This is a genomic window from Cupriavidus sp. CuC1 (genome assembly GCF_044627735.1).
GTDB classification, from domain to species: Bacteria; Pseudomonadota; Gammaproteobacteria; order Burkholderiales; family Burkholderiaceae; genus Cupriavidus; species Cupriavidus ulmosensis.
Map to the genome: position 1 here is coordinate 1 of NZ_JBIUHC010000074.1, position 51,350 is coordinate 51,350.

Annotated in this window: 41 protein-coding genes and 1 pseudogene; 11 read left to right on the forward strand and 31 right to left on the reverse strand. The window is 65.6% G+C overall.

Features of this window, described 5'->3' with window-relative positions; genetic code table 11:
- Window positions 1–195: 195 nt before the first annotated feature.
- The 4 genes from ACGLHR_RS28090 to ACGLHR_RS28105 all read right to left on the reverse strand — a co-directional run bounded on the left by ACGLHR_RS28090 (window position 196) and on the right by ACGLHR_RS28105 (window position 5,079).
- Window positions 196–981 carry an ABC transporter permease gene (locus tag ACGLHR_RS28090; RefSeq protein ID WP_400097562.1) on the reverse strand — a complete coding sequence of 262 codons (786 nt, stop codon included), beginning with the start codon at window positions 979–981 and terminating at the stop codon, window positions 196–198.
- Between the two features lie 2 nt (window positions 982–983).
- A complete protein-coding gene (locus tag ACGLHR_RS28095; RefSeq protein WP_400097564.1) occupies window positions 984–1,850 on the reverse strand; it encodes an ABC transporter ATP-binding protein in 867 nt (288 codons plus the stop codon).
- Window positions 1,851–1,852: 2 nt separating this feature from the next.
- On the reverse strand, window positions 1,853–2,998 hold the full coding sequence (locus ACGLHR_RS28100; RefSeq protein WP_400097565.1) for an ABC transporter substrate-binding protein: 1,146 nt from the start codon (window positions 2,996–2,998) through the stop codon (window positions 1,853–1,855).
- A gap of 185 nt (window positions 2,999–3,183) precedes the next feature.
- Window positions 3,184–5,079, reverse strand: a complete 1,896-nt coding sequence (locus ACGLHR_RS28105; RefSeq protein WP_400097567.1) for an ABCB family ABC transporter ATP-binding protein/permease — start codon at window positions 5,077–5,079, stop codon at window positions 3,184–3,186.
- 178 nt (window positions 5,080–5,257) lie between these two features.
- Between ACGLHR_RS28105 and ACGLHR_RS28110 the strand changes: the two genes are divergently transcribed.
- Complete coding sequence (locus ACGLHR_RS28110) at window positions 5,258–5,680, forward strand: acyl-CoA thioesterase (protein WP_318236635.1); 423 nt, start codon at window positions 5,258–5,260, stop codon at window positions 5,678–5,680.
- 26 nt (window positions 5,681–5,706) lie between these two features.
- Here the strand turns inward: ACGLHR_RS28110 and ACGLHR_RS28115 are convergent, their stop codons facing one another.
- The 7 genes from ACGLHR_RS28115 to clsB all read right to left on the reverse strand — a co-directional run bounded on the left by ACGLHR_RS28115 (window position 5,707) and on the right by clsB (window position 15,783).
- Entirely contained in the window at window positions 5,707–6,483 is a 777-nt protein-coding gene (locus tag ACGLHR_RS28115; protein WP_318236636.1) for an enoyl-CoA hydratase, read from the reverse strand.
- A gap of 68 nt (window positions 6,484–6,551) precedes the next feature.
- Window positions 6,552–7,508, reverse strand: coding sequence for a DegV family protein (locus ACGLHR_RS28120; RefSeq protein ID WP_400097569.1), 957 nt, complete (start codon window positions 7,506–7,508; stop codon window positions 6,552–6,554).
- Window positions 7,509–7,745: 237 nt separating this feature from the next.
- Window positions 7,746–8,945 carry an acetyl-CoA C-acyltransferase gene (locus ACGLHR_RS28125; RefSeq protein WP_400097617.1) on the reverse strand — a complete coding sequence of 400 codons (1,200 nt, stop codon included), beginning with the start codon at window positions 8,943–8,945 and terminating at the stop codon, window positions 7,746–7,748.
- A gap of 18 nt (window positions 8,946–8,963) precedes the next feature.
- Window positions 8,964–11,390 carry a 3-hydroxyacyl-CoA dehydrogenase/enoyl-CoA hydratase family protein gene (locus ACGLHR_RS28130; protein WP_400097571.1) on the reverse strand — a complete coding sequence of 809 codons (2,427 nt, stop codon included), beginning with the start codon at window positions 11,388–11,390 and terminating at the stop codon, window positions 8,964–8,966.
- Between the two features lie 314 nt (window positions 11,391–11,704).
- Complete coding sequence (locus ACGLHR_RS28135) at window positions 11,705–13,492, reverse strand: acyl-CoA dehydrogenase C-terminal domain-containing protein (RefSeq protein WP_400097573.1); 1,788 nt, start codon at window positions 13,490–13,492, stop codon at window positions 11,705–11,707.
- A gap of 73 nt (window positions 13,493–13,565) precedes the next feature.
- Entirely contained in the window at window positions 13,566–14,156 is a 591-nt protein-coding gene (locus tag ACGLHR_RS28140; protein ID WP_043418171.1) for a TetR/AcrR family transcriptional regulator, read from the reverse strand.
- Between the two features lie 367 nt (window positions 14,157–14,523).
- Window positions 14,524–15,783 (reverse strand): cardiolipin synthase ClsB, encoded by a 1,260-nt coding sequence (gene clsB / locus ACGLHR_RS28145; RefSeq protein WP_400097575.1) that lies wholly within the window; start codon window positions 15,781–15,783, stop codon window positions 14,524–14,526.
- Window positions 15,784–15,924: 141 nt separating this feature from the next.
- Here clsB and mobB point away from each other — a divergent pair, with 141 nt between their 5' ends.
- A complete protein-coding gene (mobB, locus tag ACGLHR_RS28150) occupies window positions 15,925–16,482 on the forward strand; it encodes a molybdopterin-guanine dinucleotide biosynthesis protein B (RefSeq protein ID WP_318236642.1) in 558 nt (185 codons plus the stop codon).
- Here mobB and ACGLHR_RS28155 read toward each other — a convergent pair.
- Entirely contained in the window at window positions 16,467–17,066 is a 600-nt protein-coding gene (locus ACGLHR_RS28155) for a short chain dehydrogenase (RefSeq protein WP_400097577.1), read from the reverse strand. The two genes, mobB and ACGLHR_RS28155, sit on opposite strands and share 16 nt — an antisense overlap.
- 135 nt (window positions 17,067–17,201) lie before the next feature.
- Between ACGLHR_RS28155 and ACGLHR_RS28160 the strand changes: the two genes are divergently transcribed.
- Window positions 17,202–18,083 carry a LysR family transcriptional regulator gene (locus ACGLHR_RS28160; protein WP_400097579.1) on the forward strand — a complete coding sequence of 294 codons (882 nt, stop codon included), beginning with the start codon at window positions 17,202–17,204 and terminating at the stop codon, window positions 18,081–18,083.
- A 9-nt stretch (window positions 18,084–18,092) separates the two neighbouring features.
- On the opposite strand, the gene ACGLHR_RS28165 is transcribed toward ACGLHR_RS28160, so the two are convergent.
- The 4 genes from ACGLHR_RS28165 to ACGLHR_RS28180 form a co-directional block, all read right to left on the reverse strand.
- On the reverse strand, window positions 18,093–18,881 hold the full coding sequence (locus tag ACGLHR_RS28165; RefSeq protein WP_400097581.1) for an endonuclease/exonuclease/phosphatase family protein: 789 nt from the start codon (window positions 18,879–18,881) through the stop codon (window positions 18,093–18,095).
- Complete coding sequence (gene nudB / locus ACGLHR_RS28170; protein ID WP_400097583.1) at window positions 18,878–19,351, reverse strand: dihydroneopterin triphosphate diphosphatase; 474 nt, start codon at window positions 19,349–19,351, stop codon at window positions 18,878–18,880. Before nudB ends, ACGLHR_RS28165 begins: the two co-directional genes overlap by 4 nt.
- Before the next feature lie 96 nt (window positions 19,352–19,447).
- Window positions 19,448–20,335, reverse strand: coding sequence for a hypothetical protein (locus tag ACGLHR_RS28175; protein WP_400097585.1), 888 nt, complete (start codon window positions 20,333–20,335; stop codon window positions 19,448–19,450).
- A gap of 189 nt (window positions 20,336–20,524) precedes the next feature.
- Window positions 20,525–21,421 carry a LysR family transcriptional regulator gene (locus ACGLHR_RS28180; RefSeq protein ID WP_400097587.1) on the reverse strand — a complete coding sequence of 299 codons (897 nt, stop codon included), beginning with the start codon at window positions 21,419–21,421 and terminating at the stop codon, window positions 20,525–20,527.
- A gap of 129 nt (window positions 21,422–21,550) precedes the next feature.
- On the opposite strand from ACGLHR_RS28180, the gene speB reads away from it, so the two are divergent.
- The gene (gene speB / locus ACGLHR_RS28185; protein WP_400097589.1) at window positions 21,551–22,537 is read left to right on the forward strand and encodes an agmatinase; all 987 of its coding nucleotides are present in this window, start codon (window positions 21,551–21,553) and stop codon (window positions 22,535–22,537) included.
- A 33-nt stretch (window positions 22,538–22,570) separates the two neighbouring features.
- Entirely contained in the window at window positions 22,571–23,869 is a 1,299-nt protein-coding gene (locus ACGLHR_RS28190; RefSeq protein WP_400097590.1) for an MFS transporter, read from the forward strand.
- A gap of 67 nt (window positions 23,870–23,936) precedes the next feature.
- Here ACGLHR_RS28190 and aspS read toward each other — a convergent pair whose 3' ends face one another.
- The 5 genes from aspS to ltrA all read right to left on the reverse strand — a co-directional run bounded on the left by aspS (window position 23,937) and on the right by ltrA (window position 30,428).
- The gene (gene aspS / locus ACGLHR_RS28195; protein ID WP_400097592.1) at window positions 23,937–25,742 is read right to left on the reverse strand and encodes an aspartate--tRNA ligase; all 1,806 of its coding nucleotides are present in this window, start codon (window positions 25,740–25,742) and stop codon (window positions 23,937–23,939) included.
- Between the two features lie 43 nt (window positions 25,743–25,785).
- Window positions 25,786–26,484: a DUF502 domain-containing protein gene (locus tag ACGLHR_RS28200; protein ID WP_400097620.1), complete on the reverse strand. Its 699-nt coding sequence runs from the start codon at window positions 26,482–26,484 to the stop codon at window positions 25,786–25,788.
- A gap of 14 nt (window positions 26,485–26,498) precedes the next feature.
- On the reverse strand, window positions 26,499–26,858 hold the full coding sequence (locus tag ACGLHR_RS28205) for an FmdB family zinc ribbon protein (RefSeq protein ID WP_318236652.1): 360 nt from the start codon (window positions 26,856–26,858) through the stop codon (window positions 26,499–26,501).
- A gap of 198 nt (window positions 26,859–27,056) precedes the next feature.
- A complete protein-coding gene (locus ACGLHR_RS28210) occupies window positions 27,057–28,493 on the reverse strand; it encodes a sodium:solute symporter family protein (RefSeq protein WP_400097594.1) in 1,437 nt (478 codons plus the stop codon).
- Window positions 28,494–28,718: 225 nt separating this feature from the next.
- Window positions 28,719–30,428: a group II intron reverse transcriptase/maturase gene (gene ltrA / locus ACGLHR_RS28215; RefSeq protein WP_400097596.1), complete on the reverse strand. Its 1,710-nt coding sequence runs from the start codon at window positions 30,426–30,428 to the stop codon at window positions 28,719–28,721.
- Window positions 30,429–31,896: 1,468 nt separating this feature from the next.
- On the opposite strand from ltrA, the gene ACGLHR_RS28220 reads away from it, so the two are divergent.
- Window positions 31,897–32,505, forward strand: a complete 609-nt coding sequence (locus ACGLHR_RS28220; protein ID WP_400097597.1) for a hypothetical protein — start codon at window positions 31,897–31,899, stop codon at window positions 32,503–32,505.
- A gap of 92 nt (window positions 32,506–32,597) precedes the next feature.
- On the opposite strand, the gene ACGLHR_RS28225 is transcribed toward ACGLHR_RS28220, so the two are convergent.
- The 10 genes from ACGLHR_RS28225 to ACGLHR_RS28270 form a co-directional block, all read right to left on the reverse strand.
- Window positions 32,598–33,233 carry a methyltransferase domain-containing protein gene (locus ACGLHR_RS28225; RefSeq protein WP_400097599.1) on the reverse strand — a complete coding sequence of 212 codons (636 nt, stop codon included), beginning with the start codon at window positions 33,231–33,233 and terminating at the stop codon, window positions 32,598–32,600.
- A 63-nt stretch (window positions 33,234–33,296) separates the two neighbouring features.
- Window positions 33,297–34,874 carry a ubiquinone biosynthesis regulatory protein kinase UbiB gene (gene ubiB / locus ACGLHR_RS28230; protein ID WP_400097601.1) on the reverse strand — a complete coding sequence of 526 codons (1,578 nt, stop codon included), beginning with the start codon at window positions 34,872–34,874 and terminating at the stop codon, window positions 33,297–33,299.
- Between the two features lie 97 nt (window positions 34,875–34,971).
- Window positions 34,972–35,646, reverse strand: coding sequence for an SCP2 domain-containing protein (locus tag ACGLHR_RS28235; RefSeq protein WP_400097603.1), 675 nt, complete (start codon window positions 35,644–35,646; stop codon window positions 34,972–34,974).
- Window positions 35,647–35,959: 313 nt separating this feature from the next.
- Window positions 35,960–36,985 (reverse strand): Tim44 domain-containing protein, encoded by a 1,026-nt coding sequence (locus tag ACGLHR_RS28240; RefSeq protein ID WP_400097605.1) that lies wholly within the window; start codon window positions 36,983–36,985, stop codon window positions 35,960–35,962.
- A 52-nt stretch (window positions 36,986–37,037) separates the two neighbouring features.
- Window positions 37,038–37,769, reverse strand: coding sequence for a bifunctional demethylmenaquinone methyltransferase/2-methoxy-6-polyprenyl-1,4-benzoquinol methylase UbiE (gene ubiE / locus ACGLHR_RS28245; RefSeq protein WP_400097607.1), 732 nt, complete (start codon window positions 37,767–37,769; stop codon window positions 37,038–37,040).
- Window positions 37,770–37,813: 44 nt separating this feature from the next.
- Window positions 37,814–38,227 carry a DUF971 domain-containing protein gene (locus ACGLHR_RS28250; RefSeq protein WP_267605475.1) on the reverse strand — a complete coding sequence of 138 codons (414 nt, stop codon included), beginning with the start codon at window positions 38,225–38,227 and terminating at the stop codon, window positions 37,814–37,816.
- Between the two features lie 52 nt (window positions 38,228–38,279).
- Window positions 38,280–40,187, reverse strand: a complete 1,908-nt coding sequence (locus ACGLHR_RS28255; protein ID WP_400097609.1) for an ABC transporter ATP-binding protein/permease — start codon at window positions 40,185–40,187, stop codon at window positions 38,280–38,282.
- A 165-nt stretch (window positions 40,188–40,352) separates the two neighbouring features.
- Window positions 40,353–40,787: an HIT family protein gene (locus tag ACGLHR_RS28260; RefSeq protein ID WP_400097611.1), complete on the reverse strand. Its 435-nt coding sequence runs from the start codon at window positions 40,785–40,787 to the stop codon at window positions 40,353–40,355.
- Between the two features lie 101 nt (window positions 40,788–40,888).
- Window positions 40,889–44,863 (reverse strand): DUF3683 domain-containing protein, encoded by a 3,975-nt coding sequence (locus ACGLHR_RS28265; protein WP_400097613.1) that lies wholly within the window; start codon window positions 44,861–44,863, stop codon window positions 40,889–40,891.
- Window positions 44,864–45,021: 158 nt separating this feature from the next.
- Entirely contained in the window at window positions 45,022–45,600 is a 579-nt protein-coding gene (locus ACGLHR_RS28270) for a YqaA family protein (RefSeq protein ID WP_400097622.1), read from the reverse strand.
- Window positions 45,601–46,015: 415 nt separating this feature from the next.
- Between ACGLHR_RS28270 and ACGLHR_RS28275 the strand changes: the two genes are divergently transcribed.
- The 5 genes and pseudogenes from ACGLHR_RS28275 to ACGLHR_RS28295 form a co-directional block, all read left to right on the forward strand.
- Complete coding sequence (locus tag ACGLHR_RS28275; RefSeq protein ID WP_267605471.1) at window positions 46,016–46,498, forward strand: (2Fe-2S)-binding protein; 483 nt, start codon at window positions 46,016–46,018, stop codon at window positions 46,496–46,498.
- A 10-nt stretch (window positions 46,499–46,508) separates the two neighbouring features.
- Window positions 46,509–48,890: a xanthine dehydrogenase family protein molybdopterin-binding subunit gene (locus ACGLHR_RS28280; RefSeq protein WP_267605470.1), complete on the forward strand. Its 2,382-nt coding sequence runs from the start codon at window positions 46,509–46,511 to the stop codon at window positions 48,888–48,890.
- A 15-nt stretch (window positions 48,891–48,905) separates the two neighbouring features.
- Complete coding sequence (locus tag ACGLHR_RS28285) at window positions 48,906–49,706, forward strand: FAD binding domain-containing protein (protein WP_400097615.1); 801 nt, start codon at window positions 48,906–48,908, stop codon at window positions 49,704–49,706.
- A gap of 225 nt (window positions 49,707–49,931) precedes the next feature.
- Window positions 49,932–50,828 carry a MoxR family ATPase gene (locus tag ACGLHR_RS28290; protein WP_267605468.1) on the forward strand — a complete coding sequence of 299 codons (897 nt, stop codon included), beginning with the start codon at window positions 49,932–49,934 and terminating at the stop codon, window positions 50,826–50,828.
- Between the two features lie 3 nt (window positions 50,829–50,831).
- A pseudogene (locus ACGLHR_RS28295) lies at window positions 50,832–51,350 on the forward strand (hypothetical protein); the annotation flags it as partial.

Here is a 51,350-nt window from a genome sequence, read left to right on the forward strand (position 1 = left end):
AAAGTGACATCTCACACGTTCTAAAACGGCCAACCCCGTACAGCCGCGACAGCAGCTAGAAGCGCCAAAACACGTCCTGCCCATCAACCATCAAAATCGCCCAGCCGCGCAAGCAGCTAGAAGCATCAAAACCCCGCCCACAAGAGACACCCCCCGCGTCAGCGGGGCCAGAAGCGCTAACCCCCCGTCCCCCTATCACCCCCTATTCGCCCACCCCGTCACCCTCCTCTCCAAAACCGCAAAAAACTCATACATCACCATCGCCATCACAGCAATCACCACCAGCCCGGCAAACGCCAGCGGCATCTTCATCGCCGATCCGGCCGAGACCAGCAGATAGCCAATGCCCTCGTTAGCGGCACTCATCTCCGACACGGTAGTGCCAACGAATGCCAGCGTGATCGCCACCTTCAGCGACGCAAAGAAATAAGGCATGGACCGCGGCAGCCCGACCTTGAGCAACACATCGGTGCGCTTCGCACCAAGTACGCGCAGCACATCCTCCAGTTCCGGCTCCAGCGTAGCCAGCCCTGTCGCGATATTGACCATGATCGGGAAGAACGAGATCAGGAACGCGGTCAGGATCGCCGGGCCGGCGCCCAGGCCGAACCACACCACCAGGATCGGCACGAACGCCGCTTTTGGCAACGCATTGAACGCCGTCATCAGCGGATAGCCGGCCGCGTACGCCAGCCTGGACGAGCCCATCAGCAAACCCAGCACCACGCCCACGACGATGGCAAGGCCAAAGCCGACCATGGTGGTCCAGAAGGTACGCCAGGCATGGCCGGCAATCACATCCCAGTACTCGAACAGCGACGTGACGATCGCGCTGGGGCTGGGCAGGATGAAGTCCGACACATTGAACACAAGGCAAGCGCCCTGCCACAGCAGCAGGAACGTGCCCAGCAACAGCCACGGCGCCACGCGCTGCACGCGGCGTTGCTGGGCCGCGCTTATCGAGGAAGAGAAAGTACTCATGGTCAGTGCTGCCGTACGTGGCCGATCTTCTCGCGCAGCGAGTGCACAAGGTCGGCAAAGGGTTCGGTATAGGTCAGGTCGAGGTCGCGCGGACGCGGCAGGTCGATCTCCTTGCGCGTGAGGATGCGCCCCGGGCGCTGGCTCATCACGTAGACGGTGTCGGCCAGGAACACGGCCTCGCGCAGGTCGTGGGTGACCAGGATCACGTTGAAGCGCTGCGCCTGCCACAGGTCGCGCAGCACGCACCACAACTCCTCCCGGGTAAAGGCGTCGAGCGCGCCGAAGGGCTCGTCGAGCAGCAGCATGCGCGGCTCGTGGATCAGCGCGCGGCAGATCGAGGCGCGCTGCTGCATGCCGCCGGAGAGCTGCCACGGGTACTTGTCCTCGTAGCCGGCCAGGCCCACGGTGCGCAGCAGTTCGCGCGCCCGCGCCGTGTATTCCTCGCGCTTCTGGCGCAGCGTGGAGCGGTACGGCTCGACGATCTCCAGCGGCAGCATGACGTTCTGCAGCGTGGTGCGCCAGGGCAGCAGCGTCGGGGCCTGGAAGGCCATGCCCACCATCTTGAGCGGGCCGGTGACCTTCTCGCCGGCGATCTTGACCACGCCGCGCGTGGCCGGCTTGAGGCCGGTCGCCAGCTTCATGAAGGTGGACTTGCCGCAGCCGGAAGGCCCGACGATGGCGATGAACTCGCCCGGCTCGACCTGCAGAGAGATGTCCTCGATGGCGAACTCGCCCTGGCGGGCAAGCTCGTCGTTATAGGCGAGCCAGACGCGGTTGAACTCGACAAAGGGTCGCGCCGCCGGCTCGGCCGGCAGTTCCGCGGGGGCCGCGGCCCCCGTACGCAGGGAAGGCTGGGAAGTCGCGCCCATCGTCATCGCAGCACATCCAGTTCGGCAGCGGACGGCAGGTAGGCATCGGTCCACAGGTTGTCGGGGTTGATGCGGCCCTTGGTGCCAAAGGCATCGGCCACTTGCGAAGCCATCAGCGAGAGGCGCGGCTTGTTGACCCGGCCAAAGCCCTCGGCGCGCGCGTCGGGCGACTTGACCACGCTGTCCAGCGCCATCTTCAGGCGCTTGGTCTCGAGCTTCTCGTCGATGATGCCGTCGCGCGCCTTGACCGCCTTGATGCCCTCTTCCGGCTTGGCGATCACGTCCTTGGCCGACTTGGCGAAGGCGCGCAGGAAGGCCTTGACCGCCTCCGGGTTCTTCTTGAGGAAGTCTTCCGAGGCGATCACGGCGTTGCCGTACAGCTTCACGCCGTATTGCGGGTAAGGCAGCACCACGATGTCCTCGTCCTTCACGCCGCGCGCGTTCAGGTTAAGGATGGAGGTGAAGGAGAAGCCGGTGATGGCGTCGAGGTCGCCGCGCGTGAGCATGGTCTCGCGCAGGGTCGGGTCCATCGCCTGCCAGTTGAAGCTGGATGCCTGCAGGCCGTTGGCCTTGGCGAAGATCGGGAAGGCGCGGCGTCCGGCGTCGAACACCGGTGCGCCGAGCTTCTTGCCGGCCAGGTCGTGCGGGGTCTTGATGCCGGACTTCTTCAGCGCCAGCACGGCGGCGGGTGTGTTGTTGTAGACCATCATCACGGCCACCGGCTTGTTCTTGGCATCCGGGTTGTTGCCGTAGAACTCCATCACCGACGCAAGGTCGGCAAAGCCCATGTCATAGGTGCCGGAAGCCACGCGGTTGACCACGTTGCCCGAGCCGTTGCCAGCGTCGATCGCCACATCGAGCTTCTCGGCCTTGTAGTAGCCCTTCTGCTCGCCCAGCAGGAACAGCGCGGACGGGCCTTCGAAGCGCCAGTCGAGCTGGAAGCGGACCTTGGTCTGGGCGTGCGCCTCGCCGGCAAATTGTGTCGACAGCACCAGTGCGGTGCCTAGCGCCATGCCAAGCTGCAACCAGCGGCGGCGTGCGGGGGACGCGGCGGCGCCGGACACGGCATGGGCCGGCTGGGCGCCTGCGAGAGCGGCCGGGACTTCGAACGGGGTGGCGAACGGGGTGGCGGCACGGAATAGCGGCATTGAACTCTCTCCAGTTAGTCGTCTTCCTGGATAGTTCGTCCGCAAGGCGCGTGCCATGCAAACACGCACCGCGATGGGGCGGGTACGCCACCTATTGTCGAACCAAATTCGTGCAATCGGATATTTCGGGACGGTTTGCCGCGATGGATTGTCAACAATCCATCGCGGCCCTGGCTATTTGCGTGTCAGGCGTCCTGCGTCGCGTCGCCCGCCTCGATGGCCAGCGCGGCATCCTCCACGGGCGCCTCGTTCTCGGCCGCGCTGCGCGCCTGGATGTGCCACATCTCGGCGTAGCGGGCATCGAGCCGCATCAGCTCGGCATGGGTGCCGCGCTCGATGATGCGGCCGCGGTCCATCACCAGGATCTGGTCGGCATGCACCACGGTAGAGAGCCGGTGCGCGATCAGCAGCGTGGTGCGGTTCTGCGCCAGCCGCATCAGCTCGGCCTGGATGGCCTGTTCGGTGCGGGAATCCAGCGCCGAGGTGGCTTCGTCGAAGACCAGGATCGGCGGGTTCTTCAGCAGCGTGCGGGCGATGGCCACGCGCTGCTTCTCCCCGCCCGACAGCTTGAGGCCACGCTCGCCCACGGGCGTGTCGTAGCCTTGCGGCAGCTCGCGGATAAAGCCGTCGATCTGGGCCGCGCGCGCGGCCTCGATGACTTCGTCGCGGGTGGCGTCGGGGCGGCCGTAGGCGATGTTGTAGTAGATGCTGTCATTGAACAGCACGGTGTCCTGCGGCACGATGCCGATGGCGCGGCGCAGGCTGTCCTGCGTGATCGATCGGATATCCTGGCCGTCGATCTCAATGCCGCCGCTGCTCACGTCATAGAAGCGGAACAGCAGCCGCGCCAGCGTGGACTTGCCCGAGCCGCTGTGGCCCACCACCGCGGTAGTGGTGCCGGCGGCGATGGTGAACTCCACATCGTCGAGGATCACGCGGTTGCTCTCGTAGCCAAAGCCGACATGGTTGAAATGCACCGCCGCACCCTGCACGCGCAAGGCGCCGGCGCCCGGCGCATCGGCCACTTCGCGGTTGGTGCCCAGCAGCACGAACATGCGATCCATGTCGGTGGTGGCCTGCTTGATCTCGCGGTAGATCACGCCGAGGAAGTTCAGCGGAATGTACAGCTGGATCATCAGCGTGTTGACCAGCACCAGGTCGCCCAGCGTGAGCTTGCCCGCCGCCACGCCCACGGTGGCGCGCCACAGGATCAGGATCAGGCCGGTGGCGATAATGGCCTGCTGGCCGAAGTTCAGGAACGACAGCGAGTTTTGCGAGCGGATCGCCGCGGTACGGTACTTGCGCAGGTTCTCGTCATAACGGCCGGCCTCGTATTCCTCATTGCCGAAGTACTTGACCGTCTCGAAGTTGAGCAGGGAATCGATGGCCTTCTGATTGGCGCGCGAATCCAACTCGTTCATCTTGCGCCGGAAGTGCGTGCGCCACTCGGTCACCACGATGGTAAACACGATATAGCTCACCAGCGCGCAGCCCGTGATGGCGGCGAACCAGATGTCGTAGTGCAGGATGAAGAAGCCCATCACCAGCCCCATCTCGACCAGGGTCGGCAGGATGCTGTAGAGCGAGTAGGAGATCAGCGACTGGATGCCGCGCGTGCCACGCTCGATGTCGCGGCTCATGCCGCCGGTCTGGCGGTCCAGGTGAAAGCGCAGCGACAGCGCGTGCAGGTGGCGGAACACCTGCAGCGCGATCTCGCGCACCGCGCTTTGCGTGACCTTGGAGAACAGGATCTCGCGCAGCTCGGTAAACAGCGTGCCCGACAAGCGCAATATCCCGTAGGCGACGATCAGCCCCACCGGCACCACCAGCAGCGCGGTCGCGCTGCCGGCGGGCACATTCATGTTGTCCACCAGCTTCTTCATCAGGACCGGCACGCCCAGGTTGGCCACCTTGGCCGCCACCAGGCACACCAGCGCCAGGATCACGCGCCACTTGTAGTGCCAGACATAGGGCAACAGGTTGCGCACGGTCTGCCAATCGCTGCGGGGAACGTTGGATTTGCCGAAGAGGGAAGAAGGCTGGGCGGGGGACGGCTCGGCCGACGTAGAGTAGCGTCGCATACGTTAGAATTCGGGCGAATATGCGATTGTGGCAGAGATCGACATAATTAGCCGGCGCCACGCCGCAATCGCGCGTCACGGCAGCGCCACCACGCCCGGGCCGCGCGGCGGCAAGGTCACTCCTTCGCTGCCCGCCCTACCCCGCCCCAACCCGATCCAGCCTCATCAAGCAGCCATCATGAATCAAGCCAACGTCCTCCCCTGCCTGCCCCCTGGCAAGAATCCCGCACTGCGCGTGGTCCCCATGCCGGCGGATGCCAATGTGCATGGCGACGTCTTCGGGGGCTGGATCATGGCCCAGGTGGACATTGCCGGCTCGATCCCGGCGGTGGAACGCGCCCAGGGCCGCGTGGCCACCGTGGCGGTGAACTCCTTCCTCTTCAAGCATCCGGTCTTTGTCGGCGACCTGGTGAGCTTCTATGCCGATATCGAGAAGACCGGCCGCACCTCGATCACCGTGTCGGTGGAGGTCTATGCGCAACGCATGCGCCACAGCAACGAGATCGTCAAGGTGACCGAAGCCACCCTGACCTACGTCGCCACCGACGATACACGCCAGCCGCGCGTGCTGCCGAAGGAGAAGGACGCACCGCTGGCCTGAGGGTGCAGCGGCGGTTTCAATGCAAGTTAGTTGAACTGCGAGAAGTCCGGGCGGCGTTTCTCGAAGAACGCCTTGAACGCCTCCTTGGCTTCCGGCGCCTGCAGCATGCGCCGGAACACCTCGCCCTCCTCCGCCATTTTCGCTTGCACGGCAGCCTTGTCGCCGCCCTTCATCAGCCGCTTGGTCTCCCGCAGCGACGAAGCCGGCAGCGCGGCCAGCTTGCGCGCCTGCTGCTGCGCGAACTCGTTGAGCTCCGCCACCGGCAGCACGCGCGTGGCCAGGCCGATCTGCAGCGCTTCCTGCGCGCTGAAGGCTTCGCCCAGCATCAGCTTCTCGGCAGCGCGCTGGTGACCCAGCAGGCGCGGCAACAGCATGCTCGATGCCGCTTCCGGGCACAGGCCCAGCTGCACGAACGGCAGCGACAGCTTGGCCGTCTCGGAGACATAGACCAGGTCGCAATGCAGCAGCATGGTGGTGCCCACGCCCACCGCCGGGCCGCTCACCGCGGCCACCAGCGGCTTGCTGGCCTGGCTGATCTGCTGCAGAAACTGGAACACCGGCGCCGGTTGATCGCCCACCCCCGAGGTGGGCGGACGCTGCATGAAGTCTTCCAGGTCGTTGCCGGCGGTGAACACTTCCGGCTTGCCGCGGATCACGATCACGCGCACGGCAGGGTCGGTCTCGGCGGCGCGCAGCGCGTCGGCCATGGCCTGGTACATCGCCGCCGTGATGGCGTTCTTCTTGTCGAGGCGATCGAACTCGAGGGTCAGGATGCCTTGTTCGATGGTGGTCAGGATGCTCATGAAATCGTCTTCTCCTTACTGCTTGGTTGGCTTGTCTGCCTTGCCCTTCGCTTAAGCAAGTGGGCCGCTCATTCGAACGCCGGCGGATTCTCGCAAAGATAGCTCATCCCGAACGCTTTTGCGCCGACGTTGAGCGCCACCGTCAGGCTCATTGGCGCCAGCATCAGCTCCACGTCATGCTGCTGCGCGGTGCGCGCGAGCGACTGGTAGGCCGGCAACGCTTGAATCGCCTCGGGAGGTCCCGCATAGCTCAGCGATACTGCCGGGCTCAGCAAGCGGGCGCTGCGGATGCATTGCTGCGCGTGCGCCATCACGCGGCGGATGCCTTCATCCGCGCCGCGCGCCTTGGCCACCGGCTCGGTCTGGCCGCGATGCATATGCACGATGGGGCGGATATTGAACGCGCTGCCGAGCATGTAGCGGCCCCAGGTGATGCTGTTCTCGCCCTTGTGCTTGGCGCGCGTGTACATGTAGAGCAACTCGTCGGGCACCAGGAACATATGCGCTGCGTCGCGCAAGCGTGTCTCCACCGCCTCCACCACCGCTTGCGCGCTGGCGCCGCCGCCCAGCATGCGCGCGGCCTCGCGCACGATCAGCGCCTGGCCCGGGCCGATCGCGCCGGTGTCAATCACCGTCAGCTCGAACAGCCCCGTGCGCCCCGCATCCTTGCGCGCCTTGAAGCTCTTGGCCACGGTACCGACCACGGCGCCTGAGGCATGCGCGTACAGCTTGCTGCGGCTGCTGGCGATGGTGAGCAGAAGCGCGCGGTCGCATGAGGTCACCACATGCTTGAGCATGTGGTCTTCGATCTCGCGCTCGAGCAAGGGAATGGATTCGGCATAGTGGTCCTGCTTGCCGACCAGGTACTGCGCGTAGAGCGACGGCAAGGCCGGCTCGTCGCGCACATCGGCCACAAAGCGGTCGCCCGCGCGAATGCGGAACGGCACCGTCTGCACGCCGAGTTCGGCCATCAGCGCGCGCGGCATGTCGCACGCGGCGTCGGCCAGGATGAGTGTCTCCTGCATCTTGTTGTTTCCTCCCTGTCAGGTGAGCCGCATCGAGGCGGCAGCTGTCTCCTTGTTATGGCACTGCTTTCTTCACCTGATAGCGGGTTCGGAGGAAGGGCGGTGTTTATGCGCCGGTGCTGGCCTGACGCGCCCGCCCTCTCCCCCAACCCCTCTCCCGCTGCGCGGGAGAGGGGAGCAATACGTCGGCCAGCGAACCGCAGCGCTTGCTTGACGTGCTTGCTCTTTGTGGCGCGTTTAGACGCGCTCGAAGATACCTGCCGCGCCCATGCCCGTACCGACGCACATGGTGACCATGCCGTACTTCAGGTTATTACGGCGCAGTGCGTGCACCACGGTGGCCGAACGGATCGCACCGGTGGCGCCCAGCGGGTGGCCCAGGGCGATGGCACCGCCCATCTGGTTGACCTTGGCCGGGTCCAGCTGCAGGTCGCGCATCACCGCCAGCGACTGCGCGGCGAAGGCTTCGTTCAGCTCGATCCAGTCCATCTGGTCCTGCGTGAGGCCGGCCGCCTTCAGCGCCGCGGGAATCGCTTCCTTGGGGCCGATGCCCATGATCTCCGGCGGCACGCCGCGCACTGCGAACGAGACGAAGCGCGCCAGCGGCACCAGGTTGAACTGCTTGAGGATCTTTTCCGAAACCAGGATCAGCGCGCCGGCGCCGTCGGAGGTCTGCGAACTGTTGCCGGCAGTGACGCTGCCCTTGTTGGCAAACACCGGGCGCAGCTTGGCCAGGCCTTCGATGGAGGTCTCCGGGCGTGGGCCTTCGTCCAGCGAGATGGTGCGCGTCTTCACGTCGACCTGGCCGCTGGCCAGGTTGGGGAATTTCTCGACGATGTCCACCGGCGTGATCTCGTCCTTGAAGTCGCCGGCCTGCTGGGCGCGGATCGCCTTCTGGTGCGAAGCGAGCGAGAAGGCGTCCTGGTCCTCGCGGCTGACCTGCCACTTCTGTGCGACCTTCTCGGCGGTCAGGCCCATGCCGTAGGCGATGCCGATGTTCTCGTCGCGCTCGAAGATAGCCGGCGACATCGACGGCGAGTTGCCCATCATCGGCACCATGCTCATCGATTCCACGCCGGCGGCGATCATCACGTCGGACTCGCCCACGCGGATGCGGTCAGCGGCCATGGCCACGGCCGACAGGCCGGAGGCACAGAAGCGGTTGACGGTGATGCCACCCACGGTGTTCGGCAGGCCGGACAGCAGCGCGCCGATGCGCGCCACGTTCAGGCCCTGCTGTGCCTCGGGGATGGCGCAGCCAACGATAGCGTCCTCGATCAGCTTGGGATCGAGGTTAGGCACCTGCGCCACGGCCGCGCGCAGGATGGTGGCCAGCAGGTCGTCCGGGCGGGTGTTCTTGTACGCGCCCTTGGGAGCCTTGCCGATCGGCGTGCGGGTCGCGGCAACGATGTATGCGTCTTGCAGTTGTTTCATGATGTCGGTTCCTCGCTTGCCTTAGTTGCGCACCGGCTTGCCGGTCTGCAGCATGCCCATGATGCGTTCCTGGGTCTTGCCCGTGCCGAGCAGGTCGACAAAGGCCTTGCGTTCCAGCGCCAGCAGCCATTCCTCGCTGACCAGCGAGCCGGCTTCCACATCGCCGCCGCACACCGCCTCGGCAATCCGGCTGGCAATCAGGAAGTCGTGCGCGGAGATGAAGCCGCCATCGCGCATATTGGCCAGCGATGCCTTGATAGTGGCAATGCCGGAGCGGCCCGCCACCGGCACCAGCGTGCCCGGCACCGGGGCGCGGTAGCCGGCGTTGGACAGGGCGCGCACTTCGTTTTGCGCCACGTAGAGCAGCTCATGCACGTTGAACACGATGGTGTCCGACGGCTGCAGGTAACCCATCTTCTGCGCGTCCAGCGCCGAGGACGAGACCTTGGCCATGGCCGCTGCCTGGAAGCGGTTGGTGAGGAACTGCAGGTAGTTGGTGCTGCCGGCAGCTTGTGCTGCCCGTGCTGCCGCCAGCGCGGCTTCCTTCAGGCCGCCGCCCGCCGGGACCAGCCCCACGCCCACTTCCACCAGGCCGATATAGGTCTCCAGCGCGGCCACGCGCTTGGCCGAATGCAGCATCAGCTCACAGCCGCCGCCCAGCGCAATGCCGGACGCCGCCGACACCACCGGCACGGCGGAGTACTTCACGCGCATCATGCCGTCCTGGAACTTCTTGACGAAGGGCTCGATGCCCTTGGCGCCGCCCATCATGAAGGCCGGCATCGCGGCTTCCAGGTTGGCGCCCGCGGAGAACGGGCCGCCCGGCGCGCCCAGTTGCAGCGACGTGGGCTGCCACACCACCAGGCCCTTGTACTCAGTTTCCGCCAGGTCGATGGCGCGCGTCAGGCCGTCGATCACGTCCGGGCCGATGGTGTTCATCTTGCTCTTGAACGAGACCACCAGCACATCGTCCTGGCCTTCGCTCACCCAGATGCGCACCGCATCGTTCTCTTCCAAGGTGCGGCCGGCCTTGCGCGGATCGGCAGCCGCCGTGCCCTTGACCGCGGCGCGGAACACCTGGCGCGCGTACACCGGCAGCGCGTTGCGCTGCACGAAGGCCTGCGCGGCGGGCGACCACGAACCCTGCGCACCGTGCACGCCCTGGTTGTCGGCCACCGGACCTGCAAACACCCACTCCGGCAAGGCCACATTGGCCAGGCCCTTGCCTGCGTCGATGTCTTCCTTCACCCACTCGGCCACCTGCTTCCAGCCGGCCGATTGCCAGTCCTCGAAGGGGCCGGAATTCCAGCCGAAGCCCCAGCGGATCGCCAGGTCGATGTCGGCCGCGGAGCCGGCGATCTGCTCGAGGTAGACGCCGATGTAATGGAACACGTCGCGGAACACCGCCCACAGGAACTGCGCCTGCGGGTTGCTGGATTCGCGCAGCAGCTTGATGCGCTCGGCCGCATCCTTCTTCAGCATGCGCACCACGATCTCGTCGGCCTTCTTGCCAGAGTCGACGTACTGGCCCGTCTTGGGATCCAGCACCTTGATGGCCTTGCCTTCCTTCTTGTAGAAGCCGGCGCCGGTCTTCTGGCCCAATGCGCCCGCATCCACCAGCCCCTTGAGCACGGCAGGCGTCTTGTACACCGGGGCAAACGGATCGTCCTGCAGGGTGTCCTGCATGGTCTTGATCACGTGGGCCATGGTGTCCAGGCCCACCACGTCGGCGGTGCGGAACGTGGCGGACTTGGCGCGGCCCAGCTTGGAGCCGGTCAGGTCGTCGACCACATCGAAGGGAATACCGTACTTCTCGGCTTCGGCAAACACGGCCAGGATCGAGAAGATACCGACGCGGTTGGCGATGAAGTTCGGCGTGTCCTTGGCGCGCACCACGCCCTTTCCGAGCGTGGAGGTCAGGAAAGTTTCCAGGCGGTCCAGGATCGCGGGCTGCGTGGTCGCGGTCGGGATCAGCTCCACCAGGTGCATGTAGCGCGGCGGGTTGAAGAAGTGCACGCCACAGAAGCGCGACTTCAGGTCCGCGTCGAAGCCATCGGACAGCGCGGTGATCGACAGGCCCGAGGTGTTGGTGGCAAAGATCGCGTGCGAAGCCAGGTGCGGCGCCACTTTCTTGTACAGGTCGTGCTTCCAGTCCATGCGCTCGGCGATGGCCTCGATCACCACATCGCACTCCTTGAGCAGCGCGAGGTCGTCTTCGTAGTTGGCAGCCTGGATCAGGCCGGCTTCGTCCTTGATGCCGAGCGGCGCCGGCGAGAGCTTCTTCAGGTTCTCGATGGCGCGCAGCGAGATGCCGTTCTTGGGGCCTTCCTTGGCGGGAAGGTCGAACAGCACCACGGGCACGCGGGCGTTGACGAGATGGGCGGCGATCTGCGCCCCCATGACGCCGGCACCCAGCACGGCGACCTTCTTGACGATGAAATTGGACATGCGCGCTCCTAGGAAAGTGAGCGTTGAGATGAGGTGGGCTGGCTGCGCGCTGGCACCGGGGTTGCTGCTGCTGCTGCTCCTGCTGCTGCCGCTGTTGCTGCCGGTATGCTCCCCTCTCCCGCTTGCGGGAGAGGGGTCGGGGGAGAGGGTGGGCGGTCGATCAAGCGTTATCGCTCGTTGAACCGCCGGCCCTCTCCCCCGGCCCCTCTCCCATTTCATGGGAGAGGGGAGCACACCATTGGCATCGACACCGTCAGAGCCAGTAGCTTGCGCCCGCGCTAAGACAACCGCATTAATTCAGGACAAACAGTCCGTCAGAACAAATCCGCGTCCAGCGCCATCAGCGTGGCCGAGCCAGCGCGCGCCATGCGGATCTGCGAAGCCGTCTCCGGCAGCAGCTTGGCAAAGTAGAAGCGTGCGGTCGCCAGCTTGGTGGTGTAGAACTTGTCGCCGCTGGCTTCCTTGTCCAGCGCTATCTTGGCCATGCGGGCCCAGAAGTACGAGAACACCAGGTGGCCCACCACGCGCAGGTAAGGCACCGCGGCGGCGCCGACTTCGTCGGGGTTGGCCATGGCCTTCATGCCGATTTCCATGGTGAGCTTCTGCACCTTGTCGCCCAGTTCGGCCAGCGGGTTGACGAACTCCTGCATGGCTTCGTTGGTGCCCTCTTCCTCGACGAACGCTTGCACGATCTTGCCGAAGGCCTTCATCTTGGCGCCCATGTCGCCCAGGATCTTGCGGCCCAGCAGGTCCAGTGCCTGGATGGTGTTGGTGCCTTCGTAGATCATGTTGATGCGTGCGTCGCGCACATATTGCTCCATGCCCCACTCGGCGATGTAGCCGTGGCCGCCAAAGACCTGCATGCCTTCGTTGGTGGCGGTGAACGCGTTGTCGGTCAGGAAGGCCTTGATCACGGGCGTGAGCAGCGCGACCAGGTCGCCCGCTTCCTTGCGCACGGACTCGTCCGGGTGCGACAGCTCGCGGTCGATCTGCAGCGCGGTCCAGTAGCTGAACGCGCGGCCGCCTTCGGCAAAGGCCTTCTGCGTCAGCAGCATGCGGCGCACGTCCGGGTGCACGATGATCGGGTCGGCCGGCTTGTCCGGTGCCTTGGGACCGGTCAGCGCGCGCATCTGCAGGCGGTCCTTGGCGTAAGCCAGCGAGTTCTGGTAGGCCACTTCGGTCAGGCCCAGGCCCTGCATGCCTACGCCCAGGCGGGCAGCGTTCATCATCACGAACATGGCGTTCAGGCCCTTGTTGGGCTCGCCCACCAGCCAGCCGCGCGCGCCGTCCAGGTTCATCACGCAGGTGGCATTGCCGTGGATGCCCATCTTGTGCTCGATCGAGCCGCACTTGATGCCGTTGCGCTCGCCCGGGTTGCCGTTGGCATCGGGGACGAACTTCGGCACCACGAACAGCGAGATGCCCTTGGTGCCCTGCGGTGCGTCCGGCAGGCGCGCCAGCACCAGGTGGATGATGTTGGCGGAGAGATCGTGCTCGCCGGCCGAGATAAAGATTTTGGTGCCGGTGATGGTGTAGGATCCGTCAACCTGCGGCTCGGCCTTGCTGCGCAGGATGCCCAGGTCGGTGCCGCAATGCGGCTCGGTCAGGCACATGGTGCCGGTCCATTCGCCGGAGACCAGCTTGGGCAGGTACAGCTTCTGCAGCTCGGGCGTGCCGTGCGCGTGCAGCGCTTCATACGCGCCGTGCGACAGGCCGGGGTACATGGTCCACGCCTGGTTGGCCGAGTTCAGCATCTCGTACAAGGCGTTGTTGACCAGGATGGGCAGGCCCTGGCCGCCGTATTCCGGGTCGCAGCCCAGGGCCGGCCAGCCGGCTTCCACGTACTGCTTGTACGCTTCCTTGAAGCCCTTGGGCGCCGTCACCACGCCGTCGCCAACGTAGGTGCAGCCTTCGCGGTCGCCGCTCTGGTTGAGCGGGAATACCACCTCGGAGCAGAACTTGCCGGCTTCCTCAAGCACTTGGTTGATGGTGTCCGCGTCAACGTCAGCGTGCTTCGGCAGCGCCTTGAGTTCGGCTTCCACGCCGAGCAATTCATGGAGCACGAACTGCATGTCGCGCAACGGTGCGGTGTATTGGCCCATCAAAGACTCCTTGGAGGTTTGCAAAGCCGCTACGCCGCCCGTGCACGATCCGGCACGGGACGCCGCGGCGGCGTCAGGTACGGTAGGACTGAATCAATTTATTGAGCGCGACCATGGCTAGCTCGGCACTCGCGGGCAAGCGCAGGAAGCGGGCGTCATGATGCAAGCCTAGTTCAAGGCTGTACATTTCAAACAGCATCAGGCGAGGATCGCAATCCGCGCACAGGTGCCCCTCTTCCCGTGCCTGGTCGATGGCACGCGTGAGCGCGGCGCGCCAGATGGTGACGCTCTTGACGAGTTCGTCACGCACCGGGCTTTCCGCGCGGTCGTCGTACTCCACCGCCCCGCTGATGTAGATGCATCCCGTGGTCACTTCCTGGATGCGCTTTTCCATCCAGCGGCGCACCATGGACTGCAGGCGCGGCAGCCCGCGCGGCTCGTGCAGCGAAGGATAGAAAACCTCCTGCTCGAACCGGCGGTGATACTCGCGCACTACTTCCACCTGCAAGTCCTCGCGCGAACCGAAATGCGCGAAGACGCCGCTTTTGCTCATCTGCATGCGTTCCGCGAGCAGCCCGATGGTCAAGCCTTCGAGCCCGTCGCGGGACGACAATTCCAGCGCGGCATCCAGAATGGCCACGCGCGTCATTTCCCCCTTGCGCATGGGCGCGGGGGACGCGGAAGTGGCGGATTCGAGACGAGCTGACTGGTGTCGCATGATTTTTTCTCCGTTCTTCGCGGCGCGAAACGGATCGCACCGCGTATGACCCTGACTTAATGCATTTTTTCGCTGCCCGGCTGGCTGCTTCACCGCCTGGCAGACCCGAATGCACGCAGTCTAAGGCAAAAAAGAACGACCGTTCAGATTATTGTGATCGCGCCCGCTGGCAGCAAGCTTTTAATTAGATCGGGGTTTCTAAACGCAGCGGCAGCGCTCCTGCGCTGCAACATGCCGCGACGCAGCAAGATAGCGATCATTGTTGCCGCGCGTGATGCACAGCAACATCGCCCCGCGCAGTATTGTCCCGCGATCAGTACCGCCCTGTCACGCCGGCGATGATCACGCCGACACGCAGCACCATATAGGCGGTCCAGCTCGCCATCCGGCGCACCGCCGAACGGCGCGCGTGCGTGGCGGCCTTGACCTCGACGCTGCGCGAGGCAATGGCATGCTCCAGCTCCTGGCGCAGCTCAGCGCAAAACGCGCTGTCATAGACGGCCACATTGGCTTCGCGCGCCAGTAGCAGGCTGAATGGATCCATATTGCTGGAGCCCACCGTGGCCCAGGCGTCATCTACCACGGCTACCTTGGCGTGCAGGAAACTATCGGCGTATTCGTGGATCTCCACGCCGGCCGCAAGCAAGGTCGCGTAGAGCGAGTGGGTCGCATAGTGCTGCAAACGATACTCCACCATGCCCTGCAGCAACAGCCGCACGCGCACCCCCCGCTTGCGGCAGGCCAGCAGGGCGCGGCGCATCTTGTGCCCAGGCAGGAAGTACGCGTTGGCAATGATCACTTCCCGCCGCGCGCCACCCAGTGCTTGCAGGTACTGGCGCTCGATGGCGCGGCGGTTGCGCAGGTTGTCGCGCAGCAGCAGCACGGCGCGCATGCCGCCGGCCTGGTCCTGGCGCGGCAGCGGCAGGTCGGTGATCAGTGGAAACTCCGCCGCCACCCCCGCCAGGCCAACGCTGCGCATTTCGCCGCGCAGCGATAGCTGCCACCACAGGCGCTCGGCGGTCAGCGCGATCTGGTTGACCAGCGGGCCCCGCACCTCCACCGCGAAGTCGTAGCGGGGGCCGAGCCCGGCGCCCTCGAAGGGCCCGTGGTTGTGGTCATCGATGATGTTGATGCCGCCAACAAAGCCGATCTGCTGGTCGATCACGGCCAGCTTGCGGTGCAGCCGGCGCAAGTTGCGCCGCGCCAGGCTGAAACGGCGCAGGGGACGGAAGATCTTGAGGCACACGCCACCTTCGCGCAGCCGCGCGGCAAGCCCGGCCGGCATGTCGCCGGCGCCGAAGCCGTCCACCACCAGGTGCACGGCCACGCCCCGCCCGGCAGCGCGGATCAGCGCGTCGCCCACCGCCGCACCGACCGCATCGTCGGCGTAGATGTAGGTCTCGAGCGAAACCGAGAATACAGCCTGGTCGATCGCGGCGACCAGGGCCGGGAAGAACTCGTTGCCGCCGCGCAGCAAGCGGACCGCGTTGCCGCCCAGAGGCCTGCCGCGGCGCCATTCGGAGCGCAGCGGGCCGGCGTGCTTCGGCGAGCGTGGGGGCGGAATCGATGACATGAGCCACATTATCAGGCACGCCGATGTCCTGTGCGTGCGCCAGGCGACGCGCGCGGCGCGCACAACGTGTGGGGCCATGCGCGCCGCCGCGGCCATTCTCTGCTATCGTCGCCGCTTTATCCCCTCGCAGCCCCCGACATCGTGAAGGTTTTCGGCATCTCCGGTACGTCCGGCAGCGGCAAGACCACGTTGCTGGATCAACTGATCCCGCGCTTCGTCGCCGCCGGCCTGCGGGTGGCCGGCGTCAAGCACACCCACCATGGCTTTGACCCGGACACCCCGGGCAAGGACTCCTGGCGCATGCGCCAGGCCGGCTGCGCCAATGTCGTGCTGGTAGGCGCGCGGCACCTCACGCTGATGCGCCACTACCCCGAAGCCGAGGCCTCGCCGGAACTGGCCGACGCGCTGGCCGTGCTGCCCGCCGACACGGACCTGGTGCTGGTGGAAGGCTACAAGCGCAGTGACTTCCCCAAGCTGGAAGTGTTCCGGCCGGACCTGGGCACGCCGCCTCTATGGCCGGAGGTGCCGAGCATCATGGCCGTCGCCAGCGACCAGCCGCAGGCGGTGGCCGCGCTCACCGCCCTGCCCGTGCTGGACCTGGCGGACCTCGACGCGATCTGCCAGCTGATCCGAGACAGTGCGCTCGAGCTCACGCCTGCACTGGCCGCTGCCCTGGCGCAGCCTCACCAGACGCGATAGACATGCCCGCTGCGCGGCCCTTCCACACTGCGCTGGAAGGCCAGCGCGACGCGAGCGGCCGGCACCGGCTCGTAGCCGGGGAAGAAATCGCCATATGCGGCCCATGACTCCTGCACCACGGTCGGGCTGACCACATTGATGCGCAGGTCACGCTCAAGCTCCGGCGCCGCGCTGCGCACGAACCCTTCCAGCGCCGCATTGACGCTGCCGGCATTGGCGCCCATGCGGATCGGCTCGCTGCCCACAATGCCGCTGGTGAGCGTGATCGAGCCGCCATCGCTCAGGAAGTGCTGGCCAACCAGCGCCAGCCGCACCTGCCCCAGCAGCTTGTCCTGCAGCCCGATCTCGAAATCCTCGGCCCGCATCTGCGCAAGCGGCCCGAAGAACAGGCTCCCGGTGGTGGCGACGATCGCGTCCACCCGGCCAATGCCTTCGAACAAGGCTTGCACCGACTCCGGCCGGGTCAGGTCGACCCGGTGCTCGCCGCGCGACTTTCCCACCCGTACCACTTCATGGCGAGCCGACAGGTTCTCTGCCACCGCCTGGCCGATCGTTCCGCTGGCTCCGATCACAACAATTTTCATCGCATTCCCCATGGTTCCGATTGTTTGGGATGACGGAATTCCTTCCCGTGTCATCAGGAATGCATTGTGAAAGTGGATTCATGGCGGATAAATGGGCTAGGATTTCGCGTATCCCTAATAATTAATTAGTAATCGATGGACAAGCTGCGCCGCATGGAAGTGTTTGCCGCCGCTGCCGAAGCCGGCAGCTTCAGCGCCTGCGCCGATGCGCTCGGCCTGTCGGCGGTGATGGTGGGCAAGCATGTCGGCCAATTGGAGCGGCATCTGGGCGTGCGCCTGCTGCAACGCAGCACACGCCGCCAGAGCCTGACCGAAGCCGGCCGCCTGTTCCTGGAGGAATGCCGGCAGATCCTGGAACGCGTGCGCAACGCGGAGACCGTGGCGGAACGCCTGCACAGCCAGCCGCGCGGCCGCCTGCGCGTGACCGCGCCGGTGACGCTGGGCGAGACGGCGGTGGCCGAGGCGGTATCGGCCTACCTGCTGCGATATCCGGAAGTCACGGTGGAACTGGTGCTTGACGACGCCTTTACCGACCTGATTGCCGATGGCTTCGACGCCGCCGTGCGCATCGGCGCGCTAGCCAGCTCCGACCATCTGGTGGCGCGGCCGTTGCGGCCGTATCGCATGGCGATCTGCGCGGCGCCGGCCTACCTGGCGCAAGCGGGCCATCCGCGCACGCTGGCGGACCTGGCCGGGCACCGTTGCCTGAATCATCTGTTGTGGCCGCAAGGCATGGGGTGGCCGGCACCCGGAGACGGTGCGGCGGCGGTACCATCCGCGCCGCTGACGGCCAACAACGGCCAGGCGCTGCGGCGCGCGGCACTGGCCGGCTGTGGGGTGGTGATGCAGCCGGAAGTGCTGCTGGCGGCGGACATCGCCGCCGGACTGCTGGTGCCGCTGCTGGAGGACACCATGCCGGCGCCAAGGCCGGTGCACCTGCTTTATCCGCGCGACCCGCGGCCGCTGCCCAAGCAGGCCTGTTTTGTTGACATCATGCTGGAGAAAATGGGGGCTTGAGGACAGCCCTCAGGAAGACGTGCCCACCTTGACCTTGTGGGCAACCGGCCGTTCCGGCACGGCAATGCGTGCAAGCTCCGCCATCAAGGGGACGTGGTCCGAGCGCTGGGCCCAGTCGCGGCCGGTCAGCGCGCTGGCGTGCTCGATCTCGAAGCCGCGCACATAGATGCGGTCGAGTTGCCACCAGGGCATGTGGCTGGGAAAGGTATGCAGCCGCGCGCCGCCGGCGGAGGACACCTCAGTTGCCCCGAGCGTGGTGCAGATCAGGTTGTCGAGCCGGTGGTTCCAGTCATTGAAATCCCCGGCGATCACCAGCGGCGCCTCGGCTGGCACCACATCTTGCACCCGCTTGACCAGCGCCTCCGCCTGCCGCGCGCGGCTGCGCGCGAACAAGCCGAAATGCACGCAGATCAGGTGGGCCTCGACCCCGTGCATGTCCGCCACCGCGTGCAGCAGGCCGCGCTGCTCGAAGCGGTGATCGGAGATGTCGAGGTTTTCCGACATCAGGATGGGATGGCGCGACAGGATGGCATTGCCGTGGTGCCCGTGGTCGTACACCGCATTGCGCCCGTAGACCGAATGCGGATACGCGTCGGTCGCCAGGTAGTTGAGCTGGGTGTAATCGGGATCGAACAAAGCCGCCGCCGCCAGGCGGTCATTGCGGTCCTGCACTTCCTGCAGGAAGACGATGTCGGCGTTGACCACGTGCAGGCCGTCGCGCACGTTGTGGATCCGGGACTTGCCCTTGATGCCGGTCACGCCTTTGTGAATGTTGTAGGTGACGACGCGCAGCCTCATAGGTCCGCTCCACAGGTCGCGCGCTGCCCCTGCACCCGCCAGCCCAGCTGCAGCACCGCCTCGGCGTTGCTGCTCGAGAAGCAGAGCACGGCGGCTTCCCGCCACGGCAGCCACTGATACTGCAGGTGCTCGCGTGGCGCTAGCGTCACCGGCTGCGGCTGCGCCACGCACAGGCCAAACCAGTGCTCGGTATTGCGCGTCACGCCGGGTGCGTAGCGGTGGCGCCACTGCGGGTAGATTTCGTAATCGATGGTGTGCTGCCAGTCTTGCAGTTGGTGCTCGGCGGCGATCAGGCCGGTTTCCTCGGCCACCTCGCGCGCGGCCGTCAGCGCCAGCGGCTCGTCCGGCGTGTCCAGGCTGCCGGTGACGGACTGCCAGTAGCCCGGCCGGTCGGCGCGCTCGATCAACAGCACTTGCAGGTCCGGCGTGTGAATCACAACCAGGACGGATTCAGGAATTTTGTAGGACATGGGGATAGGACAAACGGCGTCCCCAAGCTTACCGCAGATGCGCCCGGGCGCCATGGGAAACATGGCCGCCGGGACAGCCTCGCGGGCCCGGCCCAGTCATGCGGCGTAGGCGCTAGGCTGAACCGGCGTCTCGCGCAACCAGGTTTCGAATACGCCCGGCGAGTCGCCATGGCCCCACGCGGCGCGCAGTTGCTGCATCAACGGGGTCAGCGCCTTTGTGTACTCGCGCGAAGCCGCGTGCGCATGCGCCGCCAGGCGGTCGGCGCATTGCTGGAGTTGCGCCTGCAACTGCGCGCGCTCCTGCGCGATCTCCTTCTCGCGCACACCCAGCGCGTTGTATTTCTGGATCAGGAAGCGCTGGTAGTCCCCGCCTTCCATGCCTTGGGCCGCCTGGGCGTTGACCTGCTCGAAGCGCATCACGATGCTGCCGGTTTCCTGCTCGATATGCGTGGCCTCCGCAGCCAGCGCCTGCAAGCCGTCCTGCAGCCGCAAGGCCTCGCGGCGCTCGTCGCGCAGTTGCGCGGCGTACTCCTCGAAGCCGCGCTGGGCCGTCAGGTAAGCCTGCACCACCGGCTGCGGCGCCACCACCAGCAAAGGATCCGCGCCGCCGCCGCGGCTGCCCTGCAACAGGGCCTCGTCGGCCAGCCTCAGGTTGCCAAGGTCCTCCAGCCAGCGTCCGCGCGCCATGACGGTGCCCACCGTATCCAGCGCCACCCGGCGCAGGGCCTCGGCGCGCTGCATCTCCACCGGCTCCAGCATCGGCGCGCCACCGCCGCCGGTCTGTGCGGCATGGGCGATATCCGGCACGCAAGCCGCCACCGTGGTCGCCACGGACTCCGACATGGCCACCGCCGAGCGGCGCACCGCGCGGCGCAGCTCGAAACGCGCCAGCAGCATCATCACCAGCCCGGCCACCAGCCAGGTGACGATGGTTTCGGCATGAGCCAGTAAAAACTGGCGAATCAGTTCAACATCCAGGGACACGGCAGATTCCTCCCGCGCGGCCGGCGTGCCTTCGAAATGGGCTTGCGGCTTGGCGCTATAAAGGGAGAAGACTGGCCGGGAGGGGGCTTCGTTCCGCGATGTAACAATTGGAAACCAGCCATTGGTGCCGGCTGTGGCACGTGGCGCGTCAGAGACCGCGCCGCCGAACTTGAGCGGATCTCCCGCGCTTCAGGCGTGCGCCGCCTTCATGTCGGCAACGAAGGCGTCCAGCAGATCGTTGCGGTGCGGCTTGCGGCGCACCACCATGTCGAACGGTACGTCATAGCGCATCGCGTCCGGCGCGAGCGGGGCCAGCTGTCCCTGCTGCACGTAGGGCGCCGCGAAATGCGCCGGCAAGTACCCAAGGTGGCGTCCGGACAGCACCAGCATCGCCACCGCTTCCATATTGTCCGCCACTGCCGTCACCAGCCGGTCTGCCGGCGAACCCGCCGCCTCCGGCAGCGGATAGCTGCGCCAGGCCCACGCATGGCCGAGCGCGACCGCCGGGTCGACGCGCCCGGCCTCGGCGAAGAGCGGATGGCTGCGTCCGGCATAGGCGAGCTGCGTCTCGTGAAAGATGGTCGTGTAGTCCAGCGCCGGCACACGGTGCCAGAAGTAGCCGATGCCCATGTGGATCTTGCCGTCCAGCAGCAGCCCTTCCAGCTCTCCCGGCGAGCGCACCAACACGGAGAAATGCACGGATTCGTCCCGTTGGCGGAAGCGCTCGATTGCCTGGCTGATACGTGCATTGGCGCTCACCGGCGTATGCCCGATCAAGCCCAGGCTGAGCGTGCCCACCAATGTGCGGCCCACCTTGCGCGCTTCCGCGCCAAAGACATCCAGCGCCGTCAGCAGCTTGCGCCCGGACTCGACAAATTGCTGACCCCGCGGGGTCAGCCGGAAACCGCTGCGCCCCCGCTCGCACAGCCGGTAGCCCAACCGCGTTTCCAGCGTCGAAAGCTGCGTGCTGATGGTGGACTGGCTGACGTTGAGCGTCGCCTGCGCAGGCGTGATGCCATTGGCATCCACCACCGCCAGGAAAACGCGAATCAGGCGCAGGTCAAGATCGGAAGGTTGTCCCAGCATGGTCGATACATCGAGCCGAATCAATGTTTGGTTCAGAGATTTCGCATTCTACGCGTTGGAGCAATCGGAAAGAATGCGGGTGTCTCCACCAGAACGTGCCGCCGAACGCGGCATGATGAATCGATCGCCATGCATGCAAACACGTTACCCCACCCGGCCGGTGAGGCCGAACCCTTCCAGCCGATGTCCGGCAACGCCATGCCGCGCTTCGGCGGCATCGCCACCATGATGCGGCTGCCCGCCGCCGCGAGCACCGCCGGGCTGGATGCCTGCTTCGTCGGCGTGCCATTCGACCTGGGCACGTCCAACCGTAACGGCGCGCGCCTGGGACCCCGCCAGATCCGGGCCGAATCCGTGCTGCTGCGCCCCTACAACATGGCCACGCGCGCCGCCCCCTTCGATTCGCTGCGCGTGGCCGACATCGGCGACGTGGCGACCAATCCGTACAACCTGCATGACTCCATCGCGCGCATCGAGGCGGCTTACCGCGACATCATCGCCACGGGTTGCCGCCCGGTCGGGCTGGGCGGCGACCACACTGTCACGCTGCCGATCCTGCGCGCCATGCACGCCAGGTATGGCCGCCTCGGGCTGATCCATGTCGACGCGCATGCCGACGTGAACGACACCATGTTCGGCGAGAAGATCGCGCACGGCACGCCGTTCCGTCGTGCCGTGGAGGAGGGGCTGCTCGATTGCGGCCGTGTGGTGCAGATCGGCCTGCGCGGCACCGGCTATGCCGCCGAGGATTTCGACTGGTGCCGCCAGCAGGGCTTTCGCGTGATCACGGCCGAAGCATGCTGGTACCGGTCGCTGGCACCGTTGATGGAGGAAGTCAGCGCGCGCCTGCAGGGCGGCCCGGTCTACATCAGTTTCGACATCGACGGCATCGACCCAGCCTACGCGCCTGGCACCGGCACGCCGGAGATCGGCGGGCTGACGGTGCCACAGGCGCTGGAGATCGTACGTGGCGCGCGCGGGCTGGACATCGTCGGCGCTGACCTGGTCGAGGTATCGCCGCCGTACGACCCGTTCGGCACCACGGCGCTGCTTGGGGCCAATCTGGCGTTCGAACTACTGTGCGTGCTGCCCGGCGTCGAGTACCGCGGCGCCTGAATCCCTCCCCCGACAATAATCAGGAGACCCACCATGCAGACTACCCAGCCTGCTCCCCAGCCGCGCCGCGCGGCCCTGGCATCGTTTGTCGGCACCACCATCGAGTGGTATGACTTCTACAGCTACGCCACCGCCGCGGCGCTGGTGTTCGGGCCACTGTTCTTCCCCGGAGAGAGTCGCCTGCTGAGCCTGCTGGCCTCGTTCGGCTCGTTCGCCATCGGCTTTCTGGCGCGGCCCATTGGCGGCGTGCTGTTCGGCCGCATCGGCGATCGCCTCGGGCGCAAGCGCGCGCTCATGGGCACGCTGTCCTTGATGGCCATCGCCACGGTGCTGATCGGCTGCCTGCCGACGTATGCGCAGGCCGGATGGATCGCGCCCGTGGCGCTGGTGGCGCTGCGCGTGCTGCAGGGCATTGCGGTCGGCGGCGAGTGGGGCGGCGCGGTGTTGCTGGCGGGCGAGCACGCGCCGGCCGGCCGGCGCACCTTCTTCGCCTCGTTCGCGCAGCTTGGCAGCGCGGGCGGGCTGATCCTGTCGATGCTGGCCTTCAGCGCCGTGGGCCGGCTCGATCAAGACGCCCTCATGCAATGGGGCTGGCGCCTGCCCTTCCTGGCCAGCGCGGTGCTGCTGGCGGTCGGCTTCGTGATCCGGCGGTCGGTCAATGAATCGCCCGAGTTCGAGACCATGCGGGCCACCGGCGACGTGGCCCGCCAGCCACTGGCCGAAGCACTACGCGCGTGGCCGCTGATCGTGCTGGCGATCGGCGCCAACGTGTACGGCATCGCCGGCGTGTACTTCAGCAACATCTTCATGATCTCGTATGCGACGCAGTACCTGGCGCTGGACCGGGCAATGATTCTCGACTGCATGTTCTGGGTGGCGGTGCTGCAGTTCTTCGTGCAGCTGGGCGCGGCGCATCTGGCTGACCGCTTCGGCACCCGGCGCGTGCTCGCCATCGTCGCCGCTTGCGCCATCGTGGTGCCGTTCGTCATGCTGCCCCTGGTGCGCATGGGGCAGCCGCACACGGTATTCCTGGGCATCGCCATCGCCACGCTATGCGAATCGGGCTATTACGCCGTCATTGCCGGCTTTGTCACCGGCATGTTCGCCGCGCGCATCCGCTACACCGCCATCTCGCTGTCGTACCAGGTGTGCGGCGCCTTCGCCGGCGGCCTGACGCCGCTGCTGGCAACGCTGCTGGCGGACAGGTTCTTCCCGCAGTGGTGGCCGATGGCGGTGTTCTATGCGGGATCTGCGGCGCTGTCGCTGGTGTGCGTGGTGTGGGTGGGGCGGGCGCGAGAGGCAGGCCTACCCGCAAGCGCGGCGAGCGTTTAGGGCGATAGGGATAAAACAAAAAGGCCGCGCTTGCGCGCGGCCCTTCTCAAGCAGGCGAAAGCCCGGCTCAGGCGGTCTTCGGCTCTGCAGCGCGCAGGCGGATATGCAGCTCGCGCAGTTGCTTCTCGTCGACCGAGCTCGGCGCTTGCGTGAGCAAGTCTTGCGCGCGCTGGGTCTTGGGGAAGGCGATCACGTCGCGGATCGAATCGGCGCCGGCCATCATGGTGACGATGCGGTCCAGGCCGAAGGCCAGGCCGCCGTGCGGGGGCGCGCCGTATTGCAGCGCGTCCAGCAGGTAGCCGAACTTGGCACGTGCTTCTTCCTCGCCGATCTTCAGGGCGCGGAACACCTTGCTCTGCACGTCCTCGCGGAAGATCCGCACCGAGCCACCGCCCATTTCCCAGCCGTTCAGGACCATGTCATAGGCCTTGGCGATGCACTTGCCCGGATCGGTTTCCAGGTATTGCAGGTGCTCATCCTTGGGGCTGGTGAACGGGTGGTGCATGGCGACCCAGCGGGCATCTTCCTCGTCGTACTCGAACATCGGGAAGTCGATCACCCACAGCGGCTTCCACACGTCCTCGAACAGGCCGTGGGTCTTGCCGAACTCGGAGTGGCCGATCTTCAGGCGCAGGCCGCCGATGGCGTCGTTGACGACCTTGGCCTTGTCCGCGCCGAAGAAGATGATGTCGCCGTCCTTGGCGCCGGTGCGCTTCAGGATCTCGGCGATGGCCGCGTCGTGCAGGTTCTTGACGATCGGCGATTGCAGGCCGTCGCGGCCCTTGGCCACTTCGTTGACCTTGATCCAGGCCAGGCCCTTGGCACCGTAGATGGCGACGAACTGGGTGTAGGCATCGATCTCGCTGCGCGAGATGGCGGCGCCGCCCGGCACGCACAGGCCGACCACGCGGCCGTTCTCGCTGTTGGCGGGGCCGGCGAACACCTTGAAGTCGACGTCCTTCATGGCGTCGGTCAGTTCGGTGAATTCGAGCTTGACGCGCAGGTCAGGCTTGTCCGAACCGAAGCGGGCCATGGCTTCGCGGAATTCCATCACCGGGAAGCTGGCGTCCAGGTCGACGTCGATGGCGTTCTTGAACACCGTGCGCATCATGTCCTCGAACAGGTCGCGGATCTCCTGCTCGCTCAGGAACGAGGTCTCGCAGTCGATCTGCGTGAACTCGGGCTGGCGGTCGGCGCGCAGGTCCTCGTCGCGGAAGCACTTGGTGATCTGGTAGTAGCGGTCGAAGCCCGACACCATCAGCATCTGCTTGAAGATCTGCGGCGATTGCGGCAGCGCGAAGAAGTGGCCCGGGTTGGTCCGCGACGGCACCAGGTAATCGCGCGCGCCTTCGGGCGTGCTCTTGCCCAGCATCGGGGTCTCGATGTCGATGAAGCCTTGCGCGTCCAGGTACTTGCGCACTTCCATGGCCACCTTGTAGCGCAGGCGCAGGTTGTACTGCATCTGCGGGCGGCGCAGGTCCAGCACGCGGTGCGTCAGGCGGGTGGTCTCGGACAGGTTGTCGTCGTCGAGCTGGAACGGGGGCGTCACCGACGGGTTGAGCACGGTCAGCTCATGGCACAGCACCTCGATCTTGCCCGAGGTCAGGTTGGCGTTCTCGGTCCCGGCCGGACGCGGGCGGACCTTGCCCGTAACGCGGATGCAGAACTCGTTGCGGATCTCTTCGGCAGCCTTGAACATTTCCGGGCGATCGGGATCGCACACCACCTGCACCAGGCCTTCGCGGTCGCGCAGGTCGATGAAGATCACGCCACCGTGATCGCGGCGACGCTGCACCCAGCCGGTGAGGGCCACTTCCTGGCCCGACAGTTCTTCGGTCACGAGACCGCAATAGTGAGTACGCATGGAGGACATAAGAGAATTCCCGGAATAACGCGGCCGCCGATGCGGCCGGCGATCAATTTGAATGCGATGAGCCGGCGGACTCGGCGAGGGTTTCTGCCTGCGCTTCGCCGGCGCGCACCGAGCCGCTCTTGCGTGGCAGCTCGGTCGGCGCCACCACGCCCATCGAGACGATGTACTTCAGCGCGGCGTCGACGGTCATGTCGAGTTCGATGGTATCGGCCTTGGGCATCATCAGGAAGAAGCCCGAGGTCGGATTAGGCGTGGTCGGCACGTAGACGCTGACATACTCGCCCTGCAAATGATTCTGCACGTCGCCGCCGGGACGGCCGGTCAGGAAGGCGATGGTCCACGAGCCCTCACGCGGGTACTGCACCAGCAGCGCCTTGCGAAAGGCATTGCCCGACGAGGAAAGCAGCGTATCCGAGACCTGCTTGACGCTGGTGTAGATCGGCCCGACCACCGGGATGTGGCGCAGCAGCGCTTCCCACCAGCGCACCAGGCGCTGGCCGATGAAGTTGTGGGTCAGCAGGCCGACCAGCAGGATGAACACCACCGTCAGGATGGCGCCCAGGCCCGGGATGCGCACCTTGAACAGCTGGACAGGCTGCCAGGCCTCAGGCAGCAGGGCCAGGCTCTGGTCCATGGTGCTGATGACCAGGTTCAACACCCACAGCGTGATGCCCAGCGGCACCAGCACCAATAGCCCGGTGAGGAACCAGGTCTTGAGGGCGGAAGTCTTCTTCGCCGGCACGATGCGTTCTGCCTTCAATGGCTGGCGACGGCGCTGCCGGAACCGCCGGCAGTGCTCGTCGACGCCGTGCTGGCGGTGCTGGAGGAGTCAGTGGCCGCGCCGGACGAGGCCGGTGCGGCGGCTTCGCTCTTGCCTTCGGCAGCGCTGCCGGCTGCCGCCGTGGCAGGCGCCGCGGCCGTGCCGCCGCTGCCGCCGCGGAAATCGGTGACGTACCAGCCCGACCCCTTGAGCTGGAAGCCCGCAGCGGTCAGCTGCTTCTTGAACGTGCCCTTGGCGCCGCAGGATGTGCAGTCGGTGAGCGGGGCATCGCTCATTTTCTGCAGTACATCGCGCCCGTGGCCGCAGGCTTCGCAACGATAGGCATAGATCGGCATAGTGGCTCTCCGCGAGGATTCTGGAACGGAAATTGGGTGGAACCGCGTGGTCGCGCCGACCGGGAAGTTGCCACCCCCGCGCGCCACCTTGCGGTGCAAAGCCTTGAATTATAAACCGTTCTGAGAACGCCGGGCCGGCGGAAAAAGGACTGGAAATGCCTTCGAAGCCACGCGCGAGGCGTCAGGTGCCCGCAACGCTCAGGCCGGATGCGCTTCCTCGACCCGCGGATGGTCGCCGATCCACTGCGGCAGCAGCGAGCCGAACACCATGCCGCCAATGGAGAACAGCAGGCCGACCATCTGCGGCGGCACCGCCGCGTCGGCGAAAGCGATTTCGCAGCACAGCCAGGAAACCAGCCCGAGGATGATCGCGGCAAGGCCGCCCTGGCGCGTGGCCGGCTTCCAGAACATGCCAAAGGCCAGCGGGACGAACGACGACACCAGAGTGACCTTATAAGCATTTTCCACCATATGGAAAATGGAAAGATGCGAGTTCAGCGCGAACAGCGTCACCAGCACGGCGAACACCAGCACCACGGCCTGCATCACGCGCAGGAAGCGGCGGTCGTCGAGATGGCGGAAATACGGCCGCAGGATATTCTCGGCAAAGGTGACCGACGGCGCCAGCAGCGTCGCCGAGGCGCAGCTCTTGATGGCGGACAACAACGCGCCGAAGAACATCACCTGGGCGAACATGGGCGCGTGCGTCAGGATCAGCTTGGGCAGGATCAGCTGCGAATCGGTGTTGATGTACTTCTGCACCATCTCCGGATCGATCATGGTGGCCGAGTAGGCCAGGAACATCGGGATGAAGGCGAAGCAGAAGTAGAGCACGCCGCCGAGCACCGAAGCGCGCCCGGCAATCTTCTCGGTGCGCGACGAGGTCACGCGCTGGAACACGTCCTGCTGAGGGATCGACCCGAGCATCATGGTAAACAGCGCGGCCGCGAAGCCGATGATCTGTATCAGGTCCAGCGACGGCAGGAATTCGAACTTGCCGGCCGCCGCCGCATGCGACACCACCGCCGCCACGCCGCCGGCCTGGCCGCTGACTTCATAGCCGATATACAGCATCCCGATCACGATGATGATCATCTGGATGAAGTCGGTCACCGCCACGGCCCACATGCCGCCGAACAGGGTGTACACCAGCACGCTGGCGGCCCCGATCATCATGCCGGCTTCCTGCGACAGCGCGCCGTCCGAGACAGTGAAGAACACCAGCCCGAGCGCCTTGATCTGCGCGGCCACCCAGCCCAGGTAGGACATCACGATGCACAGCGTGGTCAGCACCTCGGCCAGCCGCCCGTAGCGGTTGTGATAGTAATCGCCGATGGTGAGCAGGTTCATCCGGTACAGCGGGCGCGCAAAGAACAGGCCGACCAGGATCAGGCAAAGCGAGGAACCGAAGGGATCGGACACCACCCCGGACAAGCCTTCCTTGAGGAAGACCGCGGGGATGCCCAGCACCGTCTCCGAGCCGAACCATGTAGCGAACACGGTGGCGGTGACGATATAGAACGGCAGGCTGCGGCCAGCTACCGCGAAGTCGGTGGCGTTGCGCACGCGCAATGCGGCCCACAGGCCAATGCCGACGGAGATTACCCAGTAGATGATGACGAACCAGATCAGCATGCTGCTGCCCTATCCCAAAGTGCCCTTGCGGCGAGAAACCGGTTGCCGGTGAGGCGGGATTTGCGGCCAGCCTTGCCCGGAGTCCAATTCATCGGTCGGGGCCGCATGGGTGGCCGATCTAGCCTGCGGTCGTAGCCGAATGTAGGGTAGGGACAAGGTCATTACTGACCCCGTCCCCCCCTAAGAACCGTACGTGCGAGTTTCCCCGCATACGGCTCAAGCCGCTCAAAGTACGTTAATTTGTACCGGTTTCGCAACGGGCCGACCGTGATGATGAACTTGAATATGACAGTTTGGATGCAGCAGCACTCGATTCCCTAGAGCATCAGAGCCGCCGTGTACACGGTACTCGATGTGATGGTCTTCCCACCCGGTCTCCTTGGTAATCTTGCTCTGGCACACCGCACACAAGCCCCGCTGGGACATGTACAACTTAACCCACTGCTTTCGGTGCGACATGTTATGCAACATGCGTACCTGCCGCAAGCTCTCGCCGTACCTTTCCTGCGCAGGATCGAAAGGATGGTAGTCCCCTCGAACTTTCTTGTGGCGTCGGATGGGCGTACCTTCAAGCGAATAAAGCGCCATCCAGTCCACTTCACCCCCCGCGTTTGTTACCGTGGTTCCGAACACCCAATTTCGACCGCCGACCGTCGTGAAATATTTCTTCCGCACCCAGTCAGTGTTCTTCTTCGGATGTCGCCGTTTTGCCCACCGCCATATAGCCCGAAATAAATCGTGCTCCAATCTGGTGAACGTCGCCTTTGCCACCACCGGGCTGTGATACTGCGCCCAACCTCGTAGCATGGGGTTCAGCATTCGGATCAACACCTCCTGCTTCACGCCCTTGTGACGGCCGATGACCTCCTTCACCGCGCGATAGAACGTTTGCACATTCTTCTTGCTTGGCTTTATAAGCAGCTTTCCCGAGTACTTTCGGAAATTCCACCCTAGAAAGTCGAAGCCTTCGGCTATGTTGGTGATCCGCGTTTTCTCCATGGACAGTGCCAGTCCCCGTACTGCTAGGAACTGTTCGACCCACGGCTTCACCTCGCTTTCTAGCATCTCCGGCGTGTTGCCGGTGATCACGAAGTCGTCCGCATACCGCACTACATTGACCTTCAACTTCTTGAATCGGGTAACCCCCAACTTAGCGGTGAGATGCTGAGTTAGTTGTCGTTCCAATCCGTTCAGCGCCACGTTTGCCAACGTGGGGGAAATAATGCCTCCCTGTGGCGTTCCAGCTTCGGTCGCCTGGAACTGGCCTTGAAATACCACGCCAGCCTTCAACCACTTCCGCAGGATTGCCTTGTCCATAGGGACATGGCGCACCAACCAGTCATGGCTGATATGGTCAAAGCAGCCCTTGATATCCGCTTCTAGCACCCATTGAGCCGAGGCCCTCTGGGATAGAGAGACGAATAGCTGAGACATGGCATCCGCGGTAGAGCGATTAATCCGGAACCCATAAGAGTTCGGATCGCTCATTCCTTCAGACACCGGTTCCAGCGCCAGCAGGTATAACGCCTGCATGGCTCTGTCCAACATGGTCGGTATGCCCAGAGGGCGTTCCTTCCCGTTGGCCTTTGGAATAAAGACCCGCCTTAACGGCAGCGGTCGATACCCCCGACGCTTCAACTGCCCGATGGCTGCCCACCGGGTCTCAGGCTTGTCCCACAGCACGCGATCTACGCCTGCCGTCTTTCTGCCACGGTTTTCCGTCACTCGCTTTACCGCCGATGCTTTGGCGGACCACGAGCGGGTCAGGGACCGTTGCAGGGCTTTCACCCGGCGCCAGTCCCCTTCCTGCGTTGCCTTCGCAATTCGAATCTGCATTTCCCGAACGTTCCGTTCCACCCGGCGCCAATCGATGGCACCCCAGCTTTGCGGTACGCCGGAGGGCGCAGATTCATCCTCACGGATCAATGCTTCCATGCTGTCCTCCGAATCTTGAGACTCTTCCCCCAAAATCGAGCGACAACATGCCCCTTGAGGGACATATTGCCCCTCAAGGGAAGAAAGTTGAACATCAAGCGAGATCTGTCAGCCGTCCTGCGACGATTGACCAGTTGGAAGTCTGCCCGCTTTCGCGTGGGATGATGTTTCAACCCCTATCCGAACCATTACAGCCCGGCATTCGCTTTTTCCAACCTCCCATACCCGCACAGCCAACAGCGTTCCTTGCGGTTCGCCTGCCGGAGCTAACTGCACTCTGGCAGCCATACGGGCTTACCACGTTCCCTGCACGTTACAAGACCGGGTTAGGGCCTGCCTATTCGCCGGTGGTCCAGAAGCGACGTGTCCCGAGTTTTGAGCGGGACAACCGACCACGTACCATTTTGGTTAGTGCCTATCAGCAGCTTTGGCACCGCAATCCTTACGACGTTTATCAGCAGTTCACTTACATTACCCATACCAGCCAGCCTAGCTCCTCGACCCGTTGCTACTCGGAATCTCTACCAGTCCACCTCACGGCAAACTGGCACCCTTGCGGGGGCTACATTGTCAGGAGAGCTTCACACCCCACCGTTACCAGTGACGCATGTCTCCCTAGGCTACTGCTAGTCGCATAGCAGGTTCTATATCGGAACACCCTTGCGGATGAGTCCGACCGAACCATAACGTGCAGAGCTTTCGCTCTACATCCGGGACCTCTCAACTCAATATGACCCCCGTAGGGGCATACTTGACCGACGTGAACTCCCAGAGGTGTTCCCATCCGTCCCAAAGAACGTAGCGCCGGTCAATCTGACCGGTACAAAAGCTATGTGGCGCTCCCCGACATGAGTCGATGGATCACCCAGCCCCTCTTTCGAGCGGCTGTTTACAGAGAACTCGCCCAAAGGCGAGCGTCCCCGCCTTTGGGCGATATGGCTGGAGGATATCCAGCAATAGCAAGTACTACACACTCGACAGGCGTTAGCGAGCCGAGCGTTCAACACATTGGACTCCCCTGGCTTTACCGGCCGGGTTCGTCAAAGCAAGAGATAGGTTGGGTTTCAAGGCTCAGGCCCAAGCCCTTACCCTGTCCCAACAAGGTCGATGCCCCTTACGTTAGGGCTGTACTGCTTTCCCGGACACGAGAGTGCGTGTCGCACCAAAACGCGGATTATAGCGACGCCTGCCGCCCGGCGAGGAAAAAAATCCCTGCCACCCGGAAATTGCGCGGGACGGTGCAGCCCTGGCGCCACAGGTGACGTGCCCGGCGCCGAGGATGCCCGCCGCGGCCGCGGCGCCCCACCGTGGTGCGGGAGACTGCGGCTTACTCGCGGTTACACAGCTTACAAACCCCGCGTCAGCGGGCCGTGTGCGCCGGGCATTAAGGGAGCAAGGCAGCAACATCGGGCGCACCGCCCACGAGCCAGGCTGCCGCCCACGACCCAACGAGGAAAAGGAAAACACCATGTCCAGCCGCCAAACCAAGATGCTCAAGACCCTGATGATTGCCGCAGGCCTGCTCGGTGCCGGCCTGGCCAGCGCCCAGACCGCGGCGGTCTCGCAGGACGTGCAGCGCAACGTCAACCAGGAACAGCGCATCGAGCGCGGCCTGAAATCCGGCAGCCTGAGCACGCGCGAAGCGGCCAGCCTCGAAAGGCAGACCGCACGGGTGGATCACATGGAAGCGCGCGCCCTGGCCAACGGCTCGGTCTCGCCGCGCGAGCAGGCGTCGATCCAGCGTGCCGAGAACAACGTGAGCCGCGATATCGCGCACGACACGCACAACGGCATCACCGGCAACCCCGCCAGCACCTCGTCGCAGCGCATGCAGGCTGACGTGCAACGCAATATCAACCAGGAGCAGCGCATCAAGAACGGCGTGGCCAACGGCTCGCTCACCAACCGCGAGGCCGGCAGCCTCGAACGCGGCCAGGCTCGCGTGGATCGGCGCGAAGCGCGCGCCGGCGCCAACGGCCATGTCGGCGCGGGCGAGCAGCGCGGCATCCAGCGCGCCGAAAGCCGCGACAGCCGGGCGATCTACCATGACAAGCACAACGCCCGCGTGCGCGGCTGAGGAAAGCCTGGCGCCTGGCGATGAAGATCAGGGTTGAAGCTCAAGATTGAAGCTTCGGCCTGAAACCCAGGGCTGAAACCCAAGGCCGGAACTTAAGGCCTGCGGCGCCAGACCTGCCACTGCTCGCGGCCGGCAAACACTGGCAGCGAGCCAGTGGCGGCCCGCGCCTCCACCAGCTCGAAGGCCGGCGCAAGCAACGCGCGCAGTTCTGCCTCGGGGATGGCGAAAGGCGGCCCGCCGCGCATCTCGTCAAGGAAGAAGTAGCCGGCCAGCAAGCCGCCCGGCGGCAGCAGTTGCGCCACGCGAGCGGCATAGTCGGCCCGCATGGCCGGCGGCAAGGCACACAGGAAAGCCCGCTCGTAGATCCACTGGCAGGCAGGTTCGGGCACAAAGGCAAAGAAATCCGCCTGATGCACGACGGCTCCGGCCGGCCCTAGCGCGCGGCGCGCGCTGGCCACGGCCTCGGGCGAGAAATCGATGGCGGTCACCGGCCAGCCGCGCGCATGGAGCCAACCCGCTTCCCAGCCGTTGCCGCAGCCAGGGACCAGCATGGGGCATGGCGCCATCGCGCTGGCGAAGGCTTCGAAATCGGCCGGCACGCCGCCCAGGTCCCAGGGCATGAAGCCCTTCTCGAAGCGCTCATCCCAGAAAGCCGGATCGGCCGCGTTGCGCGTGGCAAAAGCTGGCGGGACCCCGGTCTTGTTCGCCGCGTTATCGGATTTGGTCAAGCTAACCTCCACTGCATTGAATCACACTTGCCCACGCCACCCAGGCGATTCGGCGCGTTACCGTTACCAGTAACCAACCCAGGCCAGCAGTTCGGTCAACACCACGCCGGCGATGAATCCGCCCACCAGCAGCAAGGCCATGCCAACCAGGCGATTGGTGCGGCGCTGCTCGGCAACCAGGGCGGCCAGCAGCTTCTCTTGCTGGCCATTGTCGACCAGCGCGCGGCGCTCGAGGAACTGGTGCGCCAGGCGCGGGAAGTCGGGCAGCATCTTGGCCCATTGCGGGGCCTCCACCTGGATGCGCTCCCAGGCGCCCTTCCAGCCCACCTGTTCGTGCATCCACTTCTCGAGGAAGGGCTTGGCGGTCTTCCACAAGTCCAGGTCCGGATCGAGCTGGCGCCCCAGCCCTTCGATATTGAGCAAGGTCTTCTGCAACAGGACCAGCTGCGGCTGGATCTCGACATTGAAACGGCGCGAGGTCTGGAACAAGCGCATCAGCACCATGCCCAGCGAGATCTCCTTGAGCGGCTTGTCGAAATAGGGCTCGCAGCACGCCCGTACCGCGCTCTCCAGTTCCTCCACCCGCGTATTGGGCGGCACCCAGCCCGACTCCACGTGCAGCAAGGCCACGCGATGGTAGTCGCGGCGGAAAAAGGCGATGAAGTTCTGCGCCAGGTAGTTCTTGTCGAACTCGGACAGCGCGCCGACGATGCCGAAGTCCAGCGCGATATAGCGCCCAAACGTCTGCGGCGCCACCGACACCAGGATGTTGCCCGGGTGCATGTCGGCGTGGAAGAACCCATCGCGGAACACCTGCGTGAAAAAGATCTCCACGCCCTCCTCGGCCAGCAGGTGCATGTCGACGCCGGCTGCCCTGAGCGACTCGGTGCGCGAGATGGGGATCCCGTGCATGCGCTCCATCACGAAGACCTCGCTGCTGCACCAGTCCCAGAACACCTCGGGCACCAGCAGTAGCTTGGTATCGGCAAAGTTGCGGCGCAGCTGGCTGGCGTTGGCGGCCTCGATCATCAGGTCGAGCTCGTCGTGCAGGTATTTGTCGAACTCGGCGACCACCTCGCGCGGCTTCAGGCGCTTGCCGTCGGCCCAGAAGCGCTCAAGCCAGGCGGCCAGGTCGCGCATCAGCGCCAGGTCGCTGTCGATGACCGGCAGCATGCCCGGGCGCAGGACCTTCACCGCGACTTCGCGGCCGTGGTTGGGGCCGCCCTTCAGGATGGCGAAGTGCACCTGGGCAATGGACGCGCTGGCCACCGGCTTGTGATCGAAGCTCTCGAACAGCGTCGTCAGTTTCCGGCCCAGCGAGCGCTCGATGATCTTGACCGCTGCGACCGAATCGAACGGCGGCACCTGGTCCTGCAACTTGGCAAGCTCGTCGGCGATGTCCTCGGGCATCAGGTCGCGCCGGGTGGAGAGCACCTGGCCAAACTTGACGAAGATCGGCCCCAGGCGCGTCAGCGCCAGCCGCAGGCGTTCGCCGCGGGGCATGTCGAGCTTGCGGCCAATGGTAATGACACGCGCCAGGAAACGGATACGGCGGCTCTTGAAACCGGACAGCACGAGTTCGTCGAGGCCGTAGTAGAGGATGACGAAAACGATCTTGCAAAGGCGCAGGAAGCGGGTCATGCAGGTTCTTCAGTGTTGGGGCCGTGCTGATTGGCCGGTCTGGCAATGGATGAAGCCATAGAGGAGCAAGGGTCTGGCGGTGGCAGGCAGTGGGCGCTCAGCGATGGGCGGACGGCAGCGTGCCGGCGCCACGCTCGGAGCGGGTGCGCTGCTCCAGCTTCTCCAGCCGCTTCTCCAGCCGGGCGAGGTCGTCGCGCAGCGCGCTCACGCCGGCGCCGAACTCGTCGAGTGCGGCATGGCGCACCAGGGTCGGCTGCTCGTCGAGCAGGTACTCGGTCACGTTATCGACCAGCGCGCGGCCCACCCGCGTGGCCTGCGCATGCACCTGCTGCACGCCGTCCACCACCCGTTGCGCCACGCTGTCGCTGAGCGTGCCGCCCAGGATGCCGCGCAATGCGCGCGACAGGTCCTCGGCCGCATCCCAGCGCAAGCTGCGGGCCAGCGTGGAGACCGTATTGGCCAGTTCGGCATCGCCCTCGATGCGCACATGCTTCATCGCCGCCGCCTGCCCCCCGCCCGCCACGTCCGACGCCACCAGCGGCCACTGCTGCAGCGGCACCGTCAGCGTGACCGCCGGGGTTTCATCCACCGGGGCCAGTTCCGTCAGGCCCTGCCCCGTCACCTTCAATGCGAGCGTGAACGCAGCCGCGTCAAAGCGGATGATGCGGCCTGCGAAGGGCTGGAGCATGGAGGTTGCCCAAGGTTCTTGCTCCAGCAGGTGGTTCAGGGCGGTGATGGGGGGCGTGGCCAGGGGGGTGGGGAGGGTGGTCATGATGGGATGTGGCTGGGCGCGGGCCTTTCGGGGAGTGATGGGTTCGTCGGTTTTAGGGTCAACTTCAACTTCAACTTCAACTTCAACTGCTCAGCTTCACGTCAAAAGCAACTGCAACTGCAGTTTCACCCCCCTGCGGGGCGGCAACCTACTTTCTCGTCTTGCCAAGAAAGTGGGCAAAGAAGGCGCGCCGGATGGGGCGACTTCCCCTCGGGATTCATCCCCGCATACAAAAAAAGCCCACGTTTTCACGTGGGCCTCCATTCTATGCCACCTGCCGGCCTTGAACCTGCCGGCGAGGCACTTCCTGCACTCAGGAACTCTGTTGGATCCCTGCCAGCAGCCAGCCGCCGGGGCCGGTTACGGGCTTGGCCAGGTTCCAGACTTCGGCGAAGGGCTGGGCGGGATTGCCGGCCTTTTCGCGGATCATGCCGGAGAAGCGCACGCTGGCCAGATGCTGGGCCGGGCTGTCTTCGATGCCGAGCAGTTCGGCTTCCAGCGTGACCACGTCGGTCTTGTTGACCTCGGTGCCGCGCTCGGACAGGTCCATCTTGATCTCGGCGAACATTTCCGGGGTGGTGAACTCGCGGATGTCATCGAGGTTGCCGGCGTCCCAGGCCGCCTGCAGGCGTACGTAATAAACCTTGGCGTTGCGCAGGAAGGCTTCGGTGTCGAAGTCAGCCGGCACGCCCCAGGGCTGGGCCGCGCCCGCTGCTGCGCCGGCAGCCGTGCCAGCCATCACCGGTGCGGCGGACTGCATCGAGGAGGCGGAGCCGGGCGCGGGCATGACCGGGTTGGCTGCGCCAGCCGGCACTTGCTGGCGCAGTACCGGTTCGTTGCTGCCACCAAAGCCGTTACCCGAGCCGCTGCCGGCGCCTGCACCGGCATAGGCCGGTTGCTGGGGAGCCTTCGAGCCGCCGCGGAACTTGCGGATCAGCCAGATTGCGGCGAATGCCACCAGGGCAATCAGGATCAGGTTGGACAGGAAGCCCATGGCGGCGCCACCCAGACCAAAGTGCGACAGCAGCCAGCCAATGCCCAGGCCGGCGGCGATGCCGCCGAGCATGCCGCCCCAGTTACGCTTGGGTGCGGCAGCAGCGGCTGCACCCGCGCCGGCGCCTGCGGCGGCCGGTGCGGCTTGCTGGGCCGGTGCCTGCTGCGCGGGCGTCTGGTTGGGCGATTGCTGTGCCGGCGCCTGCTGGCGTTGTGTCACGCCGGACGATTGCTTGCCAATGCTGCGCGACCCGCCGAGGCGTTTGGCATTGGCGTCGAGCGCCATGCCGAGGGCAAGCGTGCCAATCAGCACACCCGCCATGAATTTTGCGCGAAATAGCGACATATCAGTGCTTCCCCTGTTAAGTTCGCTCATTTTTCTTTGAGCCTATATCAGTCTAGTACTTTCGCCCGACGTGGAGTGCCACCACTCCTGCTGTCAGGTTGAAGTATTCGACATTCTCCAGGCCCGAATGTTCCATAAGACGTACAAGTGAAGCCTGGTCTGGATGCATTCTGATCGATTCAGCCAGATAGCGATAGCTATCGGAATCCTGTACCACCCGCTGTCCCAGCCACGGCAGGAACTTCAGCGAATACATGTCGTAGGCCTTTTCCAGCGGCTTCCACACCTTGGAGAACTCCAGCACCATGACTTTGCCGCCCGGCTTGATCACCCGGCGCATCTCGGACAGGGCCACCTCCTTGTGCGTCATGTTGCGCAGCCCGAAGGACACGGTGACCAGGTCGAAGTAGTTGTCCGGGAATGGAATCCGCTCTGCGTCACAAAGACAGGTGGGGGTGACGATGCCTTTATTCAATAAGCGATCGCGCCCAACCCGGAGCATCGACTCATTGATGTCGGTCAGCCAGACCTCGCCGGTGGGCCCGGCCTGGCGTGCGAAGGCCTTGGCCAGGTCGCCGGTGCCGCCGGCGATGTCGAGCACCTTGAAGCCGGGCCGCACGCCGGCCTGGGCGATGGTGAACATCTTCCACAGCCGGTGCATGCCGCCGGACATCAGGTCGTTCATGACGTCGTACTTGTTGGCCACCGAATGGAAGACTTCGGCCACCTTGCCGGCCTTCTCTTCTTCCTTGACCTTCTCGAACCCGAAGTGGGTCTCGCTCATAACTCGCTCCAGAATTCAGTAATGGCCCGCGGGGGCACGCAATCTCAATGGTTGCCGCAGGCATGGCCGCCGGGGGCCACCATGGGGGTGTCGCGATCGACGCCGGCCGCTTCCAGCCGCTCCAGGTAGGACTGCCAGATGGCGTCCTGCTGGGCGCCCAGGCGGTACAGCAGTTCCCAGGAATAGATGCCGGTATCGTGACCGTCGGAAAAACGGATCAGGATGGCGTAGTTGCCGACCGGCTCCACCGCGGCGATGGTGACGTCGCGCTTGCCGGTCTGCAGCACTTCCTGGCCCGGGCCGTGGCCCTGCACTTCGGCCGAGGGTGAGTTCACCCTCAGGTATTCGAACGGCAGCCGGAAGCTGGATCCGTTGTCAAAACCCACCTCCAGCACGCGCGACTGGGTGTGCACGGTAAGGGCGGTGGGATGCGGAGTATCTTTTTCGAGGCCTGCCATGATGGGTGGCGTGCGGCTGAGGGCGAGCCGCAGGTTGCGGCCACACCGGCCTTTACGCTTCGTGTACGACCCGATAGCTTACCGCAGCCGCCTCGCCTTGCCCATCTTGCTCCGTCTCCCAGTGCGCGCCGTCGGCCGCGACATAGCGCAGGCGGCGGCCATGGAAGGCGGCTACCGTGCTGCGGTGGGCGATGCTGATGATGGCCGCGCCGGGCAGGGAGTCCACCATCAGGCCGTACATCGCGCTTTCGGTTTCCTCGTCGAGCGCGCTGGTGGCCTCGTCCAGGAACAGGTAATCGGGCTTTTGCAGCAGCGCGCGCGCAAAGGCCAGGCGTTGCTGCTCGCCCGGCGACAGCCGCAGCGACCAGTTGTCGAACACGTCGAGCTGCTCGGTCAGGGCGCCGAGCCGGGCTTCGCGCAGCACCTTCTGCAAGGCCTCGCAGCTATGCACGGTGCCGGCGTCGGGATAAGCCAGCGCATCGGCCAGCGAGCCGATCGGCAGGTAGCTGCGCTGCGGCAGGAACAGCATCCGGGCCGCGCGCGGCATGGCTACCGTGCCGCTGCCATAAGGCCAGATGCCGGCCAGCGCACGGAACAGCACGCTCTTGCCGCAGCCCGAGGGGCCGCTGACCAGCCAGCGCTCGCCGGGCGCGATCTCCAGCGAGAACGGCGCCACCAGCGGACGCTGCTGGATCTCGCCGCCGTTGCCGGTGCGCACCGGCAACGCCAGCGCGAGGGTGTCGATGCGGATGCCGTCGGAATCGGCACCGACACCCGCACCAATACCGGTACCGGTACCGGCATCGGCCTGGACCACCTCGATGTCGCGCACGCCGGTGTGCTCCTGATCCTGGCGCTCGGCAACGCGGATGGCGTCGCGGAAATCGATCAGCCGGTTGGCCGCCGCCTTCCAGCCGACCAGCGTGGAGTAGTTGTCAACGAACCACGACAGCGCACCTTGCACCTGGCCGAAAGCTTGGCTCACCTGCATCAGCCCGCCCAGCGTCATCTTGCCGGCGAAGTAGCGCGGCGCGGCCACGAGCAGCGGAAAGATGATGGCGAACTGGCCGTAACCGGAACTGACGAAGGTCAGGCGCCGCGTATAACGCATCAACTGTTTCCAGTTGGCGCGGATGCGGTCAAACCGCGAGCGCAGGCCCGCCTGTTCGGTAGGCTCGCCCCGGTAAAGCGCCACGGGCTCGCTGTTCTCGCGCAAGCGCACCAGCATGAAACGGAAATCCGCCTCGTACTGCTCTTGCTGGAAACTCAAGCCGATCAGCGGCCGGCCCACCACGTGGGCAATCAGCGAACCGATCACCGCATAGCCCACCGCGAACCACACCATATAGCCGGGAATCGTGATCTCGGTGCCGCCCAGCATGAAGCTGATCGGCCCGGAAACGGCCCACAAGATGCCGACGAACGACACCAGCGTCACCACCGAATTGAGCAGGCCGAGGGACAGGGACAGCGCGCCATCGGTAAACGAGCGCAGGTCGTCCGCCAGCCGCTGGTCGGGGTTGTCCGTGGCGTGCGTCTGTTCGATGCGGTAGTAAGCCTGATGGCTGAGCCAGTGGTCCATGAAGCGGTCGGTCATCCAGGTACGCCAGCGCATCTGCAGCATCATGGTGTAGTACTGCCGGGAAATGGCCGCCACGATAAAGAAGCCGGCGATCCAGGAAAAGCGGATCAGCAGCGCCTTGAAGGAGGTGTAGTCATGCTGCTCCAGCGCGTTGTAGAACACGCGGTTCCACTCGTTGAGCAGCACGTTGATGTAGACGATGCCGAGATTGAGCGCGACCACGAAGGCCAGCAGCCCCAGCCCGGCCTTGCGGTCCTCGGATTTCCAGTAAGGCTTGATCAGGTCCCACGTCTCGGCCACCCGCAGGCGGCTCTGGATCTTGAGGGCACGGGCCGGCACGGCCGGGCCTGGAACAGTAACGGAAGTCGGTGTGGACATGGCACCTTTCGCGCAGGCGGGCCAGGGCTGATCCACCGGCCCCGCTCTTGTGGGAATGAAGACAACGGATGTTAGAAGACGGCGCTGCCATGCTGGTTCCGGAAACTCAAAAAAACCGACAGTAACGCCAGCACGGCACGGGCACTGGCACGGGCACGCCTTGCGTCAGCCTGCTTCGTCCAGTTTCGCCAGGGCCGCTCGCAATGCCGGCAGGCGCTGCACAAGGCCGGCCAGGCGCGCCACATCGGGCTCGCGCTGCGCAGCCGCCCAGACGGCTTCGGGAAAATGCGTATCCCAGCGGTAGCGCGGAATGACGTGCCAGTGCAGGTGCGGCACCATATTGCCGAAGGCGGCCAGGTTGACCTTGTCCGGCGCCATGGACTCGCGCACCGCGCGCTCCACCCGCGCCACCAGCCGCATCAGCCAGGCCTGGTCGTCCTCGGGCAGGTCGGTCTGCTCGGCAACGTGGCCGTTCCACACCACCCGGCAAAAGCCGGGAAAGCGCTCGTGCTCGACCAGGATGACCCGGGCGCGCTCGCCGCGCCAGACCAGTTCGCCGCCGTCGGTCTCGCACAGCGGGCAGTTGGGGACGAGATTCATGCGGGCGCTCCCGATGCGTCAACCGATCGTCCAGAATTGGCTCCCCTCTCCCGCAAGCGGGAGTGGGGAGAAAACCAGTGGCACCACCCTCGCCCCCTCCATCACACCAGCACCCGCTCGATGCCGCCCGAGTTGGCCTTGGCCACGTAGTCCGGCATCCAGTTCTCGCCCAGCAGGTGCTTGGCCATTTCCACCACGATGTAGTCCGCCGTGACCGTGGCGTCTTCGTTGTAGCGCGACAAACCCTGCAGGCAGGACGGGCAGCTGGTCAGGATCTTGACGTCGCCGACGAAGCCGTCGGTGCGCAGCTTGTCCGCGCCCTTGGTCATTTCCTCTTCCTTGCGGAAGCGGATCTGGGTGGAGACGTCGGGCCGCGATACCGCCAGCGTGCCGGACTCGCCGCAGCAACGCTCGTTCTTCTCGATCTTGCCGCCGCCCTCGTTGCCGCCCATCAGCTCGTTGACGAGCTTGGTCGGGTCCATGGTCTTGATCGGGGTGTGGCAGGGGTCGTGGTACATGTAGCGCGTACCGGTCACGCCTTCCAGCTTGACGCCCTTCTCCAGCAGGTATTCGTGGATGTCGATGATGCGGCAGCCCGGGAAGATCTTGTCGAATTCATACCCGGCCAGCTGGTCGTAGCAGGTGCCGCAGCTCACCACCACGGTCTTGATATCGAGGTAGTTGAGCGTGTTGGCGACCCGGTGGAACAGCACCCGGTTGTCGGTGACCATCTTCTCGGCCTTGTCGTACTGGCCGTTGCCGCGCTGCGGATAGCCGCAGCACAGGTAGCCCGGCGGCAACACGGTCTGCACGCCCACATGCCACAGCATGGCCTGCGTGGCGAGGCCAACCTGCGAGAACAGCCGCTCCGAGCCGCAGCCCGGGAAGTAGAACACCGCCTCGGTCTCGGGCGAAGTCCGCTTCGGGTCGCGGATGATCGGCACGATCTCGTTGTCTTCGATATCGAGCAGCGCGCGCGCGGTCTTCTTGGGCAGGTTGCCCGGCATCTTCTTGTTGATGAAGTGGATCACCTGCTCTTGCACCGGCGCGCGGCCCACCGTGGCGGGCGGATGCGCGGTCTGCTTCCTGGCGAACTTCTTGAGCACGTCGTTGCCCAGGCGCTGCGCCTTGTAGCCCCAGTCGATCATGACCTTGCGGGTCATGTTGATGGTCTGCGGGTTGGTGGCGTTGAGGAAGAACATCGAAGCGGCGGTGCCGGGATTGAACTTCTTCTGGCCCATCTTGCGCAGCAGGTTGCGCATGTTCATCGACACGTCGCCGAAGTCGATCTTGACCGGGCACGGCGTCACGCACTTGTGGCAGACCGTGCAGTGGTCGGCCACGTCGGAGAACTCGTCCCAGTGCTTGATGGAGATGCCGCGGCGGGTCTGTTCCTCATACAGGAAGGCCTCGACCAGCAGCGACGTCGCCAGGATCTTGTTGCGCGGGCTGTACAGCAGGTTGGCGCGCGGCACGTGGGTGGCGCACACCGGCTTGCACTTGCCGCAGCGCAGGCAGTCCTTGACGCTGTCGGCAATGGCGCCGATATCGCTCTGCTGCATGATGATGGACTCATGCCCCATCAGCCCGAACGACGGCGTATAGGCATTGCGCAGGTCGGCGCCGGGCAACAGCTTGCCCTTGTTGAAGCGGCCCTGCGGGTCCACGCGCTGCTTGTACTCGCGGAATTCGCCGATCTCGTCCTCGGTCAGGAACTCCAGCTTGGTGATGCCGATGCCGTGCTCGCCGGAGATCACGCCGTCGAGCGAGCGCGCCAGCGCCATGATGCGGGCCACCGCGCGGTGGGCGTCCTGCAGCATGTCGTAGTCGTCGGAATTGACCGGGATATTGGTGTGGACGTTGCCGTCGCCGGCGTGCATGTGCAGCGCCACGAATACGCGGCCGCGCAACACCTGCTTGTGGATCTTCTGCGCTTCGTCGAGGATGGGCTTGAACTCGCCACCGTTGAAGATATTGCGCAGCTCGGCGCGCACTTCGCTCTTCCACGACACGCGGATGGTGCGGTCCTGCAGCAGGTGGAACACGGTAGCGTCCGGCTGCTGCTCGAGGCGCGCCTCGAAAGCCTGGCCGAGCAGGCCCAGGCCGTGGCCGATCAGCGACGCACGCGCGGTGGCCAGCGGCGTGTCGAGGTGGTCCTGCAGGTAGGTCCAGCGCGAGCGGATTTCGCGCAGCAGCTGCAGCGCGTGCTGCACGCGGTCTTCCAGCAGTTCGGCGCTGGGGATCTCGTTGGCGTCGTCACTGCGGCCCAGCGGCAGGTTGCCGCGCGCGAAGAAGGTTTCCAGCGCATCGGTCAGCTGGAGCTTGTTCTTGATCGACAGCTCGATATTGATGCGCTCGATGCCGTCGGTGTACTCGCCCATGCGCGGCAGCGGGATCACCACGTCTTCATTGATCTTGAAGGCGTTGGTGTGCTTGGCGATGGCGGCGGTGCGCGAGCGGTCCAGCCAGAACTTCTTGCGGGCTTCCGGGCTGACCGCGACGAAGCCTTCGCCGCTCTTGCCGTTGGCCATGCGGATGACTTCCGAGGTGGCGCGGGCGACCGCGTCCTGGTCGTCGCCGACGATGTCGCCGATCAGCACCATCTTCGGGAAGGCGTTGCGCTTGCTCTTGGTGGCATAGCCCACCGCGCGCAGGTAGCGCTCGTCCAGGTGCTCCAGGCCGGCCAGGATGGCGCCGCCGGGAGTGCGCGATTCGGCGTCGAGGTAATCCTTGATTTCCACGATGCTGGGAATGGCGTCGCGCGCCTGGCCGAAGAACTCCAGGCAGACCGTGCGCACGTGCGCCGGCATGCGGTGCAGGATCCAGCGCGCGCTGGTGATGATGCCGTCGCAGCCTTCCTTCTGGATGCCGGGCAGGCCGGCCAGGAACTTGTCGGTCACGTCCTTGCCCAGGCCTTCCTTGCGGAACTTGCGCCCTTCGATGGCCAGGGTTTCCGTGCGCAGCGGCTTTTCGCCGGGCGCGCGGTTGCCGTCCGACCACTTCAGCTCGAACGTGGCAACGGGCACGTCGTGGATCTTGCCCAGGTTGTGGTCCAGGCGCGTGACTTCCAGCCAGTTGCCTTCCGGATCCACCATGCGCCACCAGGCCAGGTTGTCCAGCGCGGTGCCCCACAGCACGGCCTTCTTGCCGCCGGCATTCATGGCCACGTTGCCGCCGATGCAGGACGCATCGATCGAGGTCGGATCGACCGCGAACACCAGCCCTGCCTTGTCGGCGGCGTCCGCCACGCGGCGCGTCACCACGCCGGCGCCGGAGAATATGGTGCCGACCTTGTGCGCCACGCCCGGCAGGTCGGTCTGCTCGACCGGCCCGAGCTGCTCGAGCTTTTCCGTGTTGATCACGGCGCTCATCGGCGTCAGCGGCACGGCGCCGCCGGTGTAGCCGGTGCCACCCCCGCGCGGGATGATGGTCAGGCCCAGCTCGAAGCAGCCCTTGACCATGCCGGCGATCTCTTCCTCGGTGTCCGGGGTGAGGACCACGAAGGGATATTCCACGCGCCAGTCGGTCGCGTCGGTCACATGCGAGACGCGCGACAGGCCGTCGAACTTGATGTTGTCCTTCTGCGTGACGCGGCCCAGCACGCGCTGGGTGCGCTTGCGCAGGTCATAGGCGTCGGCGAACTCCTGCTTGAAGTCCTCGATGGCCTGCTTGGCAAAGCTGACCAGCTGCTCGACCCTGTGCGAGCGGTCCTCGGCGGCGGGCTCGGCGTGTTCGGCACGGTCGGCGGCGCGGCGCTTTTCCACCTCGGCGAGCCGATGGTGCAGTGCCGAGACCAGCATCTGGCGGCGCTTCGGGTTCTCCAGCAGGTCGTCCTGCAGGTAGGGATTGCGGCGTACCACCCAGATATCGCCCAGCACTTCATACAGCATGCGGGCGGAGCGGCCGGTGCGGCGCTCGCCGCGCAGCTCGGCCAGGATGCGCCAGGCTTCTTCGCCTAGCAGCCTGATGACAATCTCGCGATCCGAGAATGACGTGTAGTTATAAGGGATCTCTCGCAGGCGCGCGGGCGCATCCTGCGCGGCGAGTTTGGCATCGAGCACGAGTGGGGCGTTCATGGGGAGGGGACCGCTTCCTGTAGCGCACGGGGACGGTGCGCCGGATCGTCTTTAAAGGGCAATTGTACTTCAAGGCCTGCTTTCGCCGCACCGCAACATGGCAGAACCTTGCTTGGACAAGGGTTGCCTTACCCCTTCCGTGACGCCGGAGGCGCTGGCTAGAACAGGCTTTTGAGGCTGGCAGCGACGCCATGCCAGAAACTATTCGGGATCCAGAGCAGGGCTATCGTCATCGCAAGGTAGCGCAGAAACTTGCCAATCGCCATGTAAACCAGGCTCGGCCAGAACGGCAGCCGGAGCCAGCCCGCCAAAGTGCATAAAGGATCACCAATTCCCGGTAACCACGAGGCCAGCAGGGTCGGCGGCCCCAGTCGGCGCATCCAGCGGAAGTAACGCGCGTCCAGCGCCGGCTTGCGCGGCTGGCGGGGATGGCGGCGGTGCTGGGCATGCTCCTCCTCGTGCGCGCGCTGCTGGCGCCGCTTGCGGAACCGCACCAGCGCCAGCTTGGCCGCGTAGCCCAGCCACCAGTCGATGGCGCCGCCCGCGGTGTTGCCGAGCGTGGCGACGATGATGGCCGGCCAGAACAGATGCGGGTTGAGCTTGATATACCCGAATACCGCTGGCTCGGAGCCCAGGGGCAACAAGGTGGCGGACACCAGGCTGACCACGAAGATAGCCGGCAGGCCCACCTTGGGCAGGGCAACGGTTTCGAACAGCCAGTCGATGAAGCCTTCCATAGAGAGAGAGTTGGTGCCGGTGCGGTGTGAATGCGGCGTGAATGTGGTCTGAATGCGGTGCGACCACGCTGCGGCGATCGGATGGCGGGCCATTCTAGCAGCGCCATCTTGCGCGCCCGCACCCGACGCCGGCCGCGCCCTCTGGCCACGTCAGGTGGCGCAGGGGCAACCCGCATGGCATGCACCGGAGATTTGTGATTAACTGTTAGAGTCTGCCGCAGCCAAACGTTCACGGCGCGGCATTGTTCGGCAATACCCAGCGATACCCGGCAATAAATACCCGGCAGCACCGCAGTACCAACATCACGAAATAGCCGTACCCAACAAACGGCAGTAACGCGTCGTGGCCAGTCCCGCGCAGCTTTTCGGGATTCAGGGATTGGTCGTGCACGTGTCCACCCACATGGAGACAAGCATGGCGATTCCTATCCGCCTGACCGTCAACGGCCGCGCCGTCGACGCGCAGGTAGAACCCCACACCCTTCTCGTCCAGTTCCTGCGCGAACAACTCCGCCTGACCGGTACCCATGTCGGCTGCGACACCGCCCAGTGCGGGGCTTGCACCGTGCACATGGACGGCCGCGCGGTCAAGTCGTGCAACATGCTGGCGCTGCAGGCGGATGGCGCCAGCATCACCACCATCGAAGGGATCGCCCCGGAGGGTCAGCTCCACCCCATGCAGGAAGCCTTCCGCAACTGCCACGGCCTGCAGTGCGGCTTCTGCACACCCGGCATGGTGATGAGCGCCATCGCGCTGGTCAGGCAGCAGCCCAATGCCGACGCCACCGCCATCCGCGAGCAGCTCGAGGGCAACCTGTGCCGCTGTACCGGCTATCACAACATCGTGCGCGCGGTGCAGGAAGGCCAGTCCGCGATGCATGGCGTCAGCGCTGAATAAGGGGACCGCCATGAACGCACCAGACAACCAACACCTGATCGGCGCCTCGGTCAAGCGCAAGGAAGACTACCGCTTCCTCACCGGCAACGGCCAGTACACCGACGACATCGTGCTGCCGCAGCAAAGCTACGGCTACTTCCTGCGCTCGCCGCACGCGCACGCCCGCATCGTCTCCATCGACAAGACCGAAGCGCTGGCCTCGCCCGGCGTGGTCGCCATCTTCACCGGCGAGGATGTTGCCGCCGACAAGGTCGGCGGCCTGCCCTGCGGCTGGCTGATCCACAGCATTGACGGCAGCCCGATGAAGGAGCCGCCGCACCCGGTGCTGGCGCAGGGCAAGGCCCGCCACGTGGGCGACCAGGTCGCGCTGGTGGTGGCCGAAACGCTGCAGCAAGCCAAGGACGCCGCCGAGAAGATCGACGTGCAATACGACGAACTGCCCGCCGTGGTGAATACCGCGCAGGCCGCCACCGCCAGCTCGCTGGTACATGACGACGTGCCCGAGAACACCAGCTATGTCTGGGGCCACGGCGACCGCGCCGCCACCGACGCCGCCTTTGCCAAGGCCGCCCACGTGACCACGCTGGAGATCATCAACAACCGGCTGATCCCCAACGCCATCGAGCCGCGCGCCGTCAATGCCAGCTACACCCGGCAGGACGACAGCTACACCGTCTATGTGTCGAACCAGAACCCGCACGTCGAGCGCCTGCTGATGGGCGCCTTCGTGCTCGGCCTGCCGGAGTCGCGCCTGCGCATCATCGCGCCGGACGTGGGCGGCGGCTTCGGCTCCAAGATCTTCCTGTACGCGGAAGACGTGGCGCTGACCTGGGCCTCGAAGAAGATCAAGCGCCCGATCAAGTGGACCGCCGAGCGCTCGGAGTCCTTCCTGACCGATGCGCACGGCCGCGACCACGTCACCAAGGCCGAGCTGGCGATGGACGCCGACGGCAAGTTCCTGGCCATGCGGGTGCACACCACCGCCAACATGGGCGCGTACCTGTCGACTTTTGCGTCCAGCGTGCCGACCATCCTGTACGCCACGCTGCTGGCCGGGCAGTACACCACGCCGGCGATCTATGCCGAAGTGCGCGCCGTGTTCACCAACACCGCGCCGGTGGACGCTTACCGCGGCGCGGGGCGCCCGGAGGCCACCTATGTGGTGGAGCGGCTGGTGGAAACCGCGGCGCGCGAGATGAAGATGGACCCGGCGGAAATCCGCCGCAAGAACTTCATCCACGACTTCCCGTACGCCACCCCGGTCGGCCTGACCTATGACACCGGTGACTACGAGCCGTGCCTGGCACGCGCGCAAGAGCTCGCGGATGTCAAAGGCTTCCCCGCGCGGCGCGATGAAGCCAAGCAGCGCGGCAAGCTGCGTGGGCTGGGCTACTCCTGCTACATCGAGGCATGCGGGCTGGCGCCGTCGAATATCGCCGGCGCGCTGGGCGCGCGCGCGGGGCTGTTCGAGGTGGGCGAGATCCGTGTCCACCCGACCGGCACCGTGACCGTCTTCACCGGCTCGCACAGCCACGGCCAGGGGCATGAAACCACCTTTGCGCAGATCGTGGCGGACCGGCTCGGCATTGCGCTGGATGCCGTGGAAGTGGTGCACGGCGACACCGGCCGCGTGCCGTTCGGCATGGGCACCTATGGCTCGCGCTCGCTGTCGGTAGGCGGCTCGGCCATCATGAAGGCGCTCGACAAGATCGAAGCCAAGGCCAAGAAGATCGCGGCCCACTTGCTGGAGGCCTCGGACGCCGATATCGAGTTCAAGAACGGCACGTTCAGCGTGGCCGGCACCGACCGCAGCAAGACCTTTGGCGAAGTGGCGCTCACCGCCTACGTGCCGCACAACTACCCGCTCGACAAGCTGGAACCGGGCCTGAACGAAAACGCCTTCTACGACCCGACCAACTTCACCTACCCATCGGGCGCCTACATCTGCGAGGTGGAGGTCGATCCTGACACCGGCGAGAGCAAGGTGATCAAGTTCACCGCGGTGGACGATTTCGGCAACATCATCAACCCGATGATCGTCGAAGGCCAGGTGCACGGCGGCATCGGCCAGGGCCTCGGCCAGGCCATGCTGGAGCAGTGCGTGTACGACAATGACAGCGGCCAGTTGCTGACCGGCTCCTACATGGACTACGCCATGGCGCGCGCCGGCGACCTGCCGGACTTCACGGTGGAAACCGCCAAGGGCACGCCCTGCACGCACAACCCGCTGGGCGTGAAAGGCTGCGGCGAGGCCGGCGCGATCGGCTCGCCGCCTGCGTTCATCAACGCGCTGGTGGATGCGCTCTCGCCGCTTGGCGTGCACGACATCCAGATGCCCGCCACGCCGCATCGCGTGTGGCAGGCCATCCGCCAGGCGCAGGCCCCTAACTGAGATCGGAGGCACACCATGTACGCATTCCATTTCGAACGCGCCGCCGATGCCAAGTCGGCGGTGGCCAAGCTCAAGGCGGACAGCGACGCCAAGTTCCTCGGCGGCGGACAGAGCCTGCTGGCCGCGATGAAGCTGCGCCTCGCCGCGCCGTCCGCGCTGATCGACGTATCCCGCATTCCCGGCATGGCGGATATCCATGTCGAGAACGACGAGCTGGTGATCGGCGCGGCGGCACGCCATGCCGACGTGGCGGCCAACGCCGACGTGCGCAAGCGCATCCCCGCGCTGGCCGCGCTGGCCGACGGCGTCGGCGACCGGCAGGTACGCGCGATGGGCACGCTGGGCGGCTCGCTCGCCAACGACGATCCGGCCGCCTGCTACCCGGCAGCGGTGCTCGCGCTCAACGCCACCGTGGTCACCGACCGCCGCAATATCGCCGCCGATAGCTTCTTCAAGAGCCTCTACGAAACCGCGCTGGAACCCGATGAGCTGATCACCGCCGTGCGCTTTCCCACGCCGGACAAGGCCGCCTACATCAAGTTTCGCAACCCGGCATCGCGCTTCGCGCTGGTGGGCGTGATGGTGGCGCAGTTCGGCAAGGTCGTGCGGGTGGCGGTCACCGGCGCGGCCGACAGCGTGTTCCGCAGCGCACCGCTGGAGCAGGCGCTGGCGGCCAGCTTCACGCCGGCGGCAGCGCGCGCGGTGGTGGTCGATGCAAGCAAGCTGAACACCGACCTGCATGCCTCGGCCGAGTACCGCGCGCACCTGATCCCGGTGCTGGCGGCACGCGCGGTGGAGCAGGCGTTGAAGGGCTAGCGCCAAGCCATCCAGTCCAAACCCGCCCCTCATCCCCCGGCATTGGCCGGAGCCCACAGGATGCGCCCGCGCCGTCTGGAATGACGACGGCTGTCGCTCCCTCTCCCCTCATGGGGAGAGGGTTGGGGAGAAGGGCGGTTTGGCCAGGAGCCGCAATCAGCGAAGCCAATGGTTTTTTTACCTGCGCCCACTCTATCCGCACATAGCACCATCCGGCCATCCTTCATGCTCCCCCAGTCCATCGACCAGACCGCCGCCCTGCTGGAGGCACAGCAGTATTTCGCCGATCGCGAAACCGCCACCGTGCTCTACCTGGCGCTGCGCATGCAGCGGCCGCTCTTCCTCGAAGGCGAGCCCGGCGTGGGCAAGACCGCGCTGGCACGGGCCATGGCCGACGCGCTCGGCACGCGCTTGCTGCGCCTGCAATGCTACGAGGGGCTCGATGCCTCCAGCGCGCTGTACGAATGGGACTACCCGCGCCAGATCATGGCGCTGCGCCTGGCGGAGGCGCGCGGCGAGCGCCCCGACACGCAATCGCTGTACCACGACGATTTCCTGCTCAAGCGGCCGCTGCTGGAATCCCTGCTGCCGGACCCTGCCGCGCCTGGCATTCCACGCGTGCTGCTGATCGACGAGATCGACCGCGCCGATGAGCCCTTCGAAGCCTTCCTGCTGGAGGTGCTGTCCGAGTTCCAGGTATCGATCCCCGAGATCGGCGTGATCCGGGCCGAACAGCCACCGCTCATCATCGTCACCTCCAACCGGACCCGCGAGGTGCATGACGCGCTCAAGCGCCGCTGCCTGTACCAGTGGATGGGCTACCCCCAACGCGAACGCGAACTGCAGATCGTGGCCGCGCGCGCGCCCGAGGCCGCCGCCGCGCTGCAGCACCAGGCCATCGACTTTATCCACCGGCTGCGCGGCATCGACCTGTTCAAGTCCCCCGGCATCGCCGAGGCCATCGACTGGTGCCGCGCGCTGGCCGCGCTGGGCGTCAGCGAGCTGGATCCGCAATCGGTGCGCGACACGCTGGGTGTGCTGCTCAAGTACCAGGACGACCTGGCCCGGGTAGATGGCCCCACCGTGGCCGAGCTGCTCGCCAGCCGGGCGCCGGGAGCCTGAGCCATGCCCCGGCTCCATCCGGACGCTCCGCTGGCCGCCGCGCCACCCGCCGGCACGCTGCCCATGCTGGCGCGCAACGTCACGCACTTCGTGCGGCTGCTGCGCGATGCCGGCTTCGCGCTGTCGCCCGCACATGCTGTGGATACGCTGCTGGCGCTGCAATACGTGGACATCGGCAGGCGCGACGAGGTACGCGCGGCCATGGCAGCCCTGATGGTCAACGGACCCGACCAGCGCATGTTGTTCGACGCCGCCTTCGACCTGTTCTGGCGCGACCCGGACTGGGAGGGCAAGCTGCGCGCCCTGCTGCTGCCGCGCGTGGACTCCGGCGCGCCGCCGCCGCCGCGCAACAACCGGCTGGCCGACGCGCTCGCCGCCCAACGCCCTGCCGGGTCCGGCCGACGTGGCGAGGACCACGTCGAGCGCTTCACCGCACCGCTTACCTTTTCCGCGCAGGAGCGCCTGGCGCAACGCGACTTTGAAACCCTCGGCGCGGAAGAATGGCGGGCGCTGCAGCACATG

What these genes read in the sequence shown, in the direction of transcription:
- ACGLHR_RS28135 (WP_400097573.1), bottom strand. Translation starts at nt 13,492, where the DNA reads ATGGGCCAATACACCGCACCGTTGCGCGACATGCAGTTCGTGCTCCAT.
- ACGLHR_RS28090 (WP_400097562.1), bottom strand. Translation starts at nt 981, where the DNA reads ATGAGTACTTTCTCTTCCTCGATAAGCGCGGCCCAGCAACGCCGCGTG.
- ACGLHR_RS28130 (WP_400097571.1), bottom strand. Translation starts at nt 11,390, where the DNA reads ATGTCCAATTTCATCGTCAAGAAGGTCGCCGTGCTGGGTGCCGGCGTC.
- ACGLHR_RS28265 (WP_400097613.1), bottom strand. Translation starts at nt 44,863, where the DNA reads ATGAACGCCCCACTCGTGCTCGATGCCAAACTCGCCGCGCAGGATGCG.
- ACGLHR_RS28165 (WP_400097581.1), bottom strand. Translation starts at nt 18,881, where the DNA reads ATGAGGCTGCGCGTCGTCACCTACAACATTCACAAAGGCGTGACCGGC.
- ACGLHR_RS28285 (WP_400097615.1), top strand. Translation starts at nt 48,906, where the DNA reads ATGTACGCATTCCATTTCGAACGCGCCGCCGATGCCAAGTCGGCGGTG.
- speB (WP_400097589.1), top strand. Translation starts at nt 21,551, where the DNA reads ATGCATGCAAACACGTTACCCCACCCGGCCGGTGAGGCCGAACCCTTC.
- ACGLHR_RS28105 (WP_400097567.1), bottom strand. Translation starts at nt 5,079, where the DNA reads ATGCGACGCTACTCTACGTCGGCCGAGCCGTCCCCCGCCCAGCCTTCT.
- ACGLHR_RS28275 (WP_267605471.1), top strand. Translation starts at nt 46,016, where the DNA reads ATGGCGATTCCTATCCGCCTGACCGTCAACGGCCGCGCCGTCGACGCG.
- ACGLHR_RS28250 (WP_267605475.1), bottom strand. Translation starts at nt 38,227, where the DNA reads ATGGCAGGCCTCGAAAAAGATACTCCGCATCCCACCGCCCTTACCGTG.
- ACGLHR_RS28120 (WP_400097569.1), bottom strand. Translation starts at nt 7,508, where the DNA reads ATGCAGGAGACACTCATCCTGGCCGACGCCGCGTGCGACATGCCGCGC.
- nudB (WP_400097583.1), bottom strand. Translation starts at nt 19,351, where the DNA reads ATGTCCTACAAAATTCCTGAATCCGTCCTGGTTGTGATTCACACGCCG.
- ACGLHR_RS28190 (WP_400097590.1), top strand. Translation starts at nt 22,571, where the DNA reads ATGCAGACTACCCAGCCTGCTCCCCAGCCGCGCCGCGCGGCCCTGGCA.
- ubiE (WP_400097607.1), bottom strand. Translation starts at nt 37,769, where the DNA reads ATGAGCGAGACCCACTTCGGGTTCGAGAAGGTCAAGGAAGAAGAGAAG.
- ACGLHR_RS28260 (WP_400097611.1), bottom strand. Translation starts at nt 40,787, where the DNA reads ATGAATCTCGTCCCCAACTGCCCGCTGTGCGAGACCGACGGCGGCGAA.
- clsB (WP_400097575.1), bottom strand. Translation starts at nt 15,783, where the DNA reads ATGTCATCGATTCCGCCCCCACGCTCGCCGAAGCACGCCGGCCCGCTG.
- ACGLHR_RS28180 (WP_400097587.1), bottom strand. Translation starts at nt 21,421, where the DNA reads ATGCTGGGACAACCTTCCGATCTTGACCTGCGCCTGATTCGCGTTTTC.
- ACGLHR_RS28290 (WP_267605468.1), top strand. Translation starts at nt 49,932, where the DNA reads ATGCTCCCCCAGTCCATCGACCAGACCGCCGCCCTGCTGGAGGCACAG.
- ACGLHR_RS28205 (WP_318236652.1), bottom strand. Translation starts at nt 26,858, where the DNA reads ATGCCGATCTATGCCTATCGTTGCGAAGCCTGCGGCCACGGGCGCGAT.
- ACGLHR_RS28140 (WP_043418171.1), bottom strand. Translation starts at nt 14,156, where the DNA reads ATGCGCAAGGGGGAAATGACGCGCGTGGCCATTCTGGATGCCGCGCTG.
- ACGLHR_RS28160 (WP_400097579.1), top strand. Translation starts at nt 17,202, where the DNA reads ATGGACAAGCTGCGCCGCATGGAAGTGTTTGCCGCCGCTGCCGAAGCC.
- ACGLHR_RS28155 (WP_400097577.1), bottom strand. Translation starts at nt 17,066, where the DNA reads ATGAAAATTGTTGTGATCGGAGCCAGCGGAACGATCGGCCAGGCGGTG.
- ACGLHR_RS28235 (WP_400097603.1), bottom strand. Translation starts at nt 35,646, where the DNA reads ATGACCACCCTCCCCACCCCCCTGGCCACGCCCCCCATCACCGCCCTG.
- ACGLHR_RS28255 (WP_400097609.1), bottom strand. Translation starts at nt 40,187, where the DNA reads ATGTCCACACCGACTTCCGTTACTGTTCCAGGCCCGGCCGTGCCGGCC.
- ACGLHR_RS28280 (WP_267605470.1), top strand. Translation starts at nt 46,509, where the DNA reads ATGAACGCACCAGACAACCAACACCTGATCGGCGCCTCGGTCAAGCGC.
- ACGLHR_RS28100 (WP_400097565.1), bottom strand. Translation starts at nt 2,998, where the DNA reads ATGCCGCTATTCCGTGCCGCCACCCCGTTCGCCACCCCGTTCGAAGTC.
- ACGLHR_RS28095 (WP_400097564.1), bottom strand. Translation starts at nt 1,850, where the DNA reads ATGGGCGCGACTTCCCAGCCTTCCCTGCGTACGGGGGCCGCGGCCCCC.
- ACGLHR_RS28240 (WP_400097605.1), bottom strand. Translation starts at nt 36,985, where the DNA reads ATGTCGCTATTTCGCGCAAAATTCATGGCGGGTGTGCTGATTGGCACG.
- ACGLHR_RS28110 (WP_318236635.1), top strand. Translation starts at nt 5,258, where the DNA reads ATGAATCAAGCCAACGTCCTCCCCTGCCTGCCCCCTGGCAAGAATCCC.
- ubiB (WP_400097601.1), bottom strand. Translation starts at nt 34,874, where the DNA reads ATGACCCGCTTCCTGCGCCTTTGCAAGATCGTTTTCGTCATCCTCTAC.
- ACGLHR_RS28115 (WP_318236636.1), bottom strand. Translation starts at nt 6,483, where the DNA reads ATGAGCATCCTGACCACCATCGAACAAGGCATCCTGACCCTCGAGTTC.
- ACGLHR_RS28270 (WP_400097622.1), bottom strand. Translation starts at nt 45,600, where the DNA reads ATGGAAGGCTTCATCGACTGGCTGTTCGAAACCGTTGCCCTGCCCAAG.
- ACGLHR_RS28220 (WP_400097597.1), top strand. Translation starts at nt 31,897, where the DNA reads ATGTCCAGCCGCCAAACCAAGATGCTCAAGACCCTGATGATTGCCGCA.
- aspS (WP_400097592.1), bottom strand. Translation starts at nt 25,742, where the DNA reads ATGTCCTCCATGCGTACTCACTATTGCGGTCTCGTGACCGAAGAACTG.
- ltrA (WP_400097596.1), bottom strand. Translation starts at nt 30,428, where the DNA reads ATGGAAGCATTGATCCGTGAGGATGAATCTGCGCCCTCCGGCGTACCG.
- ACGLHR_RS28210 (WP_400097594.1), bottom strand. Translation starts at nt 28,493, where the DNA reads ATGCTGATCTGGTTCGTCATCATCTACTGGGTAATCTCCGTCGGCATT.